This window comes from Streptococcus infantis (genome assembly GCF_047460685.1).
GTDB lineage: Bacteria > Bacillota > Bacilli > Lactobacillales > Streptococcaceae > Streptococcus > Streptococcus infantis_AD.
The window spans coordinates 1-57,671 of record NZ_JASHFS010000004.1 but is presented as its reverse complement, the minus strand read 5'-3'; the positions used below and the strand labels follow the sequence as shown (position 1 = coordinate 57,671).

Annotated in this window: 53 protein-coding genes and 2 tRNA genes (1 of these 55 running past the window's edge); 24 read left to right on the top strand and 31 right to left on the bottom strand. The window is 36.3% G+C overall.

Going from position 1 to position 57,671, the window contains the following annotated elements; all coding sequences use genetic code 11:
* Positions 1-287: the 3' end of an APC family permease gene (locus QM917_RS02590; RefSeq protein WP_414284692.1), read on the top strand. It extends 1,162 nt beyond the left edge of the window; only the last 287 of its 1,449 coding nucleotides appear in the window; its start codon lies off the left edge, out of view; its stop codon occupies positions 285-287.
* A gap of 115 nt (positions 288-402) precedes the next feature.
* Here the strand turns inward: QM917_RS02590 and polA are convergent, their stop codons facing one another.
* The 10 genes from polA to QM917_RS02540 all read right to left on the bottom strand — a co-directional run bounded on the left by polA (position 403) and on the right by QM917_RS02540 (position 11,905).
* Entirely contained in the window at positions 403-3,036 is a 2,634-nt protein-coding gene (gene polA, locus QM917_RS02585) for a DNA polymerase I (RefSeq protein ID WP_414284690.1), read from the bottom strand.
* Positions 3,037-3,100: 64 nt separating this feature from the next.
* Complete coding sequence (locus QM917_RS02580; protein WP_414284688.1) at positions 3,101-4,234, bottom strand: SH3 domain-containing protein; 1,134 nt, start codon at positions 4,232-4,234, stop codon at positions 3,101-3,103.
* 100 nt (positions 4,235-4,334) lie between these two features.
* Entirely contained in the window at positions 4,335-4,601 is a 267-nt protein-coding gene (locus QM917_RS02575) for a Veg family protein (RefSeq protein ID WP_000128621.1), read from the bottom strand.
* On the bottom strand, positions 4,598-5,956 hold the full coding sequence (gene dnaB / locus QM917_RS02570; protein WP_000852500.1) for a replicative DNA helicase: 1,359 nt from the start codon (positions 5,954-5,956) through the stop codon (positions 4,598-4,600). Before dnaB ends, QM917_RS02575 begins: the two co-directional genes overlap by 4 nt.
* Before the next feature lie 42 nt (positions 5,957-5,998).
* Entirely contained in the window at positions 5,999-6,451 is a 453-nt protein-coding gene (gene rplI / locus QM917_RS02565) for a 50S ribosomal protein L9 (RefSeq protein WP_000864204.1), read from the bottom strand.
* Complete coding sequence (locus tag QM917_RS02560) at positions 6,448-8,421, bottom strand: DHH family phosphoesterase (RefSeq protein ID WP_311522902.1); 1,974 nt, start codon at positions 8,419-8,421, stop codon at positions 6,448-6,450. Before QM917_RS02560 ends, rplI begins: the two co-directional genes overlap by 4 nt.
* A 236-nt stretch (positions 8,422-8,657) precedes the next feature.
* On the bottom strand, positions 8,658-9,122 hold the full coding sequence (gene tnpA / locus QM917_RS02555; RefSeq protein ID WP_311522332.1) for an IS200/IS605 family transposase: 465 nt from the start codon (positions 9,120-9,122) through the stop codon (positions 8,658-8,660).
* A gap of 203 nt (positions 9,123-9,325) precedes the next feature.
* Entirely contained in the window at positions 9,326-9,868 is a 543-nt protein-coding gene (gene hpf, locus QM917_RS02550) for a ribosome hibernation-promoting factor, HPF/YfiA family (RefSeq protein ID WP_049509978.1), read from the bottom strand.
* Between the two features lie 79 nt (positions 9,869-9,947).
* Positions 9,948-10,610, bottom strand: coding sequence for a ComF family protein (locus QM917_RS02545; protein WP_414284686.1), 663 nt, complete (start codon positions 10,608-10,610; stop codon positions 9,948-9,950).
* Entirely contained in the window at positions 10,607-11,905 is a 1,299-nt protein-coding gene (locus QM917_RS02540) for a DEAD/DEAH box helicase (RefSeq protein WP_414284684.1), read from the bottom strand. Before QM917_RS02540 ends, QM917_RS02545 begins: the two co-directional genes overlap by 4 nt.
* 55 nt (positions 11,906-11,960) lie before the next feature.
* Here QM917_RS02540 and QM917_RS02535 point away from each other — a divergent pair, with 55 nt between their 5' ends.
* The 3 genes from QM917_RS02535 (at position 11,961) to cysK (ending at position 14,079) form a co-directional block, all read left to right on the top strand.
* A complete protein-coding gene (locus tag QM917_RS02535) occupies positions 11,961-12,596 on the top strand; it encodes a YigZ family protein (protein ID WP_414284682.1) in 636 nt (211 codons plus the stop codon).
* Positions 12,597-12,612: 16 nt separating this feature from the next.
* A complete protein-coding gene (locus tag QM917_RS02530) occupies positions 12,613-13,056 on the top strand; it encodes a PH domain-containing protein (protein ID WP_414284680.1) in 444 nt (147 codons plus the stop codon).
* 96 nt (positions 13,057-13,152) lie between these two features.
* A complete protein-coding gene (cysK, locus tag QM917_RS02525; protein ID WP_281335422.1) occupies positions 13,153-14,079 on the top strand; it encodes a cysteine synthase A in 927 nt (308 codons plus the stop codon).
* A 122-nt stretch (positions 14,080-14,201) separates the two neighbouring features.
* Here cysK and tsf read toward each other — a convergent pair whose 3' ends face one another.
* The 12 genes from tsf to yfmF form a co-directional block, all read right to left on the bottom strand.
* Positions 14,202-15,242, bottom strand: coding sequence for a translation elongation factor Ts (gene tsf / locus QM917_RS02520; RefSeq protein ID WP_000808093.1), 1,041 nt, complete (start codon positions 15,240-15,242; stop codon positions 14,202-14,204).
* A 77-nt stretch (positions 15,243-15,319) separates the two neighbouring features.
* Complete coding sequence (gene rpsB, locus QM917_RS02515) at positions 15,320-16,102, bottom strand: 30S ribosomal protein S2 (RefSeq protein ID WP_000268462.1); 783 nt, start codon at positions 16,100-16,102, stop codon at positions 15,320-15,322.
* A gap of 299 nt (positions 16,103-16,401) precedes the next feature.
* Positions 16,402-17,607, bottom strand: a complete 1,206-nt coding sequence (gene pcsB / locus QM917_RS02510; RefSeq protein ID WP_153224650.1) for a peptidoglycan hydrolase PcsB — start codon at positions 17,605-17,607, stop codon at positions 16,402-16,404.
* Between the two features lie 91 nt (positions 17,608-17,698).
* Positions 17,699-18,193, bottom strand: coding sequence for a rod shape-determining protein MreD (gene mreD, locus QM917_RS02505; protein WP_153224649.1), 495 nt, complete (start codon positions 18,191-18,193; stop codon positions 17,699-17,701).
* A complete protein-coding gene (gene mreC / locus QM917_RS02500) occupies positions 18,190-19,011 on the bottom strand; it encodes a rod shape-determining protein MreC (protein ID WP_153224648.1) in 822 nt (273 codons plus the stop codon). Before mreC ends, mreD begins: the two co-directional genes overlap by 4 nt.
* Positions 19,012-19,032: 21 nt before the next feature.
* Entirely contained in the window at positions 19,033-19,827 is a 795-nt protein-coding gene (locus QM917_RS02495) for an energy-coupling factor transporter transmembrane component T family protein (RefSeq protein ID WP_049526146.1), read from the bottom strand.
* Positions 19,820-20,659, bottom strand: coding sequence for an energy-coupling factor transporter ATPase (locus tag QM917_RS02490; RefSeq protein WP_414284677.1), 840 nt, complete (start codon positions 20,657-20,659; stop codon positions 19,820-19,822). The genes QM917_RS02495 and QM917_RS02490 overlap by 8 nt, the downstream gene beginning before the upstream one ends.
* Positions 20,644-21,471, bottom strand: a complete 828-nt coding sequence (locus QM917_RS02485; RefSeq protein ID WP_075231081.1) for an energy-coupling factor ABC transporter ATP-binding protein — start codon at positions 21,469-21,471, stop codon at positions 20,644-20,646. The genes QM917_RS02490 and QM917_RS02485 overlap by 16 nt, the downstream gene beginning before the upstream one ends.
* A gap of 2 nt (positions 21,472-21,473) precedes the next feature.
* The gene (gene pgsA, locus QM917_RS02480; protein ID WP_075231082.1) at positions 21,474-22,013 is read right to left on the bottom strand and encodes a CDP-diacylglycerol--glycerol-3-phosphate 3-phosphatidyltransferase; all 540 of its coding nucleotides are present in this window, start codon (positions 22,011-22,013) and stop codon (positions 21,474-21,476) included.
* Positions 22,014-22,024: 11 nt separating this feature from the next.
* Positions 22,025-22,849 (bottom strand): cytoskeleton protein RodZ, encoded by an 825-nt coding sequence (gene rodZ / locus QM917_RS02475; RefSeq protein WP_075231083.1) that lies wholly within the window; start codon positions 22,847-22,849, stop codon positions 22,025-22,027.
* Between the two features lie 37 nt (positions 22,850-22,886).
* Positions 22,887-24,170 (bottom strand): EF-P 5-aminopentanol modification-associated protein YfmH, encoded by a 1,284-nt coding sequence (yfmH, locus tag QM917_RS02470; protein ID WP_075231084.1) that lies wholly within the window; start codon positions 24,168-24,170, stop codon positions 22,887-22,889.
* A complete protein-coding gene (yfmF, locus tag QM917_RS02465; protein ID WP_075231085.1) occupies positions 24,167-25,417 on the bottom strand; it encodes an EF-P 5-aminopentanol modification-associated protein YfmF in 1,251 nt (416 codons plus the stop codon). Before yfmF ends, yfmH begins: the two co-directional genes overlap by 4 nt.
* A 161-nt stretch (positions 25,418-25,578) precedes the next feature.
* On the opposite strand from yfmF, the gene yaaA reads away from it, so the two are divergent.
* Together yaaA and recF are read left to right on the top strand one after the other, a co-directional pair.
* A complete protein-coding gene (gene yaaA, locus QM917_RS02460; RefSeq protein ID WP_075231086.1) occupies positions 25,579-25,947 on the top strand; it encodes a S4 domain-containing protein YaaA in 369 nt (122 codons plus the stop codon).
* Between the two features lie 2 nt (positions 25,948-25,949).
* Complete coding sequence (gene recF / locus QM917_RS02455; RefSeq protein WP_414284674.1) at positions 25,950-27,041, top strand: DNA replication/repair protein RecF; 1,092 nt, start codon at positions 25,950-25,952, stop codon at positions 27,039-27,041.
* Positions 27,042-27,093: 52 nt separating this feature from the next.
* On the opposite strand, the gene guaB is transcribed toward recF, so the two are convergent.
* Together guaB and trpS are read right to left on the bottom strand one after the other, a co-directional pair.
* Positions 27,094-28,572, bottom strand: a complete 1,479-nt coding sequence (gene guaB / locus QM917_RS02450) for an IMP dehydrogenase (protein ID WP_153224638.1) — start codon at positions 28,570-28,572, stop codon at positions 27,094-27,096.
* Positions 28,573-28,733: 161 nt separating this feature from the next.
* A complete protein-coding gene (trpS, locus tag QM917_RS02445; protein ID WP_001039667.1) occupies positions 28,734-29,759 on the bottom strand; it encodes a tryptophan--tRNA ligase in 1,026 nt (341 codons plus the stop codon).
* 205 nt (positions 29,760-29,964) lie between these two features.
* On the opposite strand from trpS, the gene QM917_RS02440 reads away from it, so the two are divergent.
* On the top strand, positions 29,965-31,587 hold the full coding sequence (locus QM917_RS02440; RefSeq protein ID WP_045762408.1) for an ATP-binding cassette domain-containing protein: 1,623 nt from the start codon (positions 29,965-29,967) through the stop codon (positions 31,585-31,587).
* 61 nt (positions 31,588-31,648) lie between these two features.
* Positions 31,649-34,198: a YfhO family protein gene (locus tag QM917_RS02435; protein ID WP_414284671.1), complete on the top strand. Its 2,550-nt coding sequence runs from the start codon at positions 31,649-31,651 to the stop codon at positions 34,196-34,198.
* Positions 34,199-34,228: 30 nt separating this feature from the next.
* On the opposite strand, the gene QM917_RS02430 is transcribed toward QM917_RS02435, so the two are convergent.
* On the bottom strand, positions 34,229-36,892 hold the full coding sequence (locus QM917_RS02430) for a YhgE/Pip family protein (RefSeq protein WP_414284670.1): 2,664 nt from the start codon (positions 36,890-36,892) through the stop codon (positions 34,229-34,231).
* Between the two features lie 128 nt (positions 36,893-37,020).
* Between QM917_RS02430 and QM917_RS02425 the strand changes: the two genes are divergently transcribed.
* On the top strand, positions 37,021-37,563 hold the full coding sequence (locus QM917_RS02425) for a TetR/AcrR family transcriptional regulator C-terminal domain-containing protein (RefSeq protein WP_414261039.1): 543 nt from the start codon (positions 37,021-37,023) through the stop codon (positions 37,561-37,563).
* Between the two features lie 208 nt (positions 37,564-37,771).
* On the opposite strand, the gene QM917_RS02420 is transcribed toward QM917_RS02425, so the two are convergent.
* From QM917_RS02420 to rlmH, 6 genes are all read right to left on the bottom strand, one after another.
* Positions 37,772-37,845: transfer RNA gene (locus QM917_RS02420), tRNA-Asn, on the bottom strand.
* Positions 37,846-37,965: 120 nt separating this feature from the next.
* Complete coding sequence (gene comE, locus QM917_RS02415) at positions 37,966-38,718, bottom strand: competence system response regulator transcription factor ComE (protein ID WP_049530388.1); 753 nt, start codon at positions 38,716-38,718, stop codon at positions 37,966-37,968.
* Positions 38,715-40,034, bottom strand: a complete 1,320-nt coding sequence (gene comD / locus QM917_RS02410; protein WP_248035097.1) for a GHKL domain-containing protein — start codon at positions 40,032-40,034, stop codon at positions 38,715-38,717. The genes comE and comD overlap by 4 nt, the downstream gene beginning before the upstream one ends.
* Before the next feature lie 22 nt (positions 40,035-40,056).
* Complete coding sequence (gene comC / locus QM917_RS02405; RefSeq protein ID WP_080936286.1) at positions 40,057-40,191, bottom strand: competence-stimulating peptide ComC; 135 nt, start codon at positions 40,189-40,191, stop codon at positions 40,057-40,059.
* A 163-nt stretch (positions 40,192-40,354) separates the two neighbouring features.
* Positions 40,355-40,428: transfer RNA gene (locus tag QM917_RS02400), tRNA-Arg, on the bottom strand.
* 43 nt (positions 40,429-40,471) lie between these two features.
* Positions 40,472-40,951, bottom strand: coding sequence for a 23S rRNA (pseudouridine(1915)-N(3))-methyltransferase RlmH (rlmH, locus tag QM917_RS02395; RefSeq protein WP_414284668.1), 480 nt, complete (start codon positions 40,949-40,951; stop codon positions 40,472-40,474).
* 183 nt (positions 40,952-41,134) lie between these two features.
* Between rlmH and QM917_RS02390 the strand changes: the two genes are divergently transcribed.
* The 15 genes from QM917_RS02390 (at position 41,135) to ftsH (ending at position 57,482) form a co-directional block, all read left to right on the top strand.
* Complete coding sequence (locus tag QM917_RS02390) at positions 41,135-42,319, top strand: S1C family serine protease (protein ID WP_414284666.1); 1,185 nt, start codon at positions 41,135-41,137, stop codon at positions 42,317-42,319.
* Positions 42,320-42,375: 56 nt separating this feature from the next.
* Positions 42,376-43,134, top strand: a complete 759-nt coding sequence (locus tag QM917_RS02385; protein ID WP_414284664.1) for a ParB/RepB/Spo0J family partition protein — start codon at positions 42,376-42,378, stop codon at positions 43,132-43,134.
* A 221-nt stretch (positions 43,135-43,355) separates the two neighbouring features.
* On the top strand, positions 43,356-44,711 hold the full coding sequence (gene dnaA, locus QM917_RS02380) for a chromosomal replication initiator protein DnaA (protein ID WP_414284662.1): 1,356 nt from the start codon (positions 43,356-43,358) through the stop codon (positions 44,709-44,711).
* 157 nt (positions 44,712-44,868) lie between these two features.
* A complete protein-coding gene (dnaN, locus tag QM917_RS02375; protein WP_414284660.1) occupies positions 44,869-46,005 on the top strand; it encodes a DNA polymerase III subunit beta in 1,137 nt (378 codons plus the stop codon).
* Between the two features lie 66 nt (positions 46,006-46,071).
* Entirely contained in the window at positions 46,072-46,266 is a 195-nt protein-coding gene (locus QM917_RS02370; protein ID WP_414284658.1) for a DUF951 domain-containing protein, read from the top strand.
* Between the two features lie 85 nt (positions 46,267-46,351).
* Positions 46,352-47,467 (top strand): redox-regulated ATPase YchF, encoded by a 1,116-nt coding sequence (ychF, locus tag QM917_RS02365; protein WP_045762398.1) that lies wholly within the window; start codon positions 46,352-46,354, stop codon positions 47,465-47,467.
* A 72-nt stretch (positions 47,468-47,539) separates the two neighbouring features.
* The gene (gene pth, locus QM917_RS02360) at positions 47,540-48,109 is read left to right on the top strand and encodes an aminoacyl-tRNA hydrolase (protein ID WP_414284656.1); all 570 of its coding nucleotides are present in this window, start codon (positions 47,540-47,542) and stop codon (positions 48,107-48,109) included.
* Positions 48,102-51,605 (top strand): transcription-repair coupling factor, encoded by a 3,504-nt coding sequence (gene mfd, locus QM917_RS02355; RefSeq protein WP_414284654.1) that lies wholly within the window; start codon positions 48,102-48,104, stop codon positions 51,603-51,605. The genes pth and mfd overlap by 8 nt, the downstream gene beginning before the upstream one ends.
* Before the next feature lie 63 nt (positions 51,606-51,668).
* Entirely contained in the window at positions 51,669-51,935 is a 267-nt protein-coding gene (locus QM917_RS02350) for an RNA-binding S4 domain-containing protein (protein ID WP_001234970.1), read from the top strand.
* Positions 51,928-52,296, top strand: a complete 369-nt coding sequence (locus QM917_RS02345) for a septum formation initiator family protein (RefSeq protein ID WP_075228920.1) — start codon at positions 51,928-51,930, stop codon at positions 52,294-52,296. The genes QM917_RS02350 and QM917_RS02345 overlap by 8 nt, the downstream gene beginning before the upstream one ends.
* A 6-nt stretch (positions 52,297-52,302) precedes the next feature.
* Positions 52,303-52,425, top strand: coding sequence for an SP_0009 family protein (locus tag QM917_RS02340; protein WP_045762396.1), 123 nt, complete (start codon positions 52,303-52,305; stop codon positions 52,423-52,425).
* Positions 52,418-53,686, top strand: coding sequence for a serine hydrolase (locus QM917_RS02335; RefSeq protein ID WP_414284652.1), 1,269 nt, complete (start codon positions 52,418-52,420; stop codon positions 53,684-53,686). The genes QM917_RS02340 and QM917_RS02335 overlap by 8 nt, the downstream gene beginning before the upstream one ends.
* Positions 53,683-54,960, top strand: coding sequence for a tRNA lysidine(34) synthetase TilS (gene tilS, locus QM917_RS02330; RefSeq protein ID WP_414284650.1), 1,278 nt, complete (start codon positions 53,683-53,685; stop codon positions 54,958-54,960). Before QM917_RS02335 ends, tilS begins: the two co-directional genes overlap by 4 nt.
* Positions 54,961-54,964: 4 nt before the next feature.
* Positions 54,965-55,507 carry a hypoxanthine phosphoribosyltransferase gene (gene hpt / locus QM917_RS02325; RefSeq protein WP_000890190.1) on the top strand — a complete coding sequence of 181 codons (543 nt, stop codon included), beginning with the start codon at positions 54,965-54,967 and terminating at the stop codon, positions 55,505-55,507.
* A gap of 16 nt (positions 55,508-55,523) precedes the next feature.
* Complete coding sequence (gene ftsH / locus QM917_RS02320; protein WP_001171816.1) at positions 55,524-57,482, top strand: ATP-dependent zinc metalloprotease FtsH; 1,959 nt, start codon at positions 55,524-55,526, stop codon at positions 57,480-57,482.
* Positions 57,483-57,671: the final 189 nt, after the last annotated feature.

Below are 57,671 nucleotides of genomic sequence, written 5' to 3'. Positions count from 1 at the left end.
TATTCCTTGCCTATATGATGCTCAATCGCGCTTGGAAGACATACAAAAACGCCGAATACAAGTTTGTGAACAATCCTAAACTTGGCTTTGTTATCGGTACTTGGTGCTTCCTCTTCACAGCCTTTGCTTGTATCCTTGGTATGGTTCCAAAAATTAACTACGCTGAGAATCCAACGGCTTGGCAATTTTCTCTTCTTACAAACATCTTGACCCCAATTATTCTGATTGGTTTGGGTGTGATTCTACCAGTACTTGCCAAAAAAGAACAAAAGAAACAAATCAAGTAAGTCTACTACTAGCTGGATAAAATCACTTTTATCTTTTCTTGCAAAATTTTCTCAGCAAAAATCCCCTTAAACGTTACTGTTCAAGGGGATTTCTTTTTGTTTAATAGTCTATTTTTTACTTGGCCTCATACCAAGTTACGCCTTCATTTTCATCAGCAATGAGGGGCACACTGAGTTGAATGGCATCTTCCATGGTTTGTTTGACGAGTTTTTTGATAGCAGCTAATTCTGACTTAGGAACTTCAAGAACGATTTCATCGTGTACTTGTAGAAGCATCTTAGTCTGATAACCACCTGCAACCAAGGCTTTATCCAGCTGAATCATAGCGATTTTGAGAATATCTGCAGCCGATCCTTGGATAGGTGAGTTGATGGCTGTACGTTCCGCAAAACCACGAATATTAAAGTTACGCGAATTGATATCTGGTAACTCACGACGACGTTTGAAGAGAGTCTCCACATAACCCTTATCACGCGCCTCACGCACCACTTCATCCATGTAGTTTTTAATACCTGGGAAGCGTTCAAAGTAGGTATCAATATAGGCTTTTGCTTCCTTACGGCTGATGCCCAGATTATTAGACAAGCCAAAGTCTGAAATCCCGTAAACCACTCCAAAGTTAACCGCCTTGGCATTACGACGGTCATTCGGAGTCACATCCTCAGGACGTTCAATTCCAAAGACCCGCATGGCTGTCGAGGTATGGATGTCAGCTCCTTCTTGGAAAGCCTTAATCAAGTGCTCATCTTTAGAGATATGTGCCAAAACGCGCAACTCAATCTGTGAATAGTCCGAGCTGAGAAGGACACTGTCCTCCCATTCTGGCACGAAAGCCTTACGAATGAGGCGCCCTTGTTCCAAACGAACAGGGATATTTTGCAAGTTTGGATCGACACTAGACAGACGACCTGTCTGAGTCAAATCTTGCACATAGCGCGTGTGAATCTTGCCATCCGCTAAAATCCAGTCCTGCAAACCAATCACATAAGTGGATTGAATCTTAGCAATCTGACGGTAATCGAGAATTTTCTTGACGATTGGGGCAATCGGAGCTAGGCGCTCCAAGACATCCACGGCTGTCGAGTACCCTGTCTTGGTTTTCTTGGTATATTCGAGAGGGAGACCTAGTTTTTCAAAAAGAAGGACACCCAACTGTTTAGGTGAATTGATATTAAATTCCTCACCTGCTAGGTCATAAATCTCTTGCGTCAGCTTTTCAATGACAAGCTCATTTTCGGCCTGCATCTCGAGCAATGTTTCTTTTTTTACCTTGATCCCAGCGATTTCCATCTTAGCAAGGACAAAAGCCAGAGGCTGCTCCATATCATAAAGAAGGTCAAGTTGTCCGTTTTCGCTTAATTTTTCAAGTAAAACAGGCTCTGTCTCAACCAATACAGCAACCTTACGAGCTAAGTGTTCCAAGAATTTCTCTCGCTCAGGGATAGCTTTCTTGACACCCTTGCCGTAGAAGGTTTCATCATCGACCAGGTAAGTTTGACCGTAGAGACTAGCGATGGTGGAGATTTCATTATTCTCGACAGTAGAGAGAAGGTATTTGGCCAAACGACTGTCAAAAGCAGGAGCCTGTAAATCCAAACCAAAACGATTTAAGAGGACTTTTACTTTCTTAAAGTCATATACTTTTAGAGGTGTTTTTTCTAGAAAGTCCTTGAAAATCGGGTCTTGCAAAAGTTCCAACTTGTCTGTGGCGTAGAGCTTGTCTCCGCACGACCAGGCAAAGCCAATCAAGTCATCTGTATGGTAATTTTCACCAAAAAGTTCAAAGTGGAAGATAGAGTCGGCACTCAGCATATCTTCACTCACTTTGTCCACCATGGTGAAATTCAAAGTCTCAGCTTGGTTCGTCTGAGAAGCATTCAAGGCTTGTTTGAGCTGCTTAAAGCCCATTTCATCGTAGAATTTTCCGAGGTTTTCAATATCTGGACCGCTATAAACCAAATCATCTAGACTGATTTCAATTGGCGCTTTCGTATCAATGGTCGCTAGTGTTTTAGACAGAAAGGCTTGCTCCTTATCATTAATGAGATTTTCCTTCATCTTAGAAGCCTTCATCCCATCGATATTTTCATAAATACCTTCGAGCGAGCCATGTTCTAACAAGAGATTGATACCCGTCTTTTCACCAATCTTAGTTACACCAGGGATATTATCTGACTTATCTCCCATGAGGGCCTTAAGATCAATGAACTGAGTTGGGGTGATGCCCATCTTTTCCATGAGATATTTTGGTGTAAATGCTTCGAACTCAGCTACACCTTTCTTGGAAATCTCAACCACTGTATGTTCATCTGTCAACTGGATCAAGTCCTTGTCTCCACTGACGATAGTTACATCAAAAGCATCCTTCTCAGCCAAGCGACCTAGAGTACCGATTATGTCATCTGCCTCATACTGAGCTAACTCATAATGGCGAATTCCAAGATGGTCTAGCAACTCACGAATAAAAGGAAATTGCTCTCTAAACTCATCTGGAGTTTTAGCACGACCACCCTTATAGTCTGCATACATCTCTGTACGAAAAGTCGTCTTCCCCGCATCAAATGCCACCAAGATATGGCTAGGCTCAACACGCTCTAGCAAATGATTCAACATAAGTTGAAAACCATAGATAGCATTTGTATGAAGACCGTTAGCATTTTTAAAACGATCCAGTTGCTGGTAAAGTGCAAAGAATGCCCGAAAAGCAACTGAAGAGCCGTCAATTAGTAATAATTTTTTCTTGTCCATACACCCATTATAAAGGAAAGCAGGGAAAAATACCATTAGGAAGAGCCCAAATACTGAATAACACTTATGATGCTGGATTTTCTACTCGTGCACCACTGCTATCAACTTGGAAACCATCGATAGTCGTATTGACTGCTAAAGCTCCCGATGCATTCACATAGTAATATTTCCCTGAAACCTGAAACCACTGGCTAGCCTTCATAGCACCTGAGCTTTCAAGATAGTACCATGTTCCATTATCCTTTAACCAGCCTGTCTGCATTTCGCCAGACGACTTCAGATAATACCACTTAGAACCATCTTTTAACCAGCCTGTCGTCATTCTACCATCAGCTTGCAAATGATACCAGTTTCCATTAATCTTCTTCCAACCGACTGCTTTCTGACCATTTTCATAATAATACCAAACAGTTCCTTCTTTTTCCCAACCATTTTTAGAGCTACTTGTTTTAGTTAAGGGGATATAACGTCTGTTCCCGCTTCGTGAAATATAACTAATCCATTTATGCCCATCTTTTTCAAGAGTTTGATCATAATGAACACTTTCTCCCGCATAGTAATAATCGATAATCGTTGCTGTTAGTGATGGCTGATCCATAATGGCTGCTTTTTCTGTAAAAACATGTGTCCCACTAGATACGAGTGATAACTGATAATTTCCTGAGCTAGTATTCCCCACATCTTTAAAATGAATGAATCCAGTCATAGAATTGGCCTTTACCGTTCGTCGATTGTACCTTTCTCTGACTCCATAATTGTATTCTTCAATTTCAATCATATCACCAAGGACATTGGCTACCCAAGCGACATGACCATACTGTCCACTCGTATCCCAAGCGATAGAACCAATTGCTGGGCGCTGATCTACGCGATAACCTTCTCTTTTAGCACGATATCCCCATTCATTAGCATTTCCATAAGCCGCCGGAATTTCAAAACCATTGACATTACTCAAACGAAAGGCTACAAAAGAAGTACACTGACGAGAATACATGCGCCATTTATCAATCTCCTGACTCCCATTTTTATAATAATAGGGATAATCATCTCCTCGTGCTAGTGATCCATTGTTTGCCTGGTTGGCATGAACAGTTCCTCCACTAAATAAAAAAATACCTGCTAAAACTAGTGAAGCTGAGCCTACAGCTGTCTTTCTGAGAAAAGTTCCCTTTTTATGTCCTGCTTTAGTAAATGTCATGCATTCTCCTTCAAATAATTAGATTTTTGAGGTTGACCTCATCTATATCATTCGAAAGAAAAAGAAAAAAGTGAGAAACTTCCCACTTTCATGAATATCCTTAATCTAAATAATGAATTAAGTTCTTTTCCGTTAAAATATCTGAATAAGTGAAAGATTCAACATAGACATTAGCCTGTTTGTCTCCTTCAACATTTCCAAACTCAACGATGAAGAGCGATGGGTAAACCTCAATTAGTTTTCCTAAACGATTTTTTTGGCGTTTACGACCATTTTCTAAGGTCATTTCTACCACTTGTCCCTCATGCGCCTTAATTTCTTCTTTGATTTTTTTCATTTTAGCCACATCTGTAAATGCGTCTGTCATCTTGGTTCCTCCATCTTCGAAATACTTGAAAATTTATTATATTCTTTTTGGAAAATCAATTCTACCGTTCCGCGAGCACCGCTACGGTTTTTCTCGATAATCACTTCTACTTTATTATTTGGAATGCCTTCCTCCTCTTCACCACCGCGCTCATAATAGTCATCACGATAGAGAAAGGCTACGATATCAGCATCCTGCTCAATAGATCCAGATTCACGAATATCAGACAAAACTGGTCTCTTATCTTGACGTTGCTCTACACCACGAGAAAGCTGACTGAGAGCTATAACTGGAACTTTGAGTTCTTTTGCTAGGATTTTCAACTGACGGGAAATCTCAGATACTTCTTGTTGACGATTTTCTCGACCAGTCCCTGTGATCAGCTGAAGATAGTCAATCAAAATCAAGCCTAGATTACCTGTTTCCTGAGCCAGTTTACGGGAACGAGAGCGAATTTCTGTGATTCGAATCCCTGGTGTATCATCAATGTAGATACTTGCATTAGCCAGATTACCCTGAGCAATCGTATACTTGCGCCATTCTTCCTCAGTCAATTGACCTGTACGGATAGAATGCGACTCTACCAACCCTTCCGCAGCCAGCATACGATCGACCAAGCTTTCAGCACCCATTTCCAGAGAGAAAATAGCAACTGTCTTGTCTAATTTGGTTCCGATATTTTGCGCAATATTCAAAGCAAAAGCTGTCTTACCAACCGCAGGACGAGCTGCCAAAATAATCAATTCTTCCTCATGCAGACCTGTCGTCATGTGATCTAAATCTCGATAACCTGTCGCAATACCCGTGATATCCGAAGTCTGTTGAGAACGAGCTTCTAGATTTCCGAAGTTGATATTCAATACATCGCGAATATTTTTAAAGCCATTTCGATTGGCATTCTCACTGACATCAATCAAACCTTTTTCTGCACGAGCGATAATTTCGTCAGCAGGTTGAGAAGCTTCATAGGCTAGGTTTACAGACTCTGTCAACTTAGCGATTAGGCGTCGAAGCATAGCCTTTTCTGCTACAATTTTAGCATAGTATTCCGCATTTGCAGAGGTCGGCACTGAATTGACAATCTCAACCAGATAAGACAAGCCTCCAATAGTTTGTAAATCACCCTGGCTATCTAGTATCGTCCGAACTGTGGTTGCGTCAATAGCATCTCCACGATCAGACAAATCAACCATAGCTTGAAAAATCAAACGGTGAGCATACTTAAAGAAGTCCTGTGAATCGATATATTCTCGGACAAAAACGAGTTTAGTCTCATCAATAAAAATGGCTCCTAAAACAGATTGTTCTGCTAGGATATCTTGAGGCTGAACACGCAGTTCTTCAACTTCTGCCATCAGACTTTCCTTCCTTTTACAATATTGTCAACCAATCGTAAATTAAGCTTCCTTGACACGAAGATTGATTACACTTGTTACATCTTGATAAATCTTAACCGGAACATCAATCAAACCAACTGCTCGGATTGGTGATTGAACTTGAATGTGGCGTTTATCAATTTTAATACCAAATTGTTTTTGCAATTCTTCTGCAATTTTCTTGTTGGTAATAGATCCAAATGTACGACCATCTGGACCAACCTTTTCGACAAATTCAACGATTGTTTCTTCTGCTTCCAGTTTTGCTTTAATTTCCTTAGCTTCTGCAAGCATTTCTGCATGTGCTTTTTCTTCTGATTTTTGCTTACCGCGCAACTCACCAATTGCTTGAGCTGTCGCTTCCTTAGCAAGGTTTTTCTTAATTAAAAAGTTTTGTGCATATCCAGTTGGCACTTCTTTAATTTCACCTTTTTTTCCTTTACCTTTAACATCTGCTAAAAAGATTACTTTCATTCTTCTGACTCCTTTTCTTTTGTTTCATTAAAAATAACTGTTTTTAGTTTATCTCCTGCTTCTTGCAGGCTCATATCTGTCAACCGCGCTGCAGCTAAGTTAAAGTGACCACCGCCACCTAACACTTCCATAATTCGCTGAACATTAATCTTACTTCTACTTCGCGCAGAAATAGAGATTGCTCCTTGACTATTCTTAGCAAGTACAAAGCTGGCCTCTATACCAGACATGGCAAGCATAGCATCAGCAGCCTTACTAATAACAACCGTATCGTACTCTTTATCCTCCAAAGCTTGAGCAACCAGGATTGATGGCTGTACCATTTGCCCCTGCAAAATGAGTTCATTTACCAATCGATATTCTTCAAAATCCGTGGCTGAAATTTCCTGAATGACAACGCTATCACTCCCTCTCGTTCTTAGATAACTTGCAACATCAAAAGTTCGACTAGTTACCCGAGAGGTGAAATTTTTAGTATCCAGCATCATTCCCCCCATAAGAACACTAGCCTGAATACGACTCAAACGTTTCTTCTTAGAGTTTTGAAATTGAATCAACTCAGTTACAAGTTCACTAGCACTACTAGCTCCACTCTCGATATAGGTAATGACCGAATTATCTGGAAAATCTTGGTCACGACGATGATGGTCAATGACTATCGTCTGGGTAAACAAGTCATAAAACTCTTTGGATAAGGTTAAAGCTGTCTTAGAATGGTCAACCATCACCAGTAAGGAGCGTTTGGTAACCATTGTCATCGCTTGATTTAAAGGAAGAAGTTTTGAAACACCCTCATCTTCCAAATAATTAACCGCTCGAGCAATATCTGGAGACATCTGTGTAGGATCATAAACCACATAACTATCTTCCAGTACATTACTCGAAAACAACTGCATCCCAACCGCTGAGCCAAGAGCATCCATATCCAGATTCTTGTGACCAACCACAAAAACTCGATCGACACTTTTAAGTTTATCTGAGATAGCTGTCATCATAGCACGAGTTCGTGTCCGAGTACGTTTAACAGATGCTGCTGAACCGCCTCCAAAGTAGATTGGATTTTTGGTTTCATCATTCTCTTTTACAACTACTTGGTCACCACCACGAACTTCCGCTAAGTTGAGATTGAGGAGAGCAACCTTCCCAATCTGGTCATGATTCCCATCACCATAGGAAACTCCTATACTCATAGTTAGTGGCAAATTTCGTTGCTTAGCTTCCTCACGAAAGGTATCAATCACGGAAAATTTATCCTGCATCAAGTGATCAAGTACGGTATAGTCCGTAAATAAATAGAAGCGATCCATGCTCACTCTACGAGAAAACATGGCATGTTTCCCAGCAAATTCTGAAACAAAATTTGCAACAAAACTATTGATATGACTAATATCTGATTCAGACGTTTCATTTTCCAAATCATCATAGTTATCAACTGAGATAATTCCAATTACAGGACGACTTGTTACCAATTCAGCAGTCGCCTCATACTCACCAGAAACATCAAAAAAGTATAAGACACCCGAATTTCTATCCAAATGCACTGCATAACGTTTCTCCCCAACAATGGCATAAGCCCCTGGGGAAGAAATCGAACTCTTTAAAATCTTTTGAAATTGAGGAAAATCAATTTCTCCATCCTCGGTTGTCAAAATTAACTCCGCATAGGGATTGAACCATTCAATCTCACTGCTGTTCATATTTAATTTAACAACCCCGACAGGCATTTGCTCCAACAGAGCACTCAAACTATCCGTAGCCTGATGATTGACATACTGGATTTGCTCGATATCTGTTTTTTTGTAATATTTTTTCTGGAAATTAAATAGCAAAACATAGAATACAATAAATAAAAATAGACTTGCTATAGTGATAAGATTATCCTTTACTAACACAATCAAAATGGTCATAATCGTAAAGGTTACCATAGCAATCAGATACATAAAAAAGGGATTTATTTCATTTTTTTTCATTACAAACCTCTTGCGCATTATTATACCACAAATGTAGCCAAAAAGCGACTTTTAAAGAGGGAACCCTATTTTCAAATAATAATAAAACATCCAAATCATAACCACCCGTCAAACGGGTGGTTTACACCAGGGCTATAAGCCCAAATTACCAGCCAGCGCCTAAAGAAGCTGGCTTTCACGTTGTTCAAGCCTCATTGCTCTTGACTCGTCACTTGCCTCTTAAAGAGGTGTGAGTATTACTTGCCACTATCCCTAAAGGGATCCTCATATTCTTTTACACTTAATTTATCTAGTGCTATATCATGCTTTTCCTGATCTTGTATGTATTTCCTTATCGTGGCTTCATTAAGCCCTACTGTACTCACATAATAACCTTCTGCCCAGAAATGCCGATTCCCAAACTTATATTTCAAATTGGCGTGTTTGTCAAACATCATGAGTGCACTTTTACCTTTTAAATAACCCATAAAACTCGAAACACTTATCCTTGGTGGAATACTTACTAACATATGTACATGGTCTGGCATTAAGTGACCCTCGATAATTTCAACTCCCTTATAACTACACAAGCGATGAAATATTTCACCTAAACTACTCCGATATTGATTATAGATGACTTTTCGTCTATACTTAGGGGTGAACACAATGTGATACTTACAGTGCCACTTTGTGTGTGATAAACTATGAGACTTTTGTACCATGGTTTTCTCCTTTCGCTTTACAATTGGCTTGAACACCTTTATTGTATCGCGTTTGGAGTTTTTTTGGTATAACCTTCGACGCGCACCCGCATAGCGGATGGTTTATTTGTCTCGCACCTCACGGAGCGAGACGGACTAATAGTCACATAACTAAAAAGTGGTTTACACTAGTGTAAACCACTTTAAAAGGCTAATTTTTTTGATTATTTAACTTCTAGAAGACCGATATCTCCATCTTCTCGACGATAGATAACATTTGTTGTTTCATCTTCAACATCTACATAGATAAAGAAGTCATGTCCCAATAAATCCATCTGTAAGATAGCTTCTTCCAAATCCATTGGTTTCAAATCAATTTGTTTTGAACGAACAACTTTTGGTTGTGCTACATCTAAGTCCTCAACTAAAACATCTGTAAAGAGTTGACTTGTAGATACTTTATTTCTGTTCTTACGTTCAATTTTAGTTTTGTTTTTACGAATCTGACGCTCAATCTTATCTGTCACCAAATCAATAGAGCCGTACATATCTTGAGAAATATCTTCTGCACGAAGAGTAATAGATCCAAGCGGAATGGTTACTTCTACTTTAGCAGTCTTTTCACGGTAAACTTTCAAGTTAACACGCGCATCCAATTCTTGGTCTGCTTGGAAGTATTTTTCGATCTTTTCGAGTTTAGAAACTACATAATCACGAATTGCTTCTGTTACTTCTAGGTTTTCACCACGGATACTATATTTAATCATATAAGTACCTTCTTTCTAAACATATTTGTTTTTCTAACTATATTATAACGCTTTCATATTTTTTTTGCAAACTTTTTCCTCATCTTGCGAGGGAAAAAGTTTTAATATTCTGACAACCAGCCTCTAATAGCATACTTTTAAGACGATTCAAGGTAGTTCCAGTTGTATAAATATCATCAAAGAGTAAGATATTTTCTGGGGGCTTCACGCCATCTTTCAGAAAAAATGGAAACTCTGTAAGTAAACGATCCGATCGATTTTTTGAAGAACTAGCCTCCACTTCTTTTTTAACCAAAATATCCAGATATGCTAACCCAGTATCCTTTATCAAACCCTCAACTTGATTAAAGCCTCTGCTTTTTAAACGCTCGTCACTCAGAGGAACAATCACAATCTGATAGTCCTTATACTTCTTTAACTCTTTTTGCAATATCTCAGAAAATACCTTTCTAAGAAGATAATCACCATCAAATTTATAGCGACTAAAATATTCTTTCATGGCCTGATTATAGGAATAAAGAGCCACATGATCAACATTTACACCTTGTTTACACCAAAATTGACAATCTTGACAGTTTGTTGACATATCTTTTTTGAAACACCTAGGGCAATGGTTGTCACCGATATTCTCAAAAGACGAAATACAGGATTCACAGACTATTTCCTCCTCCTTTTTAAAACAGAGCAGGTTAGTAAAGGTTATCTCTGTTTGCAAGCTTTTACCACACAATAAACACTTCATACTCCTGCCTCCTGATTCATTTGTTTAATCTCCTTTATGGCTTTCTTAATGGACAGATTGAGTCCGTCATGGAAAAATATCAGTTCTCCAGTAGGACGATCCATGCTTCTTCCAACTCGCCCACCAATTTGTACTAAACTTGACTTGGTAAAGAGTTGATGATTGACTTCCACCACAAAAACATCTACACGAGGGAAGGTAACTCCACGCTCTAATATAGTTGTGCTTATTAATATCGTTAACTCTCCATCTCGAAAGGCTTGTACCTGCTCTAATCGGTCTGCTGTGATTGAAGATACAAATCCTATTTTCTCATTTGGAAACTTCTCCTGCAAAATTTCTTTTAGCTTTTCTCCCTTTTTAATCTCAGAGGCAAAGATTAGTAAGGGATAGGCCGTCTTTCTCTGTTTCTCAATGTAAAGTTTTAATTTGGGAGGTAAACCATTTTTTTCTAAATATCTATTAAAATGCGATAACCAGATTGGCTTGGGAACAATGAGAGGATTTCCATGAAAACGACGAGGTAAACTAAGACGCTTTAACTCCCCTTGTTTAACTTTTCTATCTAACTCATCAGTTGACGTTGCTGTTAAAAATATTCTCAATCCGGTCTCCTTTACACAATTATTGACAGCATGGTAAAGTACAGGATTATCAACATAAGGGAAGGCGTCTACTTCATCCACAATCAATAAATCAAAAGCTTGATAAAATTTTAATAGCTGGTGAGTGGTTGCTACAACTAAAGGTGTACGAAAATAGGGATCCGACTCCCCATGTAGTAGCGCAATCTCACATGCAAAATCATTTTGTAGTCGTTTATGTAACTCTAAGCAAACATCAATTCGTGGACTGGCCAGACAAACAGCTCCACCTTGATCAATCACCTTGGCGACAACTTGGTAGATCATCTCTGTCTTACCAGCTCCTGTCACTGCATGTACCAAGGTAGCCTCCTTCTTATCTACCGCCTGAAGGAGTCCTTGTGATACCCGCTCTTGAAATGGAGTCAGTTGACCTGACCATTTGAGTACATCTTGTTTGGGAAAACATTCTTGCGGAAAGTAATAGAGTTTTTGATCACTTCTTATTCGCTTCATAATCAAGCATTCTCGACAATAAAAAGCACCAATAGGCAAATGCCATTCTTCTTCTATCTGACTACCACAACGCTGACAAGATAGTTGCCCCTTTTCTTTTTTCATGGATGGAATTTGTTTTGCTTGTTGTCTCTCCTCATGACTTAATTCTTGCTCGGTAAAAAGGCGACCGAGATAATTTGGATTTACTTTCATATTTCTTTATTCGTAAAATGTAGAACTTTACGCTATTTTTTAGTACAATAAAAATATGGAATACAGAACTATAAAAGAGGACGGACAAGTCCAAGAAGAAATCAAAAAATCACGCTTTATCTGTCATGCCAAACGTGTCTATAGTGAGGAAGAGGCTCGTGATTTTATCACAACTATTAAAAAAGAACACTATAAAGCTACCCACAACTGCTCTGCTTTTATTGTCGGTGAGCGTAGTGAAATCAAGCGAACTAGTGATGATGGAGAACCTAGTGGGACTGCTGGCGTTCCTATGCTAGGAGTTCTGGAGAATCACAACCTTACTAATGTCTGTGTTGTAGTTACTCGTTATTTTGGCGGTATCAAACTAGGGGCTGGTGGTTTGATTCGCGCTTATGCTGGTAGTGTTGCCCTAGCAGTTAAGGAAATTGGGATTGTCGAAATCAAAGAGCAAGCTGGCATCTCCATTCAAATGTCTTATGCCCAATATCAAGAATACGGTAATTTTCTTAAAGAGCATAATCTTATAGAATTAGAGACAAACTTTACAGACCAAGTTGACACAATGATTTTCGTTGACAAAGAAAGGAAAGACGATATCAAGGCTGATCTCATTGAATTTTTCAATGGAAAAGTTACTCTAACTGACAAAGGTTTACGTGAAGTTGAAGCATCTGTAAACCTATCGTAAAGAAAGGAAATATCATATGGCTTTTGGAAGATTAATTCAGGGACTCGCTGGAAACTTCAGTGAGCAAAGTAAAGAAGATCTTACCAAGGATTTTGGACAATATTTATTAGAAAATGAAGAAATTCAAAGCGGATATAAACTCATTCGTGACTCAATTATCTTTACAAATATCCGAATCATCTTTACAGATAAACAAGGGGCAACTGGACGAAAGATGTCTATCAAATCAATTTTCCTCATGAACATCGTCAATGTTGAAATGGAAACTGCTGGACTTGGGATTGATGATAGTGAGATTACGATTACTTATTTAGAAAATGCCTTTTTAAAATCTCACAATGAGCATTTTAATTCTCACAAATTTGAATTTCCAAAGAAAACTGATATTGTACCTCTTTACACCTATCTATTTGACTTAGCTTATCATAATCGTTTGAATATGAATGGTTTGAATCACTGATATAAAAAAATCCTATCACTCCGATAGGATTTCTATATTTTACAAAAGTTAAAGTTAGCGTTATACTAGTAGCATCTTATATAAAGAGGTGCTAATATGGCAATTTATAACAATATCACAGAACTCATCGGTAGAACACCGATTGTTAAATTGAATAACATTGTACCAGAAGGTGCAGCAGATGTTTATGTAAAACTTGAAGCTTTTAACCCAGGATCGTCAGTTAAGGACCGTATCGCCCTAAGCATGATTGAAAAAGCAGAACAAGAGGGTAAACTCAAACCTGGTTCTACCATTGTAGAAGCAACTAGTGGGAACACTGGTATTGGTCTCTCATGGGTTGGTGCCGCTAAAGGTTACAAAGTTGTCATCGTTATGCCTGAAACAATGAGCGTGGAACGTCGTAAAATTATCCAAGCTTATGGAGCTGAACTAGTCCTCACTCCTGGTAGCGAAGGAATGAAAGGTGCAATTGCAAAAGCGCAGGAAATTGCTGCTGAGCGTGATGGTTTCCTACCATTACAGTTTAATAACCAAGCTAACCCAGAGGTTCACGAAAGAACAACAGGAGCTGAAATTCTAGCTGATTTCGGAGCTGATGGTTTAGACGCCTTTGTTGCTGGTGTTGGTACTGGAGGAACTATTTCTGGTGTTTCTCATGCTCTTAAAACTGCTAACTCAAACATTCAAGTTTTTGCTGTTGAGGCAGACGAGTCAGCTATCTTGTCTGGTGAAAAGCCAGGTCCTCACAAAATTCAAGGTATCTCTGCTGGATTCATTCCAGATACACTTGATACAAAAGCTTACGATGGTATCGTTCGTGTAACATCAGATAACGCTCTTTCACTTGGCCGTGAAATCGGTGGAAAAGAAGGATTCTTAGTCGGTATTTCTTCTGCAGCAGCTATCTATGCAGCAATTGAAGTCGCTAAAAAACTTGGAGCAGGTAAAAAAGTCCTTGCGCTTGCACCAGATAACGGAGAACGTTACCTATCTACAGCACTCTATGAATTCGAAGTATAGTCTCCTAAATACACTAAGCCCTTGTATAGGGCTTTTTGTTTATCTTTTAAAGTAAAAAAAGGATTCATATGAATCCCCCCTAACAAAAGAAAAGGAAGCAAATTAGCTTCCTTACTTTTTTATTAGTTATTCAAGGCTGCTGCCATTGTAGCTGCAACTTCTGCTTCAAAGTCGTTTGCAGCTTTTTCGATACCTTCACCAACTTCAAAGCGAGCGAACTCAACTACTGAAGCGTTAACTGATTCAAGGTAAGCTTCAACTGTCTTGCTGTCATCCATGATGTAAACTTGTGCAAGAAGTGTGTAAGCTTGGTCAACTTTAGTGTTGTCAAGCATGAAGCGATCCATTTTACCTGGGATGATTTTATCCCAGATTTTTTCTGGTTTACCTTCTGCAGCCAATTCAGCTTTGATAGCTTCTTCAGCTTGAGCGATTACTTCATCAGTCAATTGAGCTTTAGATCCGTATGCCAAGTGTGGAAGAGCTGGTTTACCAACCATAGCACGGCTTTCATTATCTTGGTCGATAACGTGGTTCAATTGTGCCAACTCATCTTTAACAAATTGCTCATCCAATTCTTTGTATGAAAGAACTGTTGGTTTCATAGCAGCAATATGCATTGAGATTTGTTTAGCAAGTGCTTCGTCTCCACCTTCGATTACAGAGATAACACCGATACGTCCACCGTTGTGTTGGTATGCTCCGAAGTGTTGTGCATCTGTTTTTTCAATCAAAGCAAAGCGACGGAATGAGATTTTTTCTCCGATAGTTGCTGTTGCAGACACATAAGCCGCTTCAAGAGTTTCACCTGAAGGCATTGTCAAAGCAAGAGCTTCTTCGTTATTAGCTGGTTTTCCTTCAGCGATTGCTTTAGCTGTTGCGTTTACCAACTCAACAAATTGAGCGTTTTTCGCAACGAAGTCAGTTTCAGCATTTACTTCAACAACTGCTGCAACGTTACCGTCAACATAAACACCAGTCAAACCTTCTGCAGCAACACGATCAGCTTTCTTAGCTGCTTTTGCCATACCTTTTTCGCGAAGCAATTCGATCGCTTTTTCGATATCGCCTTCAACTTCAACTAATGCTTTTTTAGCGTCCATAACACCAGCACCAGATTTTTCACGCAACTCTTTAACAAGTTTAGCTGTAATTTCTGCCATTTTGATTCTCCTATATTTTTTAAAATAGGAGAGCCGGGCTAAGCCCCGCCCTCCTAGGTAATTACTATTTATATGAATTAAGCGTTGTCGCCTTCTACAACTTCAACGATTTCTTCGATTGAGTCTGCTTGAGCTTCTGAAGCTGCAAATTCTGCTTCAACTGCTGCAACAGCATCTTCACCTTGGCGACCTTCGATGATAGCGTCTGCCAATTTAGCTGTAATCAACTTAACTGCGCGGATAGCGTCATCGTTAGCTGGGATGATTACATCGATATCGTCTGGATCTGTGTTTGTGTCAACCATCGCTACAACTGGGATTCCCAATTTTTTAGCTTCTTTAACAGCGATTTGCTCTTTATGTGGGTCAACTACGTACATTACATCTGGAATACGAGGCATATCTTCGATACCACCCAAGAATTTTTCAAGACGTGCACGTTGTTTGTTAAGAAGTGCAACTTCTTTCTTAGGAAGAACTTCAAAAGTTCCATCTTCTTCCATACGTTTGATTTCTTTCAAACGAGCGATACGTTTTTGGATTGTTCCCCAGTTTGTAAGAGTTCCACCCAACCAACGGTGGTTGATGAAGTATTGACCTGAACGTACTGCTTCTTCAGCAACTGCGTCAGCTGCTTGCTTCTTAGTACCAACAAACAATACAACTGCATCGTTAGCTGCAGCATCACGCATGAAGTCGTATGCTTGGTCAGCGTATTTTACAGTTTGTTGCAAGTCGATAACGTGGATTCCGTTACGCTCAGTGAAGATGTACTTAGCCATCTTAGGGTTCCAGCGACGAGTTTGGTGACCAAAGTGTACACCAGCCTCAAGAAGTTGTTTCATTGAAATTACTGCCATGAGTATTTCTCCTTTTTGTTTTTTCCTCTTCTTGATTTCAGCTTGCAAAACGACCCGAAGGCAACAGCTTCACAATTCATCAAGAATGAGTATTATCGTTTACACGACAAGTTACATTGTATCATAGTTAAGCTTTTTTTTCAAGTAATTTTGCTAGTTTTTCAATGAAAACTCAAACGTCTCACACTAACTTCTACCATAGTGGAACTTAGTTTGGGTATTTAGCGAAAACTCAAACTTGGGATTTCACCATCTTATAAATAAGAAAAGAGACTCAAATTGAGTCTCGGTTTTTTTCATTAGTTTGGATAGATGTAAGTAACATAACCTTCAGAAGTCGTAGTTGGGTTGAACCATCCACGTTTGTTACCAATTGTACGATCTCCACCGTAGTTAGATTCAGATACCTGAATACTTGATGATGATGAAACAGCTGTAACAACCGCTACGTGTCCATATCCTCCATCATTCCAACATGCAATCGCACCAACTTGTGGTTGAGAACCAGTACGGAATCCTGCTGCAGCTGCACTTGTTGCCCACTGCGCTCCGTTACCCCAGTAATCTCCAGCCCAAGGTGCCAATGTTTTAGCTCCCCAAGTACATTCACCAGTTGGATAACTTGAAGCATTTGTACTATATGTTGGACGTGATGTTGTACGAGTAGCTACAGGTGTGTAGCTTGAATCATCATCTGATGATGAAGAACTTGAAGTTGCTTGCACTTGTGCAGCAAAGCTTGTATTTGCTGATGCTGCAACTGATTGTTGTTGACTTGCTTGTCTAGCTTTATAAGCTGCTTCTGCCTCTGCTGCCGCTTTAGCTTCTGCCTCTGCTGCTGCTTTTTGCTCCAACAAGCTAGTTTTTTCATTTTCTGCTGTAGCTTTTTCAGCTGCAAGATTTAACTCAGCTACTTTCAATTCTGCTTGTTTTGTTGTCAAAGCTTGAGCATCGTCAGCAAGTGTTTGTTGGTTAGCAATGACTGTATTGATTGCTTCGTTGTTTGCAACTTGTTTTTCAGAGATAGCTTTCTTATCTTCTTTTTGTTGCTGCAACATTTTATTGTTTGCTGATACGATTTCACTCATAGCTGCTACACGAGAAATAGCTTCTGTGATTGAGTCAGAGTTAATAATCGTATTGATGTAGCTTGTAGCAGTTCCGTTCGTTTGTGCACTACGAGCTTGGTTTTCAAGCGATGCATTACGAGCTACAATATTTTTTGAAAGCTCTGCGATTTCACCTTCAAGTTTTTTAGATTCTTCTTGAAGTTTTTCGTTTTCAGATTGCAATTTTTCTTGCTCTGATTGAATAGCTGAAACTTTAGTTTGAATTTCGTCTACTTGTTTTTGAGCTTCTTTCTGTTGAGCTGTCAAGTTACTAATTTTACTATCTTGAGCAGCAATCTTTTCATCTGTTGTATTTGCTTTAACACTTGAAAGAACAGCTCCTTGTGAGACCAATACTGTACTTAACAAAAGTGATGCTAGGATTTTTTTCTTCATAAGTGTGAATACTCCTTCTTTTAAGACAATACTAGTATATCAAAAAAAGGCCTAATAAATATTACGCCTTTATTACAGTTTTGTTTCTTTCTTATAGATATATTTTTTCAAAAATAAACTGGAAAACTAACATCCATAGACAGTTTAATATCATTGACGGAACTAGACCATAAACGATAAAGACTGTTATACTTTCAGCAGTTAATCCAATCATTTGCGCTAGAAGAAAACTACCAAATTCAAAAGAGAAAGTCATCATTAAAATAGCTAATAGTCTAGTCCATCTATTTGATAAAATGATCGCATTATTTTTATAAATAATTGCGCCAATTATAACGAAAAGTAGACTAGCAATCCCTACTAAATGGAAAAAATAAATATCGTATATAAGACCAATAAATAAGCAATAAACTAAAAATAGATACTCCGATACTTCAATAGTTTCAAACAACAAGAAGATGAAGATAAAGTGGCTCACAATTTGAAAATGTGGAAAAAAACTATTTACAAATTGCCCTAAATGACTGTCTATTAAGACAACTATAGGCAAGAGTAAAAACATCCCTATCTGCTTCAACAGTCTCATGATGGATTCCCCACTAACTCTACGACTTTGGTATTCATTGAATCAGACTGAAGTTTGACTAACACTTCTCTTGTCAGATAGTCATTGCTATGCGTCACAGATTCGACCTCACCTACTGGAATGTCAGTAGCATTAAAATTACCAAGACCACCAGTTACTACCTTGTCTCCTTGACTGATATCACTACTACTATTTAACTGGCTTATTTTAAGCAAGTCTTTTTCTTTGTCGTACCCAATGATAATGCCATATATACTAGTAGAACCGTGTTGGATTTTAACGGATATTTTCTCTGTATTTTCTGCGTTGGTTAGTAAGTTGACCACAGTAGAGTTATCTTCAATCTTTCCCACGCTTCCAATCAGTCCTCCACCAGCAATCACAAGCATATTACTGGTCACACCTTGTTGAGAACCTGCATCAATTGTCAACTCTTGTTTCCAGGTTGCAGGAGTTCTCATGATGACGTCAGAAGCAATTAACTTGGTTGCATTCAATTTTGACTTCATATCCAATAACTGACGCAGTTGCTCATTTTCTTCCTTCAGACTGTCTGCTTCATTCATTTCCTTCTTCATCTGATAGAGTTCTTTTTTGAGAGTTTCATTCTCGTTATAGGTTCTGGTCAAACGACCTAAATCAGATTTTACGGAAGAAAGCCATTGAAAAGGCTTTTGCACTATTCTATCGACTAATGAAATGCCATCTCCAGCTTTTGTTACAACTGCACTTGATTGTGTTGTCACTAAAAAAACGGATACTACTAATACAACGACAAATAGAACAATGATATATTTTGATTTTTTAAAACGGTTCATACCTCTACCTTATATTACATTCTAAGATTTTAGCAAAAATAGAATTGCACCCAATACACAAACAAATAATAGCGCTATACTGTCTCTGTTCATCCAATTTAACTGTCGATACTGACTGCGTCCATTCCCACCTTGATACCCCCTAGCTTCCATGGCTGTAGCAAGAGAATCCGCTCTTTTCAAACTGGTAGCGAACAAAGGAATCAAAATAGGAATCATAGCCTTAACCTTTTGAATTACATTTCCTTCTCCAAAATCTACACCACGCGCCTTTTGAGCATTCATAATGCGAATCGTATCATCCATCAAGGTTGGTACAAATCGCAAACTCATAGACAACATGAGCCCAATCTCATGAACTGGAACCTTAAATCTTTTTAAAGGTCCAAGCAAGGATTCAACCGCTGTTGCCAAGCTCAATGGCATGGTTGTCAAAGTAAGCAAGGTTGAGAAAAAGATAATCAACACAAAACGACAAAAAATAATTCCTGCCTGCTCAATACCATAGCTTGTGATTTTTATAAATCCCATCTCGAACAAGACTTGACCACCAGAGATAAAGAACAGTTGAAAAAGGGTTGTAAAAGCAATCAGAAAAAACATAGATCGCAATCCTTTTATAAAAAAAGATAAGGGAACTTCTGATAAAACGACAAATATGCCTGTTGCAATGAAGAGTATGAGATTTGTAATTGGATTATTAGCCCAAAAAGCAATGATGATCAATAAAATCATTGCTACTAACTTACTACGAGGATCTAGACGATGAATAATCGAATTTCCTGGTATGTATCGACCTAAAATCATATTATCCATTGATAAACTCCTTAAATTCCTCTATCGTTATCGGCAATTGTTCGAAAGAAATTCCTCTGTCAACTAGCCTTTGAGCAAATCGTGTGATTTTAGGAACACCCAATTGGATTTTTTCCATAAATTCGACATTTTGAAAGACAAGACTTGGCTTTCCACCCTTAACTAGTTTCCCTTTTTCCATCACATAAACTTGGTCAGCAAATTCAGCCACATCATCCATAAGGTGGGTTACTAAAACAATTGTTATGCCATCTTGATGAAGCTTTTTAAACAAGGCCATCAACTCTTTCCGACCAATTGGATCCAAGCCTGCGGTTGGCTCATCTAAAACCAAGATCTTAGGTTCCATTGCTAAAATCCCAGCAATAGCAACCCTTCTCATCTGGCCACCTGAAAGTTCAAATGGACTTCGTTCAAAGAGTGATTCATCGATTCCTACTAAAGCTAGTTTTTCACGCGCAATAGCTTCTGCCTCTTCTACAGAAACTCCAAAATTTTGAGGGCCAAAAGCCACATCTTTTAGGACAGTTTCCTCAAAGATTTGATTTTCTGCAAACTGAAATACCAACCCAACTTGTTTGCGAATTTGACGAATTTGCTTATTGACGGATGTTGGTGTAATCAATGTATCAAAGACACGAACACTTCCCTCTGTAGGAACCAACAAACCATTCAAGAGTTGTAGAATTGTAGATTTCCCACTTCCTGTATGCCCAATAATGGCCGTATAGGAACCATCTTCTATGGTCAGACTCACATCTGACAAGGCTGCTGAAGCAAAGGGTGTTCCTTCCTGATACGTATAACTAACATTGTCTAGAATAATTCCCATAAAGCCTCCTCGAGCTCCTCCTCGGTCAGGTAGTGCTCTGGTAATTTCAAGCCACTAGTACGTAGCGAATCTTTTAATTGATTGACAAAGGGTTGATCCAAACCAATTTGATCTAAATCCGATCTAGAGAATAATTCTCTAGGCGCGCTTGTTGACTCGACCTTTCCTTTTTTCATCACCAAAACTCTGTCACTCATGGCCACCTCATCTAAATCATGCGTAATGGAGATGACTGTCATCTGGTGGTCTTGGCGAATTTTCTGGACTATCTTAATCAATTCTAATCGTCCCTCAGGGTCCAACATACTTGTAGCCTCATCCAAAATTAAAATATCTGGTCGCAGAGCAACAACTCCTGCAATAGCTACCCTCTGCTTCTGACCTCCTGACAAGCGAGCTGGTTCCTTTTTAGCAAATTCAGCCATCCCAACCAATGATAAAGCCTCAGAAACACGTTTCTTCATCTCTTCAAGTGGGATTCCTTGATTTTCCAGTCCAAAAGCAACGTCGTCTTCAACAGTTGCTCCTACGAATTGGTTATCAGGATTTTGAAAGACCATACCAATCTTACGTCTTTTTTCCCAGACATTTTCTGGAGTTAGGCAATCACCGTCTATCCAAATTTCTCCAGATTCAGCCTCGAGCAAACCATCAATCAAGCGAACTGTCGTTGATTTTCCACTACCATTATGACCAACGATTGACAACCATTCTCCACGTTTCACGTGAAACGAAATGTTATGAACATCATAATGTTCTTGATCTGCCTGATATCGAAAAGACAGGTCTTTTATCTCAATAATCGATTCCATATCTAACGAAAGGTTCCTTTAAACAAATATGCGCTTCCCTTGAAATAATCATAACCAGAATAAACTGTGAAGAACAAGGCAATATAAAGAGTTATCTGACCAAGCACATTCCAGTGAAGTAGCAAGAATATAATCGCAAACATCTGACTAAATGTCTTGATTTTTCCAGGCATAGCAGCAGCTAGAACAGTACCTCCTGTTTCAACTAAGAGCAAGCGTAAACCGGTGACAGCAAGTTCACGACAAATAATTATTGCTACCACCCAAGCTGGTGCCATCTTTAGACCGACCAACATGATAAAGGCTGACATGACCAATAATTTATCAGCCATTGGATCTGCAAACTTTCCGAAATTACTAACCACTTGCCATTTTCTAGCTAAATAACCATCTAGATAGTCAGTGATACTTGCAATAGCAAAAATAACTGCTGCTATTTTATGTAACACAGGAGATTGTCCAAATGATAGAAGGAGAACAAAAATCGGAATAAATAAAATTCTACCAAGCGTCAGTATGTTAGGAATATTTTCTTTTTTCATATTATCCTTCCTTAGTTTGAACTTAATGTTAGAGTAATCCAACCAGTTTGACCAGTTAATTTTGAAGTGTCAATTTCCTTATTATCAATTTTCACCGATACTCCTTTAACAACACCCAATGTTATGGTTACTGGAGATCCTTTAGAGATGGTTGTTTTGGCTATTTTATTATTAGGTTCAAGAGTCACTCCTCCTGCTAAATCAGTATCCGAAACACTAATCCAGCTTGTTGCATCTGTTACAGATAATTGAAGCTCCGCAGAATCTTTAGATGTCTTATATTCCACTGATAAAGCATCTCCCTGACCTGAAACAGTCAAAGTAGTTGCCTCACTCGAACTTGATGAACTAGTAGCTTGACTACTACTTGATGCTACACTACTAGAGCTACTTGTTGAACTCACAACACTATAGGTTGCTGCAGAAGACGCAGTTGGTTGAGTTTGAATATAATTCCACACATAGTAGGTTACAAAAATTAAAATTGATAAAGAAAAAAGAACAAAGTAAAATAGCGGGAGAAATGAATTTTTCTTGCGATTAGATCGTCTACGTCCTGAAAGTTCAATCTCATCTACATCAACTTCTTCATAAGTAATCATACTACCTGAATCATAGGCATCTAGAACAATATGTTCATCTAATTCAACTGCCCAAGCATACTTTCTCAAAAATGAACGAGCATAAAAAGTACTCGGTAGTTTGTCAAAATCATCTGACTCCATTGCCTCCAACAAATCCAGCTGAATATCTGTCTTTCTATGCAATTCCTCTAAGCTCAGTCCTTGGTTAATTCTTGCAAGACGTAAGACCTCACCAATTGTTTTTTTTCTCATACTTAACATTCCTTCTTTCTAGTGTATTTTCTAGCGATTATATCGGGAAAATTGTACAATCAACCATATCGCTATTATTTATCAAATCATGTCCAGCCTCTAGAACATCTTCTAAAGTAATTTCCTGCAAAAGTTTAGGAAGGTCAAACAGGGTAGAACCTGTATCGGTTGGATGATACTGAGTAGCAATATATTCTAAGGAATCCATACTATGAAGAAATTCCCCATACATCTCAGTTTTTACAATATCCAAGTGATCCTCAGTGACATCCTCATCTTTCATAAAATTACGAATAGCTTTACGAAATTGATGAGAAAGTGCCACAGGTTCCTTTGTATCCATTGTTAATATCACAAAATGGAAACGAGGATCAACTTCTATTTCTAGAGACAGGGAAGCATCCAGTTTACCAGACTCATATAATCTTTGAAATCTTTGTGAAGTCCAACCAAACATCATTGTAAACAACAATTTCAATAAAAGATGATAACGATATTGATCTCGATTTCCGATTTCTTTATTCCCTCTAATACCGATCGCTAATTTGGGAGAAGCAACGTCCATCCGTAAACTTTCAGTAGTCTTTACAGGATGTAAAGATATTTGTTCTCTTTTAAACTCATATTTTTTTTCTTGCGGATAAGATTTCTTAGCAAAATAATCTTCAAGCCGTTCAAAATCAAAATTCCCCACTAAAAAGATATTACTATTGACAGGTCTGTAAAACTCTTTAAAGTTCTCTTCTAAATCCTCCAAACAAATAGCATCAATAGAGTTTTCACTACCAACAATATCTGAAGCTAAAGGACTTTCAGGATAGAGATTTGCCAAAGTCTTGAAAAATAGACAAGAATCTGGATCATCCTGATACATCTCTCTTTCCTGTTGAATGATATCCTTTTCGCGCTCCACAGATTCTTCAGTCATATTGAAAGTAGTGACAAGTTCTTCTAGCAAATCTAAACACTCTAGAACATTTTCAGAAGTCGAGAAAAGATAGTTAGTGTTCGTAAAGCTCGTAAAGGCGTTACTTTCAGCCCCTAGCTCTGTAAAAGCTGCCATAACATCTCCAGAATCTTCTCGTTCAAAAAGCTTATGTTCTAAGAAATGAGCGATCCCTTGAGGATATTTTTGTAAGCCCTTATCATCTACTGTAAACCTTGTGTCAACAGAACCGACTTGGACACTCACAACTCCATAAACCTCGTTAAAGTCCTTTTTAGGTAGTAAAGTAACTGTCAAACCATTTTCTAAGCTAGTTTGATACAAAGTTTCTTTTACAGCAGGATAATATTTCTTTTGAAAAGTAGGTCTGGTCATTCTGCTCCTTCCATAAAATAAATAGCCTGCAACTTAAAACTATTTGCTGCTTCACAAATTGCTTCTCTATCAACTTGTTCGAGTTTATCGATTAAAGTTTTTGTATCAAGATTTGCTTTCCCAAAAAAGGTTGACAGATAATATTTATCGACAATAGAATCTTGATTATCCTGAGCTAGTAGTAAGGATCGACGAATCATTTGTTTAGTCTGATCAATTTCCTTATCTGTAAACTTGCTATTTTTTATGTCAAGCAACTGATGATTCATCAATTTTCTTACTTTATTTCGATTTTGCCGATCAATTCCAGCAAACAATCGTAAAAATCCACTAAAGAGATCCAAGTGACTTGACACCGTATAGGCCAGTCCTTCTTTTTCTCGCACTTGGGTAAACAGTTTCGAATGAGGAAAGGCTCCTAAAAGACCATTGACAAGAAGCACTGCCATCTGTGCTTCATCACCGTATGCCACTGAACTATGGTAACCCATCTCTAAAACAGACTGTCCTAATCTCTTTCTAACAATACCTTCTCTAAGAATATTAGAATAGGGTTGCTGATATTGAATGTTTACAGCTGATTTACGACCTATTAACGGAAATTTATGTAAAAACTCTAAAACTTCAATTTCATTAAAATCGCCTAAGAAGAAAATATCTATTTGGTCTTCTTTTAGCATTTTTTGATAGCTTGAAAAACATGTTTTTGAATTCTCTTCTGAAATTCTAGAAATCAAATCTTTTGGAACTAGCTGCATTGATTCTTCTTGGAAAAACAATTGATCTAACTCTTTATGTGCAAAGAAGAATGGGTCTTCCAATTCTGATTCTAGCCTTGATAAGATCTGTTTTTTCTCGATGTCAAAAGCATTTTTCTCAAATCCATCCTCATCCGACAATGGTGTAAACAGAACCTGGTGCAGTAATTCTAAAATTTGAGAAGTTAATACGTTTTTCTTACTTAAAAATTCATCACGCACATAGGTAATATTCAAATCCACAAGATGACTTTGTCCTCTTCGATAGGCGTGCGCTGACAAATCAGTTCCATACAAGGTTGCTAAACGTTTTCTAAACAGTTGAGCAGTTGGATAACTTTGGTTGGCAGTTTCAAACATACTGGCACTTAACATGCGACTTGAAATTGAATCCAAAGACAATGGAGCTGTGAAACGCACAGTAATTTTATTAGTTTTAAATTTTTTTGATTGGATAAAATGCACTGCAATTCCAGGTACTAACTCCATCGCTTACCTCCTTCTACATAGAGTTCTATTATACCATGAAAAGAGAAAATTTTCTTGTTCTCTTTATTCCTTTTAGAATTAAAATCGCTTTCATTTCTAATGAATTTACCTCTGCCATTTCAAGGTAAAATATGGTATAATACCAAAGATTGAGGTGAACTATGGAATACAAATTATTTGAAGAATTTATCACTCTCCAAGCTCTCTTGAAAGAACTTGGTATTATACACAGTGGCGGAGCCATTAAATCCTTTTTAGCTGAGCATCTTGTCTACTTTAATGGCGAATTGGAAAATCGTCGTGGGAAAAAAGTAAGAATCGGAGACTCCATCGACATTCCTGATTTGAAAATCCACATCATTTTGACTCAACCTAGTCAAGAAGAACAGGAAGAATATCTTCAAGAAAAACTTGAGAAAGAACGTGTGGCTAAACTTGTCAAAGAAATGAATAAGACGGTCAAAAAAAAGCCAACAAAAAAGACCCAGAAAGCTGAAACAAAAACTGCGCCACGTTTCCCAGGTAGATAAGTATGTGGCTGAAAAATTTATCCATCAAACAATTTCGAAACTATCAGGATGCTGAAATTGAATTTAATCCTAAATTGAATGTATTTGTTGGTCGAAATGCACAAGGCAAAACCAATCTCCTGGAAAGTATTTACTTTTTAGCTTTAACTAGAAGCCATCGGACAAAGACAGACAAAAATTTAATTCAATTTGAAGAAGAACAGCTTCAAGTTTCTGGAATTCTTCAAAAACGAACGGCTACTGTTCCACTTGAGATTGACTTGACTCCAAAAGGTCGGATTACTAAAGTTAATCACTTAAAACAAGCTCGGCTATCTGACTATATTGGACACATGAATGTTGTTCTATTTGCACCCGAAGATTTACAACTTGTCAAAGGAGCACCTGCTATCCGACGTAAGTTTATAGATATGGAACTAGGACAAATCAAACCCATATACTTGTCAGATTTGTCAAGCTACAATCATGTGCTCAAACAAAGAAATACCTACTTAAAGTCAGCCAATCATATCGACGAAACATTTTTATCTGTTCTTGATGATCAGCTAGTGGACTACGGTTGTCGAGTGATGGTTCACAGAGCAGAATTTATCAAAAAAATGGAGTCTTTTGGTCGTGAAAAGCACTTTGATATTTCAGACCAATTGGAAGAGTTGTCAATACGTTATCAACCATCTGTAAACTTCACTGACAAGGAACATCTAGCTGAATCTTTCTATGCATCACTTCAAAAAAGTAGAGCAAGAGATTTATTTAAAAAGAATACTGGAGTTGGTCCTCATAGAGATGATATGATTTTCTTAATCAACGGTATAGAAGCAAGTTTTGGCAGTCAAGGACAGCATCGTAGCCTTGTCCTCTCTATCAAACTAGCTGAAATTGAGTTGATGGAGAGTATTACCAAGGAAGCGCCTATTCTTTTACTTGACGATGTTATGAGTGAACTTGACAATACTCGTCAACTTAAATTATTAGAGACTATATCTCAAAACATTCAAACCTTTATTACTACAACTAGTTTAGAGCATCTTCAGAACTTACCTGATAATCTCAGTGTATTTACAGTAAAAGATGGTCAATTGTCTGTAAACTAATATTTACAATATTGTAAATAAAAAATCTCCTGTCAAACAGGAGATTTTTTTATTACATTGAGTAGTTTGGTGCTTCATTTGTGATTTGCACATCGTGTGGATGGCTTTCTTTTAGACCAGCACCAGACATTTCGATAAACTGAGCATTGTCATGTAATTCTTTTAGGTTAGCAGCACCACAGTAACCCATACCAGAACGAATACCACCAATCATTTGGAAGACGATATCGGCTGCTGCACCTTTATAAGCAACACGACCTTCGATTCCTTCTGGAACCAGTTTGTTTGCTTCATTGACAGAACCTTGGAAGTAACGGTCGCTTGACCCCTTCTTCATAGCAGCAATTGAGCCCATACCGCGGTATGTCTTGAACTTACGTCCTTGGAAGATTTCAGTTTCACCTGGAGCTTCATCTGTTCCCGCGAACATTGAACCAAGCATTACTGCATTTCCACCAGCAGCAAGAGCTTTTACAATATCGCCAGAATACTTGATTCCACCATCAGCGATGATTGTTTTGCCATATTCACGCGCAACTGCTGCCGCATCATAGATAGCTGTAACTTGTGGAACTCCGACACCTGCAATAACACGAGTTGTACAGATTGAACCTGGTCCAATACCAACTTTAACAACGTCAACTCCTGCGTCATAAAGGGCACGCGCACCTTCAGCAGTAGCGATGTTCCCAGCAATCAGTGTACGGTCTGGGAAATGCGCACGGATTTCAGCGATTTTACGAAGAACACCCGCTGAGTGACCATGAGCAGTATCGATAACAATGGCATCAGCCCCTGCTTCAAAGAGGGCTTCAGCACGTTCAAATGTATCAGAAGTAACACCTACCGCACCAGCAACAAGAAGACGACCAAATTCATCTTTTGCAGCATTTGGAAATTCAATTACTTTTTCAATATCTTTGATTGTGATCAAGCCAGAAAGACGACCTTTTTCATCAACCAGTGGAAGTTTTTCAATACGGTGTTCTTGAAGAATGCTCTCAGCAGTTTTTAAGTCTGTACCAACTGGAGCAGTAACCAAGTTTTCACTGGTCATGTGTTTTGAAATTGGTTGGTTGTAGTCAGAAATAAAGCGAAGATCTCGATTGGTCAATATACCAATTAACTTACGGTTTTCGAGAGTTTCTACCACTGGAACACCACTGATACGGTAACGTCCCATGAGTTCGTCTGCTTCTGCAATTGTATGCTCTGGAGTCAAGAAAAATGGATCGATAATAACACCATTCTCAGAACGTTTTACCTTACGAACTTCATCTGCCTGTTGTTCAATAGACATGTTTTTATGGATAACTCCAAGACCACCTGCTCGCGCGATAGCAATGGCCATCTGGCTCTCAGTTACAGTATCCATAGCTGCTGTAATAATTGGGATATTTAAAGTCAAATTATCTGCCAATTTTGTAGTTAAATCCGCATCATTAGGCAATACATGACTCTCTGCTGGAATAAGCAATACATCATCAAAGGTAAAACCTTTTTTCAAAAATTTAGTGTCCCAATTAGACATTGAAGTTTCCTCTTTTCTTTCTTTTTGAGCTTGACGCTTTTTGTATTGTATCTATCATACCATTCTATGAAAATTTGTCAATTATATTGATAATAGATAATATAAAAAACTATCCCTTTAATTTTAAAGAAGAGATAGTTTTAGAGTTCGTATTTTATCTATTAATGAAAGTAATTTAGACCCATTGCTGATTTTACTTCTGATAGCGTTTGGCCAGCAACTTCTCGAGCTTTTTCACTACCTTTTTGTAACATATTATACACTTCACCCATATCTTTAGCATATTCTAGGCGACGTTCACGGATTGGACCAAGTTCACGTTCTAGGATTTCAAGTAGATACCGTTTTGTCTTAACATCACCTAGACCTCCACGTTGATAATGCTCTTTCATGTCAGCAATTTCTTGAGCATCTTCAGGACGTCCGAATACGTCTAAGTAATGGAAAACCATATTTCCTTCAATCTTACCTGGATCCTCAACACGAATGTGATCTGGATCTGTATACATACTCATTACTTTCTTACGCAAAGTATCTGCATCATCTGACAAGTAGATACCATTATTAAGCGATTTAGACATTTTGGCATTTCCATCAAGACCAGGTAAGCGACCTGCTCCTTCATTTTCAGGATAGATCCCTTCTGGCTCTACCAAAACATCACAATTGTAGGCATGGTTGAATGAACGCACAATCTCACGCGTTTGTTCAATCATCGGTTTTTGGTCTGTACCTACAGGAACATAGTTAGCCTTAAAAGCTGTGATATCTGCTGCTTGAGCAATTGGATAAACTAAAAATCCAGTTGGAATACTTTCTCCAAATCCTTTCTGAGCAATTTCTGTCTTTACAGTAGGATTACGCTCCAGACGAGCCAAAGACACTAGATTCATGTAATACATAGAAAGCTCTGCCAATTCTGGAATCTGGCTTTGAATGAAAATCGTTGATTTGTTAGGATCCAATCCCACTGCAAGATAGTCCAAAGCAACATTCCCAATAGACTCTACAATTGTTTGTGGATCTTTTGCATGGTCAGTTAAGGCTTGCTGGTCAGCCAAAAAAACAAACATGTCATATTTATCTTCTTGCTGTAATAAGACACGATTTTTTAAACTACCAACGTAGTGCCCAATATGTAATTTACCCGTTGGACGATCTCCTGTTAAAATAATGGGTTTATTCATCTTATTCTCCTTTGATATGGTCCTTTCAATTATAGCATTTTTTTGATAAAAAGACAGATAATTTTTTTATCAAATAATTACGATTTCAACTCCTCAACCGTAAACTATCTGTAAACATGCTTTACAAATAATTGACAGAGAAAAATTTGAATATTTGCTGATTTTCTAGTAGAATTATAGTATTACATATAATAGGAGAAAAAAATTGCTAACAGTATCTGATGTTTCACTACGTTTTAGTGATCGCAAACTTTTTGATGAGGTCAACATCAAATTTACAGAAGGAAATACATATGGTTTAATTGGTGCTAACGGTGCAGGTAAATCAACATTTTTAAAAATCTTAGCTGGGGATATTGAACCTACAACTGGTCATGTTTCTCTTGGACCTGATGAACGTCTTTCTGTGCTTCGTCAAAATCACTTTGACTATGAGGATGAACGTGTTATTGATGTTGTTATCATGGGTAATGAAAAACTATACAACATCATGAAAGAAAAAGATGCTATCTATATGAAGGCAGACTTTACTGATGAAGATGGAGTTCGTGCAGCTGAGCTTGAAGGTGAATTTGCTGAACTAGGTGGTTGGGAAGCTGAGAGTGAAGCTTCACAACTCTTGCAAAACTTGAATATTCCTGAAGATCTTCATTACCAAAATATGAGTGAACTCGCAAATGGAGACAAAGTGAAAGTACTCCTTGCTAAAGCTCTATTTGGTAAACCAGATGTCCTTCTTTTGGATGAGCCGACCAACGGTTTGGATATCCAATCTATTACTTGGTTAGAAGATTTCTTGATTGACTTTGATAACACTGTTATTGTCGTATCCCATGACCGTCACTTCTTGAACAAAGTATGTACTCACATGGCCGACCTTGACTTTGGAAAAATCAAACTCTATGTCGGAAACTACGACTTCTGGAAAGAATCTTCTGAGCTTGCTGCTAAATTGCTAGCAGACCGTAATGCTAAAGCAGAAGAAAAAATTAAGCAATTACAAGAATTCGTTGCTCGTTTCTCTGCTAATGCTTCTAAATCAAGACAAGCAACATCACGTAAGAAAATGCTTGATAAGATTGAACTTGAAGAAATTGTGCCATCTAGTCGTAAATATCCATTTATCAACTTTAAAGCTGAACGTGAAATCGGAAACGATCTCTTGACAGTAGAAAATCTATCTGTCAAGATTGATGGCGAAACTATTCTTGACAACATCAGCTTTATCTTGCGTCCAGGTGACAAGACAGCTCTTATCGGTCAAAACGACATTCAAACAACTGCATTGATTCGTGCTATTATGGGTGATATTGACTATGAGGGAACTGTCAAGTGGGGGGTTACAACTAGTCGCTCTTACTTACCAAAAGACAATTCAGCTGATTTTGCTGGGGGTGAATCTATTCTTGACTGGCTCCGTCAATTTGCAAGTAAAGAAGAAGATGACAATACCTTCTTGCGTGGTTTCCTTGGTCGTATGCTCTTCTCTGGAGATGAGGTTAACAAACCTGTAAACGTCTTGTCAGGAGGAGAAAAGGTGCGCGTGATGCTATCGAAACTCATGCTTTTAAAATCAAATGTTCTAGTACTTGACGATCCTACTAATCACTTAGATTTGGAATCTATTTCAAGTTTGAACGATGGATTGAAAAACTTCAAAGAATCAATCATCTTCGCCAGTCATGACCATGAATTCATTCAAACATTGGCTAACCACATTATTGTCCTATCTAAAAACGGTGTAATCGACCGTATCGATGAAACCTATGATGAATTCTTAGAAAATGCTGAAGTACAAGCAAAAGTCAAAGAACTTTGGAAAGACTAAATAATACTTTAAAACTCAGTTGGATTAACCAACTGAGTTTTCTAACATTCTATGAGGTAACATGAAAACATTTTTTAGAAACTATTGGACCTATTTTATTTCTTTCATCATTCCCCTAGTAATTATGTCAGGAGTCTATCTTTCTCAAGGTATCTACTGGAACAGTGATACTTCACCTTTATTAGGGGATGGATTTCATCAATATGTTATTTTTGATCTTAATCTTCGTAATATTTTGCATGGGAGTGATAGTCTATTTTATACTTTTACCAGTGGTCTAGGTCTCAATTTTTATGCCTTGTCCAGTTATTACCTTGGTAGTTTTCTATCTCCTCTTGTTTATTTTTTTGATGTATCAAGCATGCCAGATGCAGTCTATCTTTCAACCTTGTTGAAATTTGGCTTGATAGGTCTGTCAACCTTTTTTAGCTTGAGTAAAATATTCAAAAATATACCTGCCCTACTTCGATTAGCTCTATCTAACTCATATGCATTAATGAGCTTTACAGTTAGTCAACTTGAGATTAAAACCTGGTTAGATGTTTTTATGTTAATCCCCTTAATTTTAACTGGTTTACATCTACTCATAACGGAAAAAAAACGTATTCTATACTTTACAAGTTTGTCAATATTATTTATCCAAAATTACTATTTTGGTTATATGACTGCCCTATTTTTGGTAGTTTGGTATTTTTGCCAACTTTCTTGGGATTTTAAAAGTCGCAAGTTCTCTTTCCTTGATTTTTTCCTAACATCCTTACTCGCTGGTTTAACAAGTTTCATCATGACACTCCCAACCTTGTTTGATTTAAGAACTCATGGTGAAAAACTAACCGCTATTACAAAAATAAAAACAGATGCCAGTTGGTATCTAGATCTATTCGCTAAACAATTCATTGGTGCTTTCGATACGACTAAATATGGTTCTATCCCAATGATTTTTGTTGGCCTCCTTCCTTTCATCTTAACAATTGTATTCTTTACATTAAAATCAATTAAGTTTCACATGAAACTATGCTATGCAACTCTACTCATTATCATCATTGCTAGTTTTTATCTAGAAGCCTTAGATTTATTTTGGCAAGGAATGCACGCGCCAAATATGTTTCTTCATCGCTATGCGTGGATTTTCTCTACTCTTTTGATTTATATATCTGCGGAAGTTTTAGATAGATTTAAAGATATCAAATTATGGAATATTTTATTCTCAATAACCTTCCTTTTATTTGGCTATCTGGCAACCATTTATTTTAAAAATCATTATTCGTTTTTAACTAAATTAAATATACTCTTAACTCTTGAATTCTTAGTGGTATACTTACTGTTACTATTGGCACTTATTAAAAAAATGATTTCTCTAAAAATCTTTTCAATTCTTATTTTGATATTTACAATAAGTGAGATTAGTTTTAATGCTTCATCTCAACTAAATGGAATTACGAAAGAATGGGGATTCGCTTCTCGTAGTACCTATGATAAAGATATTCCAAGTATGGAAGCTATTTGGGAGTATACCAAACAGCAACCAGATACATTTACACGAACTGAAAAGTTACAAACTCAAACTGGAAACGATAGCATGAAATTTAACTACAATGGCATCTCACAATTTTCATCTGTTCGTAATCGTTCTGCAAGTACAACGTTAGATAAGTTGGGTTTTAAATCTTCAGGTACCAACCTTAATCTTCGTTATGCAAATAATACTATCATTGCAGATAGTTTATTTGGAATCAGCTACAATATTTCTGAAACCTATCCAGATAAATATGGTTTTCATCCAAGCTATCAAAAAAATAATCTAACCCTTTATAAAAATCAATTCGCTCTCCCAATTGCTTTTGCTACACAGTCTCTTTACAAAGATGTCACTTTTAATGACCATACTCTTGACAACCAAACTCAATTTTTAAATCAAATTGCTGGCTTAAATGAAGAGTACTTTTATCCGATAAATCATCAAACAGACTCTGGTGACAACGTGGTCAATCTAAACGGAACTGATACTGAAGATGCAACTATCAGCTACAGCATTGAAGTACCTGATAATAGTCAGGTTTACCTTTCCATGACCAAGCTAAATTTTTCAAATGATAAGAAAAAGCAAGTTGACATCATTGTCAATGGTGAAAAAAAATCCTTTACCACAGATAATGTTTTTACATTTTTTAATCTTGGATATGCAGAACATAAACAAACTTTTGATATCCAGGTTAAGTTCCCAGAAAATGCTCAAGTATCATTTGAATCTCCAACTTTCTATCGCTTAGATACTAAGAAATATACGGAGGCTATACGCAAAATAAAAGAAAATCCAGTAGAAGTGAGCTCTTATAAAAATAAAGTCACTGTAAATTATAAGGTAAAGAATGAGACATCGATCTTTTTCACAATTCCATACGATCAAGGATGGTCTGCTTATCAAAATGGTAAAAAATTACAAATTCAACAGGCACAAACTGGATTTATGAAAATTGATGTTCCTGAAGGTGAAGGAACTATTGCCCTTTCATTTATTCCAAAGGGATTTATTTCTGGTGCAAGTTGTTCTCTTATAGCCATTATTATCTTTATCTTTTACGATTTTCAAAGAAAAAAATATTCTAGATAAAAAACTATCGACCGAATTGGTCGATAGTTTTTAGTCTTCTTCAGCTTTTTTAGGTTGGTAGGCAAGCATTCCTAAAGCAACAAAAATCATTACTGTAAAGATAAGGAAAATAATCTGACTATGAATATTACCTGTCATAGAAATGGTTTGTCGTAAACCTGAAACTGAATAACTCATAGGTAACCATGGATTAATAGTTTTAAAGAATTGATTCGTCAAAGCTAAAGGATAAGTTCCTGCACTTGATGCTAATTGAAGGAGTAATAAAATTAAGGAGAAGAAGGCGCCTAGGCGAGAATTCCAGGTTGTCAATGCTGTTACCATCGCCATGAAAGCAAGACTAGTTAAAATAATCAAAGCAAAGGTTTTGAATTCGTGAACTGCAGTCAGTCCTATTAAATGTACTCCACCATAAACTAATACTCCTGCCAAACCAGCAATGATACCGTTAATTTCAAAGCGAGACTTAAACCAAGCCCAGCGACTCTCTGGGTGGCGTTCAGAAGGTAATTTAGCAAAAATCATATTAGTAGAAATAGCCGCAACAAAGAGAGCAACTGATATCATATATGGAGCCATGGCAATTCCATTAACTGCTACTTGATCCGTATCAGTTTTTGAAAGACTTAAAGGATCAGCCAGTAAGTCTGCATTTTTTGGTTCAGTTGAAGCCTTATTCAATTGTTTATCAGCATCTGTCAACCCTTGATTTAATTGACTTGAACCATCACTTAATTTTCCGAGTCCTGATTGTAAAATTTCAGATCCTTGAGCAAGTTGATCTGCTCCACTAGCTATTTTTTCAGAACCATTAGCCAGTTGATTTGCTCCTGAAACTAGCTGGTCTGATTTATCAGCTAATTGTTGAGAACCCGCTTGTAATTGATTAAATCCAGCAGTTAAATCTGATGTTTTATTGTTTACTTGGTTGACACCTGATGCAAGTTTATCAATTCCTGTTGCTAATTCTGGCCCATTCGCTGCTAATTTAGCAGTAGCACCTGTCAATGTAGAAGATTTTTCTGTCAACTGATTAGAGCCTTGTAGCAACTTATTGAAACTTCCTGTCAAGTTCGAATTTTTCGAACTCAACTGACTTGCTCCTAAAGCTACTTGGTCTACAGATTTTGTATAGCTGTCAATACCAGATGCAAGAGTTTGACTAGCTGGCAATAACTGACCATCAATTGTTGTTTGAACCTGTGTTAATCCACTTGACAAACTTGTCAATGTTGAAGAAGCAGTTGGTAATAATTGACTTGAATGATTCTTTAATTGAGTTAAACTATTTGTTTGAGTGGTTACATTTTCTAAAGAAGATTGTAACGTTTGAACTGTAGTTAAAATTGTTCGTGCTGACTCACTGGCAGAAGATGATGGATTAGAAACCACAGAAGTTATCTCTGCCTGTTGGTCAGGAGTTAAGCTTTGATAAGCACTCGTAGATTGAATAGCTGATAAAGTAGTTTCTTTTTCAGATTGATTTGAAGTAATGATGCTCTGTGCTGAATTTGCAATCGTTGATAGACTACTAGAAAGCTGGTTTGTTACTTGTGTTATCTCTCCACTATCTGCTGTTTGAATATTTTGAATAGCTTGATTAAATTTCTCTAAACTAGTTGCTAATTGTTTAATCTGATCTTTCTGTTGGTTTGCCCCATCTAATTGAGTAGAAAGTTCTTGAATACCTTGATTAAGTTGTGTTAGTCCTGTACGTAGAGTCTCTGATTTAGTAGAAATCTGATTTGCACCTGATGATAGACTTTGAACTCCATTTGTATAAGTATCAATACCAAGTGAAAATTGATTTAATCCTGAATTAAGTTGAGAAACACCACCTGTATAGGCTTGTGTGCCTGCATCAAGTTGAGTCAATCCTGATACCAGTGCCGGTGTCTGTGAATTCAGTTGGTTTAATCCATTATCAATTTGTGAAATAGCGCTGGTATATTGATTTAAACCAGTATTAAAATTACCAAGACCAAGATTTAACTGATTTACACCAGCTGTATAGGTTCCTAATCCTGTAGATAATTGATCAGCACCATTAGAAAATGTGAGACTCGATTGAGCTAAGGTTTGAAGATTGGTTGATAAGGTTTTACTCCCATCAGAAAGCTGATTCGAACCATCAGCCAACTGTAAACTTGCATTTGCCGCTTGAGATAAACCAAGTTTTAAATCCCCCATCTTATCAAATAAAGCTTTGGTATAAGATTGAGTAACTTTAGTAGCCACAGTCTGTTTGATTTGTGTCATGGCAGAATCACTCATCTTGCTTGCAATAAAACTATGACCACTTGATGTCTGATAGTCAATCGTCATCTGTTCAGGATGATTTGTAAGGATAGAAGAAGCTTTCTCAGAAAGATTACTTGGCAACGTTACAACCATGTAATAATCTCCATCCCGCAGTCCTCTTTCTCCCTCACCTTCATCTACAAAATGAAAATCCAGACTATCACTATCTTTTAAATTAGACACCATGTCTTCACCAATAGTGAGTTTTTCATCATTATAAGTAGCAGCTTGGTCCTTATTAACAATTGCTACAGGTAACTCCGAAAGTTTACCGTATGGATCCCACATTGATGATAAGAAAATGATATTGTAAAGAGCTGGAATTAAGGAAATTCCTATCATGACAATAATAAATGTCGGTTTTTTAAAGATTGCTTTCCATTCTTTAAACATATTGTCTCCTTTTTTAAACTACTTGTCTAAATTTTTGATATAATAGATTATACATAAAAAAATTAAAAAGACAAGATAAAAAATCTATTTTTAAACACATTGTCTAAAAATGTTCATCTGGAGGGAACATGCAAGAAAGTAATAAACGATTAAAAACAAAGCGCATTATCGAAAATGCCATGGTAGAATTATTGATGGAACAACCATTCGATCAGATTACAACTGTTAAATTAGCACAAAAAGCTGGAATTAGCCGCTCCAGTTTCTATACTCATTACAAAGATAAATACGATATGATTGAACATTACCAAAGTAAACTATTTCACACCTTCGAATATATCTTTCAAAAACATGCTAATCACAAACGAGATGCTATTCTAGAAGTATTTGAATACTTGGAATCAGAACCGCTTCTAGCAGCTCTTTTATCTGAAAATGGAACCAAGGAAATTCAAAATTTCCTGCGAAATAAGCTTCACATCCTACTGAGCACAGACCTTCAAAAACGTTTTATGCAACTCAAACTAAATGAAATAGAATTAGAATACAGTAGCGTCTACCTAACAAATGCTCTCTTTGGAGTCTGTCAAACCTGGATTGCCCACGGAAAAAAAGAAAGTCCACAAGAAATCACGGACTTTTTGATGAAAATGTTAGGGGATACAAATTAATAAAAAGCTCTATAATAGTTATAGGGAATCAACCCCCTATGGATATTATGGAGCCTATTTTGTTGTTCTTATTAGACTATTACTAATTTTCCTTAGTTTTATTTTCGGACACAAATCATTCTCTTTCAATATTTTAGATATGCCTCCCCTCATTACATCGAACAAAGAATCAAAAAAGGAACACCAAATTAGTGTTCCTTTCATCTGACTCCGCCAGTAGGACTCGAACCTACGACATCATGATTAACAGTCATGCGCTACTACCAACTGAGCTATGGCGGATTAAATAGTCCGTACGGAATTCGAACCCGTGTTACCGCTATGAAAAGACGATTTCTTAACCAACGGATCCTCTACCTGTAGCAGATATAACCATTATATCAATTTATCAAAAATTGTCAATTACTTTTTTTGGTTTTTAGCCATTAGTTCTCTCAATTTTTTAGTTTTTAGGCGAGAGATAGGACAACGATGATCTTCATAAAATACAACTTCCATTTTTTTACGATCAATTTCTCTCACATTACCAATATTGACTAAAAATGACTTGTGAGCTAGATAAAAACGTTGGGTTTCCTTATCCTTTTCTTGAATATCTGTCATTGTTCCATAAAATTCTTTTGCAAAATTCTTACCTACAATTCGTAATTTATGAGAAGTTCCCGTTGTTTCAATGTAGAGAATATCATGATAAGGAATACAAAGATCATTTCCTTTATAACTATAATCAAAATAATCAACGACTGATTGGTTTTCAAGTAAAGTAGTCTTAGTGTAAAGCACACAGTCGGCAACTCTATTTTTAAAAACTTGATCACTGGTTTCTTTATCAATGAAATCCAATGCTGAAACTTTGTATTTATAAGTCAAAGTAGCAAATTCAGATCGACTTGTAATAAAAACAATAATCGCATAAGGATTGCGATGACGAATAAATTGAGCAACCTCAAATCCTTTTCTCTCAATCCCATTGATATCAATATCTAGAAAATAAAGCTGATTGACTTCATCATGCTCTACATATTCCATAAACTCTCTCACTTTTCCTGTTGTTTTATAGGAGATAGGAATATTCGTTTCCTTAGAAATTTTATTTAGAGTTGTTTCCAACCTTACTTGGTGTTCTATAATATCTTCTAAAATCAATACTTTCATATCAGTTCCCTCTTAAATCTAATTACTTGTTTAAATACATCATTATCAATTTCTGTTTCTAAAATAACATTGTCATATTTTCCTAAAATTTCTTTAACATTATTAAGTCCAAGTCCTCTATGTCTTCCTTTAGTTGAAAATCCTAATTCAAATAAATCTTCGGATTTTACCTTTCTTTTTTTACAAGAGTTTTGGATGACAACTAGGGTTTCAAGATCCAACTTGATGATAGCTACCTCTAGTTGTTTCTGATAGCTTTCAACTGCTCCCTCAACGGCATTATTGAGAAGAACGCTCATCACGCGCACCAAATCTAACAGTTCCATAGACAAAGGAGTAATGATATCTTTTACCTCTAATGTATACTCTACATCATTAGTTTTCGCATTGACAATAGATTGAGCAATCAAACTACGAAGTGCTGAATCCTCAATATTGTTCAAATCGAAATAGGTATACTTGTCTGAACGTAATTTTTGATTTGCTTTGACAAGAACTTCACTGTAAACTCTGTCAATCTCTTGTAAATCTTTACTTTCAATCGCCATTCTTAAGCTGATAAGCATGCCTGTATAATCATGACGAAAACCACGAATCTCATTATATAAGGAAACAATTTCATCCGTGTAAGTTTGTAAATGTTTTTGCTCAAACTTCTTTTGTTCCAATTCAATCTCTTTTTCTATCTGAACTTTATGAGAATTCATGGAGAAAAAAGTCAAAAGTAGGCCAACAAAAACAATGGATGATAAAATACTTCCAAAGCCATTTAAGTGACGAATCGTACTCACAATATCTGAAGTGAAAGAGACAACGTGTAGAAAAACAAATGCAAAGAGCACTTTCTTCAGAAAAGGATATAGATAGTCTTTATCAAAATATTTAAATTCGAGATGGAAATAAGACACAACAACTTTAATAACCAAATAAGTTAAGATCAGGATAAATAGAGAAAAATAATTGTTATACTTCAATGCAAACTCATCTCCTGTAATAGATGATAAGGTTACTGATAAAAAGTTATTAGTACTATTATATAAAAGAGAAAATAATAGACTGATAAAAATTCCCTTAGATTTCTCATACTTCTTAAATCCAACAAAGTAACCAAATAGGAGGAAAGGAAATAAAAATTTAGACAAACTAAAACTATCTAATTTCAAGAAATAGAGAATTACTTCCAATACTAATGGTATTAGAAAGATATAAAGACTAAAAAAATATTGGTCTTTTCTAGTTGCTTTACAAACCCATTCATGAATTTTACTAATAATAAAAACATAAACAATAGCAATTACTAATCCGAATAAATTCATTATTTCCCACCTTTATTTTTACTTACTTTCTTTTTGGAAAAAGAAAATTATTTATTGTATATGGAGGTCTCCATTCCCCACCTCTGATTTCCTGCAATTCTTTTTCATTCAATTCTTGGAAATCTTTCATTTGAGCAAAATCTGTATTCTTTTTCATAATATAAACTCCTATAATGTTTTTCTTGTAAATTAACTTACAAAAATATTATATAAAATCTACGATACCTATAGAGAATTATTTCTCAAATGCTCAAATTTTATTCTGAAATGTCAAATTTTTACAAAAAAAGCTGGGATTTTTTCCCAGCTTACGATTTAACTGATCCCAGCAGGATTCGAACCTGCGACCGTTCGCTTAGAAGGCGAATGCTCTATCCAGCTGAGCTATGAGACCTTACTAATCTATCTTATCAAAAAAAGCTAGCTTAGTCAATCATCTATTTGTGATAAGGTGAGCCTTGTTGAATCGAAAATGCTCTATAGATTTGTTCTACTAAGACTAATCTCATCAGTTGATGAGGAAGCGTCAATCTCCCAAAACTAACAGAGAGACTGGCTCTTTTTTTCACCTCTGGAGATAGTCCTAAACTCCCACCAATGATAAAAGTGATTGTCGAAAATCCATTGATAGAAGCCCTTTCAAGCTGCTTACTGAACTCTTCAGAAGAAAAAGTTGTTCCTTCAATAGCTAAAACAACTACAAAATCACGTTCCCCTACTTTAGCAAGAATGCGGTTCCCTTCCAACTCCAAAATCTTTTGATTTTCAGATTCGCTGGCCCGATCTGGTGTTTTTTCATCAGCCAACTCAATCATTTCTAGATTAGCAAATCGTGAAATTCTCTTGGAGTATTCTGCTATGCCATCTTTGAGATATTTTTCTTTCAGTTTTCCAACTGTTACCACTTTAATTTTCATTCTTCTATTCTAACATATTCACACTCAATTTCACATCTTATTCACAGATAAGATTTTGAAAAACTTCAATAAATTCACAGGTTTTTGAAAGTTATCCACAAGTTGTGAAAAACTTTTTGTTTTTAAGCTTGAATTAAGCTAGCTATTTTATACTTTCATTGATTAAAAAACATGGAGGCTTCTATGAAAAACTTAAAAACTAGTTCCAAAAAATGGGGACAACTTTTAGTAGTCATTCTCATTAGCTTTTTTAGTGGTGTTTTAGGTACTTTTACAACATTGCAGCTCAGTCAAAAACAAAATAGTGGTACGACAACTACAACGACTGTTAGCAAAACCGCTGTAAAAAATGAAAACTCAACCACACAGGCAGTCGATAAAGTTAAAGATGCTGTAGTATCTGTCATTACTTACTCCGCAAACTCCCAAAATAGTTTATTTGGATCTACAGATACTGATACAGATACAAATACTGAGCAAGTATCTAGTGAAGGTTCTGGAGTTATTTATAAAAAAGAAGGTAACTTTGCTTACCTCGTAACCAATACTCACGTTATTAATGGCGCTAAAAAAGTTGATATTCGTTTAGCAGATGGGACTAAAGTTCAAGGTGAAATTGTTGGTTCTGATACTTATTCTGACATTGCAGTTGTAAAAATTGCTGCAGATAAGGTGACTACAGTAGCCGAATTTGGAGATTCTGATCAACTAACAGTTGGAGAAACAGCTATTGCAATCGGAAGCCCTCTAGGTTCTGAATATGCCAATACCGTGACACAAGGCATCGTGTCAAGTTTGAATAGAAATGTTTCTTTAAAATCTGAAGATGGACAAGCTATCTCTACAAAGGCTATCCAAACAGATACAGCCATCAACCCTGGAAACTCTGGCGGTCCCTTAATCAATATTCAGGGACAAGTAATCGGAATTACATCTAGTAAAATCGCCACAAACGGTGGAACGTCTGTGGAAGGACTTGGTTTTGCCATTCCTTCAAACGATGCCATCAATATTATCAATCAATTGGAAAAGAATGGAAAAGTCACTCGACCAGCCTTGGGCATTCAAATGGTCAACCTTTCAAATCTTAGTAGCACTGATTTACAAAGATTGAATGTACCATCAAGTGTCACTGCAGGAGTAGTTGTTCGTTCTGTTATAACTAGTATGCCTGCCAATGGACATCTACAACAATATGACGTCATTACAAAAGTGGATGATAAAGCTATTTCTTCAACTACTGAATTACAAAGTGCTCTATATAGCCATTCTATCGGAGATAGCATGACCATTACATACTACCGTAATGGCAAGGAAGAAACAACTACCATTAAATTAGATAAGAGTACTAGTGATTTGGAACAATAGTTTACAGATATGTAAAGTTGCTTTACAGAATATCTAAGTTGTGTTAATGTAGAATTATGGAAGAATTTAAAATTGTTCAAATAAAAGATATTCAAAAAAATCCCTATCAACCTCGGAAGGAATTTTCAGAAGAAAAAATACAAGAACTGGCACAATCTATTAAGGAAAACGGCTTGATTCAGCCTATTATCGTTAGAAAATCTCCAGTACTTGGATATGAAATTCTAGCTGGAGAAAGACGGTATCGTGCTTCAATAGCTGCTGGACTTTCAGAAGTTCCAGTCATTGTTAAGCAACTTTCTGATCAAGATATGATGCTTCATTCTATCATTGAGAATCTCCAACGAGAAAATTTAAATCCTATCGAGGAAGCTAAAGCATATCAATTCTTAATTGATAAAGGTTTTACCCACACAGAAATAGCTGAAAAAATGGGAAAATCTCGACCTTATATTACAAACCTAGTTCGATTATTAGGACTACCTAAACATATCCTGACAGAAGTTGAAAGTGGGAAGCTTTCCCAGGCTCATGCTAGACTCCTCATTCAATTATCAAGCGACAGACAAGATACACTCTTGCATCGTATTCAAACTGAAAATCTCTCTGTTCGACAAGTTGAACAAATACTACAAAAAACTAGGAAGAGTAGCAGAAAAGAAAAAGACCACTTTGTCAAAGAGGAAGAACAAAAATTGAAAAAAATACTCGGATTAGATGTTCAGATTAGCCTTCAAAAAAAAGATAGCGGTAAAATCTCAATTTCCTTCCATAACCAAGAAGAATACCAACAATTTATTAACAGCCTGAAATAAGGCTGTTATTTTAGTATTCTTAACGAACATAGTTATCCACTGCATTTTAGTTTTTAAAAGCCCAGTATTTCAGAAATTTTCTTAGTTATCCACATTTTGTGGATAACAGTTAAAAACATTGTTAATTGTTTTCCACAACTTGTGGAAAAATAATCTTATCTATGGTAAAATGATTCTATCAATAAACCTTTTAAATTCTATAGTAAAGGAGGAGGAAATCATTGAAGGAAAAACAATTTTGGAATCGTCTTTTAGAACTTGCACATGATAAATTAACTCAGTCAGTTTATGATTTCTATATTTTAGACGCAAAACTGGTTAAAGTTGAAGAGAATACTGCAACGATTTTCTTACCCCGCGATGAAATGCAGATATTCTGGGAACGAAATATCAATGGAATGCTTTTAGCAGCAGGTTTTGAAATCTATGATACTGAAATAAAAGCTCATTATATCTTCACGAAAGTTGAAGAAGCTAGCTCACAAGTAGCTTTCGAGTCTGAACCTGGCAACGATTATCAACCAATTCCATCCACTATTCCATATTCTGAAACTGGACTCAAGGAAAAGTATACTTTCGATAATTTTGTTCAAGGGGATGGTAATGTTTGGGCTAAGTCTGCTGCTTTGGCTGTTTCTGAAGATCCAGGATTAACTTACAATCCTCTATTTATCTACGGAGGTCCTGGACTTGGAAAAACTCACCTGTTAAATGCCCTTGGGAATGAAATTCTAAAAAAGAGCCCAAATGCGCGTGTAAAATACATACCTGCTGAAAGTTTCATTAATGAATTCCTAGAGCATTTGAGACTCAATGATATGGAAAAATTCAAGAAAACTTACCGTAGTTTAGACCTCCTACTCATTGATGATATTCAATCACTTAGTGGAAAGAAAGTACAAACTCAGGAAGAGTTTTTCAATACATTTAACGCCCTTCACAATAATAATAAACAGATTGTTTTGACGAGCGACCGTAGGCCTGAACATTTAGAGAGTCTACCTGAACGTCTGGTCACGCGCTTCTCGTGGGGATTAACGACAGATATCACACCACCTGATTTTGAAACACGTATTGCTATTTTACAGAGTAAGACTGAACATCTCAACTATCATTTTCAGAATGATACACTCGAATATTTGGCTGGACAATTTGACTCTAACGTGCGAGAACTCGAGGGAGCACTCAATGACATCAGCCTAATGGCCAAAGTCAAAAAGATTAACGATATCACAGTTGACATTGCAGCTGAAGCTATTCGTGCTCGTAAACAAGACGTTAGCAAAATGATTGTAATTCCAATTGATAAAATCCAGACAGAAGTTGGAAACTTCTATGGTGTTAGTGTCAAGGAAATAAAAGGAACTAGACGTGTTCAAAATATCGTTTTAGCCCGTCAAGTTGCCATGTATCTAGCCAGAGAAATGACTGATAATAGCCTTCCTAAGATTGGAAAAGAGTTTGGTGGTAAAGACCACACAACGGTCATTCACGCTCATGGAAAAATCAAATCCATGCTTGAAACAGATGATAATTTACGTATAGAAATTGAAAACATCAAAAAGAAAATTAAATAACTTGTGGATAACTTTTAAAAAAATCTCTTATTTATCCACATCTTTTAAACAAGGCTCTGCCCTTGAGTTTTCTTTATTACAAGTGTTTTTCCACAGATTTCACACGCTCTATTATTACTATTATCCTTCTAATAATAAAAAGAATAAAGGAGAATCCATGATTCATTTTTCAATTAATAAAAACTTATTTTTACAAGCCTTAAATACAACAAAGAGAGCTATTAGCTCAAAGAATGCAATTCCTATTTTATCGACTGTAAAAATTGATGTTACCAATGAAGGAATTACCTTGATTGGATCAAATGGTCAAATCTCAATCGAAAATTTTATATCGCAAAAAAATGAAAATGCAGGTCTCTTGATTAACTCTTTAGGTTCAGTTCTACTGGAAGCTTCTTTCTTTATCAATGTTGTTTCAAGTCTTCCAGATGTAACACTTGATTTTAAAGAGATTGAACAAAAGCAAATTGTCTTAACTAGTGGAAAATCAGAGATTACTCTTAAAGGAAAAGATAGTGAGCAATATCCACGTATTCAGGAAATTTCTGCAAGCAACCCTTTAGTTCTTGAAACAAGACTTCTTAAAAAGATTATCAATGAAACAGCTTTTGCAGCTAGTACCCAAGAAAGCCGTCCTATTTTGACGGGGGTACATTTTGTCTTGAGCAATCATAAAGAATTAAAAACAGTTGCGACAGACTCTCACCGTCTTAGTCAGAAAAAGTTGACTCTTGAAAAAAATAGCGATGATTTTGATGTTGTTATCCCAAGTCGTTCGCTACGCGAATTTTCAGCTGTTTTTACGGATGATATCGAAACAGTAGAGATTTTCTTCGCCAATAATCAAATTCTCTTTAGAAGTGAAAATATTAGCTTCTACACACGTCTCTTAGAAGGAAATTATCCAGATACCGATCGATTGATTCCAACAGATTTCAATACAACAGTGACTTTTGACGTTGCTAAACTACGCCAGTCTATGGAACGTGCACGTCTTTTATCAAGTGCGACACAAAATGGTACTGTTAAATTAGAAATCAAAGAAGGAATTGTAAGTGCCCATGTTCACTCTCCGGAAGTAGGGAAAGTAAACGAAGAAATTGATACTGAAAATGTAAGTGGTGCTGATTTGACAATTAGTTTCAACCCAACTTATTTGATTGAAGCACTGAAAGCTTTGAATAGTGAAAAAGTTACAATCAGCTTTATTTCAGCAGTTCGTCCATTTACTCTGGTTCCAGCTGATACAGATGAAGATTTCATGCAGCTCATCACGCCAGTTCGTACAAATTAATGGAAAGAGGTTGAGCCTAGCTCGCCTCTTTTATGATATAATCGAAAAAGAAAAAGGAGACTAACTATGTATGAAGTTGGAAATTTTGTTGAAATGAAAAAACCTCATGCTTGTACGATTAAGTCAACAGGCAAAAAGGCAAATTGCTGGGAAATTACCCGTGTTGGTGCAGATATCAAAATAAAATGTAGCAATTGTGATCATGTGGTCATGATGAGTCGCTATGATTTTGAAATAAAAATGAGTAAAATCATCGACTAGGAACCCCATAGTAATAGGGTTAGCAAGTTTTCCCTTTTTGTGTTATAATATTGAAGATTGAAATGTGAACGGAGAATGAGAAACTATGGCTTTAACAGCAGGTATTGTAGGTTTACCAAACGTTGGTAAATCAACCCTATTTAATGCAATTACAAAAGCAGGAGCAGAGGCTGCAAACTATCCTTTTGCGACCATTGATCCAAACGTTGGAATGGTAGAAGTTCCAGATGAACGCCTCCAAAAATTGACGGAAATGATTACTCCTAAAAAGACAGTTCCAACAACCTTTGAATTTACAGATATTGCAGGGATTGTAAAAGGAGCGTCAAGAGGAGAAGGTCTTGGGAATAAATTCTTGGCCAACATCCGTGAAGTTGATGCGATTGTTCATGTGGTTCGTGCCTTTGATGATGAAAATGTCATGCGTGAGCAAGGTCGCGAAGATGCCTTTGTGGATCCGCTAGCAGATATTGATACCATTAACCTAGAGTTGATTCTTGCTGATTTAGAATCAGTCAATAAACGCTATGCGCGTGTAGAAAAAATGGCGCGTACGCAAAAAGATAAGGAATCAGTTGCAGAATTTAACGTTCTCCAAAAGATTAAACCTGTTCTTGAAGATGGAAAATCAGCTCGTACCATTGAATTTACAGATGAAGAGCAAAAAGTAGTTAAAGGCCTTTTCCTTTTGACCACGAAACCAGTTCTTTATGTAGCTAACGTTGATGAGGATGTGGTTGGAGACCCAGAATCTATCGATTATGTGAAACAAATTCGTGAATTCGCAGCAACAGAAAATGCAGAGGTAGTGGTTATCTCGGCGCGTGCTGAAGAAGAAATTTCTGAATTAGACGATGAAGATAAAAAAGAGTTTCTTGAAGCTATTGGTTTGACAGAATCAGGTGTGGATAAGTTGACTCGTGCTGCTTACCATCTACTAGGACTTGGAACTTACTTCACAGCTGGTGAAAAAGAGGTTCGTGCTTGGACCTTTAAACGTGGTATGAAAGCTCCTCAAGCTGCTGGTATTATCCACTCAGACTTTGAAAAAGGTTTTATTCGTGCAGTGACTATGTCTTATGACGATTTGGTAAAATACGGCTCTGAAAAGGCTGTAAAAGAAGCAGGACGTTTGCGTGAAGAAGGAAAAGAATATGTCGTGCAAGATGGCGATATTATGGAATTCCGCTTTAACGTTTAATCAATATTTAAAATAATGTCAATTAGGTTGGAAAAAAATTCCAACCCTTTTGACTTTTGAAAGGAAATTTAAATGACAAAATTACTTGTAGGATTGGGAAATCCAGGAGATAAATATTTTGAAACTAAACATAATGTTGGCTTTATGCTGATTGACCAACTAGCCAAAAAACAGAATGTTACCTTTACACACGATAAGATATTCCAAGCTGAATTAGCTTCATTTTTCCTTAATGGGGAAAAAATTTATCTGGTGAAACCGACGACTTTTATGAATGAAAGTGGAAAAGCTGTTCATGCATTGTTAACTTATTATGGTTTAGATATTGAAGATTTACTGATCATTTACGATGATCTTGACATGGAAGTCGGAAAAATTCGTCTTCGTGCTAAAGGATCAGCTGGTGGTCATAATGGAATTAAGTCGATTATTCAACATATCGGTACACAGGTTTTCAATCGTGTAAAGATTGGTATTGGTAGACCTAAAAAAGGAATGTCTGTTGTTCACCATGTTTTGAGTAAGTTTGATCAAGAAGATTATATTGGTATTTTACATTCAATTGACAAGGTTGACGATGCTGTAAATTATTATTTACAAGAAAAAAACTTTGAAAAGACGATGCAGAAATATAATGGGTAAGGAAATGGCATTAATCGATTTCTTTTTAGAGAATAAACAAATCCTATCTTGGCATGAGAACCTATCACAGAAACAAAGACAATTATTGCTAGGTCTTTCTGGCTCAGCAAAATCTTTAGTTATTGCTAGTAGTCTGAAGAGTCATGATAAGATTTTAGTGATGACTTCTACATATGGAGAGGCTGATCGTCTGGTCAATGATCTAATCTCCATACTAGGTTCGGATCTGGTTTATCCATTTCTAGTAGATGATTCACCAATGGTCGAATTTTTGGTATCATCTCAGGAAAAGATTTTTTCTAGGGTTGAAGCTTTGCGTTTTCTAAGAGATAAATCTCAAAGAGGGATTTTAGTTTGTAACGTCGCAGCTAGTCGTGTATTCTTACCAAATCCTCAAGTTTTTGATGATAGTATCTTAGAACTTCAAGTGGGCCAAGAATGCGAACAAAGAGAATTAAAAAATCACTTGATTTCCCTTGGTTATAAGAAGGTTACACAAGTTCAAAGTCAAGGTGAATTTAGTCTTCGAGGGGATATTTTAGATATCTTTGAAACTTCACAAATATCTCCTTACCGAATAGAATTTTTTGGTGATGAAATTGATGGTATAAGAGAATTTGATACTGAAACTCAGCTTTCTAAAGACAGTCAGTCTAAAGTACTGATCTATCCAGCAAGTGATATTTTACTAACTTTTGAAGATTATCATCGTGGTCAGAAATTTTTAGAACATGAGATTGATAAGGCACTTTCTCCGACTTTAAAGTCTTACTTAGAAGAAGTTTTTAGTTGCACGAAAGAGCAAGTTCTTCATACAGATATTCGCAAGTTTTTGTCTGTATTTTATAAAAAACAGTGGACCTTGATAGACTATTTGAATCAAGTTCCTGTTATATTTGATGATTTTCAAAAAATCATGAACCAGTACGATGCTTTTGATAAGGAAACAGCTAGCTACTTTACAGAAGATTTACATAATAGTAAAGCAGTATCAAGTTTACAATATTTTGCTGATGTAGAAAGTCAGTTTAAAAAATATGTACCAGCGACTTTCTTTTCAAATTTTCAAAAAGGGCTTGGAAATTTGAAATTTAATAATCTGTACCAGTTCAATCAATATTCTATGCAGGAGTTCTTTAATCAGTTTTCTTTCCTGAGAGAAGAAATTGAACGTTACAAAAAATTAAAGTATACGATTGTTCTTCAATCAAGTAGCAAAACTGAACTAAAGAAACTGTCAACGATTCTTGATGAATACGATATTAAAGTTGATAATAGTAATGAAAGTAAAATCTGTAAAGGAACTGTTAATCTTGTTGAAGGAAATCTTCGTCATGGTTTTCATTTTGTGGATGAGAATCTTGTATTCATCACTGAATATGAAATTTTCAAAAAGAAGATTAAACGCAAATATAGAAGACAAAATATCAGTAATGCTGAGAGATTAAAGGACTATAATGAGCTCCAAAAAGGAGACTATGTTGTCCACCAAATCCATGGGATTGGTCAATATTTAGGAATTGAAACGATTGAAATCAAAGGGATTCATAGAGACTATGTAAGTGTCCAATACCAAAATGGAGATCGAATTTCTATACCAGTAGAGCAGATACAGACTCTTTCTAAGTATGTTTCTAGTGATGGTAAGGCTCCAAAGTTAAACAAATTAAACGATGGACGTTTTAAAAAAGCTAAGCAAAAAGTTAAAAATCAAGTTGAAGACATTGCAGATGACTTAATTAAGTTATACGCTGAGAGAAGTCAACTGAAAGGTTTTGCATTTTCAAAAGATGATCAATACCAAAAGGATTTTGACGAAGCTTTCCCTTATGTAGAGACTGAGGACCAACTTCGAAGTATCGAAGAAATTAAGAAAGATATGCAAGCTCCTCAACCGATGGATCGACTTTTAGTTGGAGATGTGGGTTTTGGTAAGACTGAGGTGGCCATGCGAGCTGCATTTAAGGCTGTCAATGATCATAAACAGGTTGTCGTTTTAGTACCAACTACCGTTCTTGCTCAGCAACATTACAGTAATTTTAAGGAAAGATTTGAACAATTTGCTGTCAATGTAGATGTTTTGAGTCGGTTTAGAAGTAAAAAAGAACAGACTGAAACACTTGAAAAATTGAAAAAAGGTCAAGTTGATATCTTGATAGGAACTCATAGAGTCTTGTCTAAAGATGTTGAGTTTGCTGATTTGGGGTTGATGATTATTGATGAAGAACAACGATTCGGTGTTAAACATAAGGAAGCTTTGAAGGAATTAAAAAAGAAGGTTGATGTCTTAACCTTGACAGCGACTCCAATTCCTAGAACTCTTCATATGTCTATGCTAGGTATCCGAGATTTATCTGTCATCGAAACTCCTCCAACTAATCGATATCCTGTTCAAACCTATGTTCTTGAACAAAATGATCGTGTCATCCGTGATGCTGTATTGAGAGAAATGGATCGAGGTGGTCAGGTTTACTATCTTTACAATAAAGTTGACACGATTGAAAAGAAAGTTTCAGAGTTACAAGAATTGATTCCAGAAGCTTCTATTGGCTTTGTTCATGGACAAATGAGTGAAATTCGTTTGGAGAATACGCTACTTGATTTTATTGAAGGACAATATGATATTTTAGTAACCACGACAATCATTGAAACAGGAGTGGATATTCCAAATGCCAATACATTGTTTATTGAAAATGCAGATCATATGGGATTGTCAACCTTGTATCAATTAAGAGGTCGTGTTGGTCGTAGTAATCGAATTGCCTATGCTTATCTCATGTATCGTCCGGATAAAACATTGACAGAAGTTTCTGAGAAGAGATTAGAGGCCATTAAAGGCTTTACAGAATTGGGTTCTGGTTTCAAAATTGCCATGCGTGATTTATCCATTCGTGGAGCGGGTAATCTTTTAGGTAGTTCGCAGTCAGGTTTTATTGATTCTGTTGGTTTTGAATTATATTCTCAGTTGCTGGAAGAAGCGATAGCTAAGAAAAATGGAACTGATAAAAAACGTGAAAAAGGAAATGCTGAGTTACTTCTACAAATTGATGCTTATCTTCCGGATGAGTACATTTCGGATGAACGACATAAAATTGAGATTTACAAGAGAATTCGTCAGATTGACAACCGTGTCAACTATGAAGAATTACAAGATGAGTTGATCGATCGTTTTGGAGAATATCCTGATGTAGTTGCCTATCTTTTAGAAATTGGTTTAGCCAAAGCTTATCTTGATAAAGTATTTGTCAATCGTGTTGAAATAAAAAATAATAAACTTGTCATTCAATTTGAAAAAATTTCGCAACAACTATTTTTAACACAAGATTATTTTCAGGCTCTTTCTCAGACAAGTTTGAAGGCCAATATCGCTGAAAATAAAGGTTTAATCGAAGTTGTATTTGATATTCAAAATAAAAAAGATTATGAAATTTTAGAAGGATTGTTGACTTTTGCTGAAGCCCTAGTGGCTATAAAAAATGCAAAAGAGTCAAATTAGGTATGATATTTTTCTTCTATAATAGCGAGAAAAATGGTACAATAATAATTTGAGGTAATAAAGATGAGATTAGATAAATATTTAAAAGTATCAAGAATTATTAAGCGCCGTACAGTGGCTAAAGAAGTTGCAGATAAGGGACGTATCAAGGTAAATGGTATTCTTGCTAAGAGCTCTACAGATTTAAAAATCAACGACCAAGTCGAAATTCGTTTTGGAAATAAGTTGTTGCTTGTAAAAGTGTTAGAAATGAAAGATAGCACTAAAAAAGAAGATGCTGCAGGTATGTATGAAATTATCAGCGAAACAAGGGTAGAAAACGATGTATAAAAAAATAGTGCAAATGAATAATTCCTTTATTCAAAATGAACATCAGCGTCGTAAATACTTGATGGAAGAACGACAAAGACGAAATCGTTTTATGGGTTGGGTCTTGATTTTGATTATGTTGTTGTTCATCTTACCAACCTATAATTTGACTCAAAGTTATCAGCAACTACTCGAACGTCGCCAACAGTTATCTGACTTGAAAAAGCAGTATCAAGAATTGAGCGATGAAAAAGATAAAGAATCAAATCTTGCAACAAAACTAAAGGACGAAACTTACGCAGCTAAATATTTGCGTGCTAAATATTATTATTCAAAATCATGGGAGGAAGTATACACCATTCCGGACTTACTTCCTAGGTAATGTAAAATGGAAAATTTATTAGATATTGTAGAAAAGTTTTTAAGTCAATCAGATGAAAAATTAGAAGAGTTAGCTCAAAAAAATCATCTGTTACGGCTACAAGAAGAAGAGGAAAAAAAGAATGCGTAAATTTTTAGTGATATTACTACTTCCTATTTTTTTAAAAAGTGTCCAAGTAGTAAGCACTGAGAATCCAGTTATCATTCCAAACCAAGAAGTTTATTCCTTAACCCACGCTTCGTATCATTTTTACTATCAAGATGTTATAGAATCTCCAAAATTTTATGGTGAAACGTCTGTTTATTCTACAGAAGATTTGATTAAAGAATCAGGAAAAGTCAATGCAGATACAACATTATCTGTTTTAGAATGGAGATTAAATAAACAAGGACAGCCTGTGTTTAAATTGTCAAATAATCAATTTGTGATGGCTGATAAACGACTTTTATACGATAGTTCAATTGTCAACAATTTTTCTAAACGAGTATGGTTAGAATCAGGATTTGTCGTTTATAATAGTCCTTATGATCAACAAGAATTAAAGTCTACTTTAGCAGCTTATCAAGAGGTTGAAGTAGATATGTCTATTTTTGCTGGTGGTCATGAATTTTTACATATCAAACAAATTGGTTGGATTTCGACGGATTACATTTCCAACGATGACAATCGTATCCAGAAAGTACAAGAGTTGTTATCTGCGAATTATCAAAATGAACAGTTTTCTATTTATGTTAAACAATTGAGCACGGGTAAGGAAGCTGGGATTAATGAAGATCAAAAAATGTACGCTGCTAGTGTTATGAAATTGCCTTATCTTTATTATGTTCAAGAAAAAATCAATCAAGGTGATTACCAACTTGACACGAAATTGAAGTATGTTTCTGAAGTAAATGATTTCCCTGGTTCTTATAAACCGGAAGGAAGTGGAAGTCTCCCTAAAACAGAGGATAATAAAGAGTATACAATCAAAGATTTAATCACAAAGACAGCGAAAGAATCTGACAATGTAGCTCATAATATTCTTGCTTATTATATTACCAATAAATCAGATGAAGCCTTTAAAAAAGAAATGGCTACTATCGCAGGTGAAGAGTGGAACGTAACAGAGAAGTTAGCTTCAGCTAAAATGGCTGGTCAAGTTATGGAATCTATTTATAATCAGAATGGTTTTGTTTTAGAATCTCTATCGCAAACAGCTTTTGATAATCAGCGGATTGCTAAGAATATTTCTGCTAAGGTAGCCCATAAAATTGGGGATGCAGATGAATTTAAACACGATGTAGGAATAGTCTATACAGATTCTCCTTTCATTATTTCAATCTTTACCAAAAATTCTGATTATGATACCATTTCTAAAATTGCTAAGGATGTCTATGAGGTCCTAAAATGAGAGACCAAGATTTTTTAAATCATTTTCTAGAAAAAGGTTATTTTAAAGATCATTCACGAGTTGTACTAGCCTTGTCTGGCGGATTGGATTCGATGTTTCTCTTTCACCTCCTATCAACCTATCAAGAAGAACTCGGGATTGAATTGTTTTTAGCTCATGTAAATCATAAACAACGACCAGAGTCAGACAATGAAGAACATGAATTAAGAAAACTAGCTGAACAAGTTGGAGTTCCGATTTATGTAGCTAACTTCTCTGGAGCTTTTACAGAATCGAGAGCTCGTCAATTTCGCTATGAATTTTTTAGAGATGTGATGAGAGAAACCTCCTCTAGTGCTCTTGTAACAGCTCATCATGCGGACGATCAAGTTGAGACGATTTTCATGAGATTGATTAGAGGCACTAGGTTGCATCATCTATCGGCTATTAAAGAGAAGCAAAAATTTGATAAGGGAGAATTAATTCGTCCTTTGCTGTCTTTTTATAAGAGGGATTTTTCTGAAGTTGAGCATTTTGAAGATAGGACGAATAAAGAAAATCATTATTTTCGCAATCGAGTTCGTAATATTTACTTACCACAACTGGAAAAAGAAAATATTCAGCTAAAGAGAGCGTTTTTAGAGTTTGGAAAAGAAGTATCTGACTATCAAATTGCTCTGACTGAATTATCTCAAACAGTCAATGTGGAAGATTTAACTCAGTTTTTATCTTTTAGTGAAGCAACACAGCGAGTTTTACTACAACAATACCTTAGTTGTTTTGCTGATTTAAATGTAACAAGAGAACAATTTCAAGAAATTCATCATATTTTAAAAACTAAGAGTCAATATCGCCATTGTATAAAAAATGGTTATGAACTTGTAAAAGAATACCAGCACTTTCGAATTGGTAAAATCAGACCAAAGTCTGATGAAAAAAGTAGTGAGTGTGTGTTAAACTATCAAAATCAAGTTCATTATGAAGGTTATTTATTTTCATTTGGAATCCCTCTAAAAGGGGAAAATGTTCAAAAGATGAATGTTTCTCGTGAAACATTGTTGATTTTACGGCATCGACAGCCTGGTGATTATTTGATAAAAAATGGTCATCGTAAAAAACTAAGACGACTTTTTATGGATTTAAAAATTCCTAAAGAAAAACGAGAAAAAGCTATTATCATTGAGCAATTTGGAAAAATTTGTTCAGTTTTAGGAATTGAAATCAGTGATTTGAGTAAAAAAATGAAAAATGATATAATGAACACTGTACTTTATATAGAAAAAATAGATAGGTAAAATCATGTTAGAAAAAGATATCAAGAAAATTTTAATTTCACAAGATGAAATTACAGAAGCAGCTAAAAAATTGGGTGCTCAGTTGACAAAAGATTATGAGGGTAAAAATCCGATTTTAGTTGGAATTCTAAAAGGTTCTATTCCTTTTATGGCAGAATTGGTGAAATATATTGATACACATCTTGAAATGGACTTTATGATGGTCTCTAGCTATCATGGTGGGACTGTAAGTAGTGGTGTCATTAATATTAAACAAGACGTAACTCAAGATATTAAAGGTCGACATGTTGTCTTTGTAGAAGATATTATTGATACTGGTCAAACCTTGAAGAGTTTGAGAGATATGTTTACTGCAAGAGAAGCAGCTTCTGTTAAGATTGTCACAATGCTTGATAAACCAGAAGGTCGTACAGTAGAAATCGAAGCAGATTATACATGTTTTACAATTCCAAATGAATTTGTTGTAGGCTACGGTTTAGACTATAATGAAAACTATCGTAACCTTCCTTATGTAGGTGTATTGAAAGAGGAAGTTTACTCAAAATAGAAGGGTAAGTGTTTGAATGCAAAAACAAAATAATGGTTTCATAAAAAATCCATTTCTTTATTTGTTGATGATTTTCTTGCTAGTGACAGGATTCCAGTACTTTTTTGCTGGCAGATCCGCTGGTCATAGTCAACAAATTAAGTACTCAGAATTGGTTCAGGAAATCACTAACGACAATGTAAAAGAAATGACCTACCAACCAAGTGGTAGTGTTATTGAAGTGTATGGTGTCTACAAAACTGCTAAGACAGAGAAACAGGAAACGGGAATTCAATTTTTTACACCCTCTGCTACAAAAGTAGAGAAATTTACAAGTATTGTCCTCCCATCAGATACAACTGTAGCGGATTTGCAAAAGCTAGCAAGTGAACATCAAACACAAATTGAAGTGAAACACGAAAGCTCAAGTGGTATGTGGATTAACATCCTGGTTTCAGTAGTACCATTTGCTATCTTATTCTTCTTCCTCTTCTCTATGATGGGAAATATGGGCGGAAATAGCGGACGTAATCCAATGAGTTTTGGACGTAGTAAAGCTAAGGCTGCTAATAAAGAAGATATCAAAGTTCGCTTCTCAGATGTCGCAGGCGCAGAGGAAGAAAAACAAGAACTTGTTGAAGTTGTTGAATTCTTAAAAGATCCAAAACGATTTACAAAATTGGGTGCCCGGATTCCAGCTGGAGTTCTCTTAGAAGGACCTCCGGGAACTGGTAAAACATTACTTGCCAAAGCAGTCGCAGGAGAAGCTGGTGTACCATTCTTTAGTATTTCAGGTTCTGACTTTGTAGAAATGTTCGTCGGTGTCGGTGCGAGCCGTGTACGTTCTCTCTTTGAGGACGCAAAAAAAGCAGCACCAGCTATTATCTTCATCGATGAAATTGATGCCGTTGGTCGCCAACGTGGTGTCGGTTTAGGTGGAGGTAATGATGAACGAGAACAAACCTTAAACCAACTCTTGATTGAAATGGATGGTTTTGAAGGAAATGAAGGAATTATTGTTATTGCGGCAACAAACCGTTCAGATGTTCTTGATCCGGCTCTACTTCGTCCAGGCCGTTTTGATAGAAAAGTATTAGTTGGTCGTCCAGATGTTAAGGGACGCGAAGCAATTTTGAAAGTCCATGCTAGAAATAAACCTTTAGCTGAAGATGTAGATTTGAAATTAGTAGCACAACAAACTCCAGGTTTTGTTGGTGCCGATTTGGAAAATGTATTGAACGAAGCAGCTTTAGTTGCAGCTCGTCGCAATAAATCAGTGATTGATGCTTCTGATATTGATGAGGCAGAAGATCGTGTTATCGCGGGACCATCTAAAAAAGACAAGACAGTTTCACAAAAAGAACGTGAATTGGTTGCCTACCATGAGGCAGGACATACCATTGTCGGTCTAGTATTGTCAAATGCCCGTGTTGTTCATAAAGTTACCATAGTACCACGTGGACGTGCAGGCGGATATATGATTGCACTTCCTAAGGAAGACCAAATGCTTCTATCTAAAGAAGATATGAAAGAACAATTAGCTGGCTTAATGGGTGGACGTGTAGCTGAAGAAATTATCTTTAACGTCCAAACAACTGGAGCATCTAATGACTTCGAACAAGCTACTCAGATGGCGCGTGCAATGGTTACAGAGTATGGTATGAGTGAAAAACTTGGTCCAGTACAATATGAAGGAAGTCATGCCATGTTTGGTGCACAAAGCCCTCAAAAATCAATTTCAGAACAAACAGCTTATGAAATTGATGAAGAAGTTCGTTCATTATTGAATGAAGCACGAAACAAAGCTGCTGAAATTATCCAGTCAAATCGTGAAACTCACAAGCTGATTGCAGAAGCATTATTGAAATACGAAACATTGGATAGTACACAAATTAAATCTCTATACGAAACAGGAAAGATGCCTGAAACAGTAGAAGAGGAATCACATGCACTATCTTATGATGAAGTAAAATCAAAAATGAGTGAAGAAAATTAATTATCTTAAATACTATAAACAGAGGAAGCGCAAGTTTTCTCTGTTTTTTTTTTTTAAAAGTTGGCTCATTGTCAACTGTAGTGGGTTGAATAAAAACTAACATCTGGAGAGGACAATTGATGTCCTCTTCATTTTTATATTCAGAGCGATGAAAATTCGTTTCTTAAAGTTGTCAAAGTTCCGAAATCC

What these genes read in the sequence shown, in the direction of transcription:
- polA (WP_414284690.1), bottom strand. Translation starts at nt 3,036, where the DNA reads ATGGACAAGAAAAAATTATTACTAATTGACGGCTCTTCAGTTGCTTTT.
- QM917_RS02580 (WP_414284688.1), bottom strand. Translation starts at nt 4,234, where the DNA reads ATGACATTTACTAAAGCAGGACATAAAAAGGGAACTTTTCTCAGAAAG.
- QM917_RS02575 (WP_000128621.1), bottom strand. Translation starts at nt 4,601, where the DNA reads ATGACAGACGCATTTACAGATGTGGCTAAAATGAAAAAAATCAAAGAA.
- dnaB (WP_000852500.1), bottom strand. Translation starts at nt 5,956, where the DNA reads ATGGCAGAAGTTGAAGAACTGCGTGTTCAGCCTCAAGATATCCTAGCA.
- rplI (WP_000864204.1), bottom strand. Translation starts at nt 6,451, where the DNA reads ATGAAAGTAATCTTTTTAGCAGATGTTAAAGGTAAAGGAAAAAAAGGT.
- QM917_RS02560 (WP_311522902.1), bottom strand. Translation starts at nt 8,421, where the DNA reads ATGAAAAAAAATGAAATAAATCCCTTTTTTATGTATCTGATTGCTATG.
- tnpA (WP_311522332.1), bottom strand. Translation starts at nt 9,122, where the DNA reads ATGGTACAAAAGTCTCATAGTTTATCACACACAAAGTGGCACTGTAAG.
- hpf (WP_049509978.1), bottom strand. Translation starts at nt 9,868, where the DNA reads ATGATTAAATATAGTATCCGTGGTGAAAACCTAGAAGTAACAGAAGCA.
- QM917_RS02545 (WP_414284686.1), bottom strand. Translation starts at nt 10,610, where the DNA reads ATGAAGTGTTTATTGTGTGGTAAAAGCTTGCAAACAGAGATAACCTTT.
- QM917_RS02540 (WP_414284684.1), bottom strand. Translation starts at nt 11,905, where the DNA reads ATGAAAGTAAATCCAAATTATCTCGGTCGCCTTTTTACCGAGCAAGAA.
- QM917_RS02535 (WP_414284682.1), top strand. Translation starts at nt 11,961, where the DNA reads ATGGAATACAGAACTATAAAAGAGGACGGACAAGTCCAAGAAGAAATC.
- QM917_RS02530 (WP_414284680.1), top strand. Translation starts at nt 12,613, where the DNA reads ATGGCTTTTGGAAGATTAATTCAGGGACTCGCTGGAAACTTCAGTGAG.
- cysK (WP_281335422.1), top strand. Translation starts at nt 13,153, where the DNA reads ATGGCAATTTATAACAATATCACAGAACTCATCGGTAGAACACCGATT.
- tsf (WP_000808093.1), bottom strand. Translation starts at nt 15,242, where the DNA reads ATGGCAGAAATTACAGCTAAACTTGTTAAAGAGTTGCGTGAAAAATCT.
- rpsB (WP_000268462.1), bottom strand. Translation starts at nt 16,102, where the DNA reads ATGGCAGTAATTTCAATGAAACAACTTCTTGAGGCTGGTGTACACTTT.
- pcsB (WP_153224650.1), bottom strand. Translation starts at nt 17,607, where the DNA reads ATGAAGAAAAAAATCCTAGCATCACTTTTGTTAAGTACAGTATTGGTC.
- mreD (WP_153224649.1), bottom strand. Translation starts at nt 18,193, where the DNA reads ATGAGACTGTTGAAGCAGATAGGGATGTTTTTACTCTTGCCTATAGTT.
- mreC (WP_153224648.1), bottom strand. Translation starts at nt 19,011, where the DNA reads ATGAACCGTTTTAAAAAATCAAAATATATCATTGTTCTATTTGTCGTT.
- QM917_RS02495 (WP_049526146.1), bottom strand. Translation starts at nt 19,827, where the DNA reads ATGGATAATATGATTTTAGGTCGATACATACCAGGAAATTCGATTATT.
- QM917_RS02490 (WP_414284677.1), bottom strand. Translation starts at nt 20,659, where the DNA reads ATGGGAATTATTCTAGACAATGTTAGTTATACGTATCAGGAAGGAACA.
- QM917_RS02485 (WP_075231081.1), bottom strand. Translation starts at nt 21,471, where the DNA reads ATGGAATCGATTATTGAGATAAAAGACCTGTCTTTTCGATATCAGGCA.
- pgsA (WP_075231082.1), bottom strand. Translation starts at nt 22,013, where the DNA reads ATGAAAAAAGAAAATATTCCTAACATACTGACGCTTGGTAGAATTTTA.
- rodZ (WP_075231083.1), bottom strand. Translation starts at nt 22,849, where the DNA reads ATGAGAAAAAAAACAATTGGTGAGGTCTTACGTCTTGCAAGAATTAAC.
- yfmH (WP_075231084.1), bottom strand. Translation starts at nt 24,170, where the DNA reads ATGACCAGACCTACTTTTCAAAAGAAATATTATCCTGCTGTAAAAGAA.
- yfmF (WP_075231085.1), bottom strand. Translation starts at nt 25,417, where the DNA reads ATGGAGTTAGTACCTGGAATTGCAGTGCATTTTATCCAATCAAAAAAA.
- yaaA (WP_075231086.1), top strand. Translation starts at nt 25,579, where the DNA reads ATGGAATACAAATTATTTGAAGAATTTATCACTCTCCAAGCTCTCTTG.
- recF (WP_414284674.1), top strand. Translation starts at nt 25,950, where the DNA reads ATGTGGCTGAAAAATTTATCCATCAAACAATTTCGAAACTATCAGGAT.
- guaB (WP_153224638.1), bottom strand. Translation starts at nt 28,572, where the DNA reads ATGTCTAATTGGGACACTAAATTTTTGAAAAAAGGTTTTACCTTTGAT.
- trpS (WP_001039667.1), bottom strand. Translation starts at nt 29,759, where the DNA reads ATGAATAAACCCATTATTTTAACAGGAGATCGTCCAACGGGTAAATTA.
- QM917_RS02435 (WP_414284671.1), top strand. Translation starts at nt 31,649, where the DNA reads ATGAAAACATTTTTTAGAAACTATTGGACCTATTTTATTTCTTTCATC.
- QM917_RS02430 (WP_414284670.1), bottom strand. Translation starts at nt 36,892, where the DNA reads ATGTTTAAAGAATGGAAAGCAATCTTTAAAAAACCGACATTTATTATT.
- QM917_RS02425 (WP_414261039.1), top strand. Translation starts at nt 37,021, where the DNA reads ATGCAAGAAAGTAATAAACGATTAAAAACAAAGCGCATTATCGAAAAT.
- comE (WP_049530388.1), bottom strand. Translation starts at nt 38,718, where the DNA reads ATGAAAGTATTGATTTTAGAAGATATTATAGAACACCAAGTAAGGTTG.
- comD (WP_248035097.1), bottom strand. Translation starts at nt 40,034, where the DNA reads ATGAATTTATTCGGATTAGTAATTGCTATTGTTTATGTTTTTATTATT.
- comC (WP_080936286.1), bottom strand. Translation starts at nt 40,191, where the DNA reads ATGAAAAAGAATACAGATTTTGCTCAAATGAAAGATTTCCAAGAATTG.
- rlmH (WP_414284668.1), bottom strand. Translation starts at nt 40,951, where the DNA reads ATGAAAATTAAAGTGGTAACAGTTGGAAAACTGAAAGAAAAATATCTC.
- QM917_RS02390 (WP_414284666.1), top strand. Translation starts at nt 41,135, where the DNA reads ATGAAAAACTTAAAAACTAGTTCCAAAAAATGGGGACAACTTTTAGTA.
- QM917_RS02385 (WP_414284664.1), top strand. Translation starts at nt 42,376, where the DNA reads ATGGAAGAATTTAAAATTGTTCAAATAAAAGATATTCAAAAAAATCCC.
- dnaN (WP_414284660.1), top strand. Translation starts at nt 44,869, where the DNA reads ATGATTCATTTTTCAATTAATAAAAACTTATTTTTACAAGCCTTAAAT.
- QM917_RS02370 (WP_414284658.1), top strand. Translation starts at nt 46,072, where the DNA reads ATGTATGAAGTTGGAAATTTTGTTGAAATGAAAAAACCTCATGCTTGT.
- ychF (WP_045762398.1), top strand. Translation starts at nt 46,352, where the DNA reads ATGGCTTTAACAGCAGGTATTGTAGGTTTACCAAACGTTGGTAAATCA.
- pth (WP_414284656.1), top strand. Translation starts at nt 47,540, where the DNA reads ATGACAAAATTACTTGTAGGATTGGGAAATCCAGGAGATAAATATTTT.
- mfd (WP_414284654.1), top strand. Translation starts at nt 48,102, where the DNA reads ATGGGTAAGGAAATGGCATTAATCGATTTCTTTTTAGAGAATAAACAA.
- QM917_RS02350 (WP_001234970.1), top strand. Translation starts at nt 51,669, where the DNA reads ATGAGATTAGATAAATATTTAAAAGTATCAAGAATTATTAAGCGCCGT.
- QM917_RS02345 (WP_075228920.1), top strand. Translation starts at nt 51,928, where the DNA reads ATGTATAAAAAAATAGTGCAAATGAATAATTCCTTTATTCAAAATGAA.
- QM917_RS02340 (WP_045762396.1), top strand. Translation starts at nt 52,303, where the DNA reads ATGGAAAATTTATTAGATATTGTAGAAAAGTTTTTAAGTCAATCAGAT.
- QM917_RS02335 (WP_414284652.1), top strand. Translation starts at nt 52,418, where the DNA reads ATGCGTAAATTTTTAGTGATATTACTACTTCCTATTTTTTTAAAAAGT.
- tilS (WP_414284650.1), top strand. Translation starts at nt 53,683, where the DNA reads ATGAGAGACCAAGATTTTTTAAATCATTTTCTAGAAAAAGGTTATTTT.
- hpt (WP_000890190.1), top strand. Translation starts at nt 54,965, where the DNA reads ATGTTAGAAAAAGATATCAAGAAAATTTTAATTTCACAAGATGAAATT.
- ftsH (WP_001171816.1), top strand. Translation starts at nt 55,524, where the DNA reads ATGCAAAAACAAAATAATGGTTTCATAAAAAATCCATTTCTTTATTTG.